This is a genomic window from Shewanella sp. 10N.286.51.B7, from assembly GCF_002873615.1.
Taxonomy (GTDB): Bacteria; Pseudomonadota; Gammaproteobacteria; order Enterobacterales; family Shewanellaceae; genus Shewanella; species Shewanella electrodiphila.
Window position 1 is genome coordinate 47,294 of record NZ_MCUF01000029.1, and the last position, 50,568, is coordinate 97,861.

42 protein-coding genes and 1 other RNA gene are annotated in these 50,568 nt (G+C 40.5%); 18 read left to right on the forward strand and 25 right to left on the reverse strand.

Annotation, left to right across the window (positions count from 1 at the left end):
- The first annotated feature begins 302 nt into the window (after window positions 1–302).
- Complete coding sequence (locus BCU84_RS08575; RefSeq protein ID WP_241906392.1) at window positions 303–2,573, forward strand: OmcA/MtrC family decaheme c-type cytochrome; 2,271 nt, start codon at window positions 303–305, stop codon at window positions 2,571–2,573.
- 141 nt (window positions 2,574–2,714) lie between these two features.
- Window positions 2,715–3,893, forward strand: coding sequence for a winged helix-turn-helix domain-containing protein (locus BCU84_RS08580; protein ID WP_102527677.1), 1,179 nt, complete (start codon window positions 2,715–2,717; stop codon window positions 3,891–3,893).
- A gap of 274 nt (window positions 3,894–4,167) precedes the next feature.
- Here BCU84_RS08580 and BCU84_RS08585 read toward each other — a convergent pair whose 3' ends face one another.
- Together BCU84_RS08585 and BCU84_RS08590 are read right to left on the reverse strand one after the other, a co-directional pair.
- Window positions 4,168–4,467 carry a DUF3144 domain-containing protein gene (locus BCU84_RS08585; RefSeq protein WP_102527678.1) on the reverse strand — a complete coding sequence of 100 codons (300 nt, stop codon included), beginning with the start codon at window positions 4,465–4,467 and terminating at the stop codon, window positions 4,168–4,170.
- Window positions 4,468–4,645: 178 nt separating this feature from the next.
- The gene (locus BCU84_RS08590; protein ID WP_102527679.1) at window positions 4,646–7,129 is read right to left on the reverse strand and encodes a patatin-like phospholipase family protein; all 2,484 of its coding nucleotides are present in this window, start codon (window positions 7,127–7,129) and stop codon (window positions 4,646–4,648) included.
- A gap of 576 nt (window positions 7,130–7,705) precedes the next feature.
- Here BCU84_RS08590 and BCU84_RS08595 point away from each other — a divergent pair.
- The 3 genes from BCU84_RS08595 to BCU84_RS08605 all read left to right on the forward strand — a co-directional run bounded on the left by BCU84_RS08595 (window position 7,706) and on the right by BCU84_RS08605 (window position 10,134).
- Window positions 7,706–8,038: an NINE protein gene (locus tag BCU84_RS08595; protein WP_102527680.1), complete on the forward strand. Its 333-nt coding sequence runs from the start codon at window positions 7,706–7,708 to the stop codon at window positions 8,036–8,038.
- 235 nt (window positions 8,039–8,273) lie between these two features.
- Entirely contained in the window at window positions 8,274–8,531 is a 258-nt protein-coding gene (locus BCU84_RS08600) for a YdcH family protein (protein WP_102527681.1), read from the forward strand.
- Window positions 8,532–8,847: 316 nt separating this feature from the next.
- The gene (locus tag BCU84_RS08605) at window positions 8,848–10,134 is read left to right on the forward strand and encodes a carbohydrate porin (RefSeq protein WP_102527682.1); all 1,287 of its coding nucleotides are present in this window, start codon (window positions 8,848–8,850) and stop codon (window positions 10,132–10,134) included.
- 495 nt (window positions 10,135–10,629) lie between these two features.
- On the opposite strand, the gene BCU84_RS08610 is transcribed toward BCU84_RS08605, so the two are convergent.
- Window positions 10,630–11,907: a hypothetical protein gene (locus tag BCU84_RS08610; protein WP_102527683.1), complete on the reverse strand. Its 1,278-nt coding sequence runs from the start codon at window positions 11,905–11,907 to the stop codon at window positions 10,630–10,632.
- A 1,374-nt stretch (window positions 11,908–13,281) separates the two neighbouring features.
- On the opposite strand from BCU84_RS08610, the gene BCU84_RS08615 reads away from it, so the two are divergent.
- On the forward strand, window positions 13,282–14,199 hold the full coding sequence (locus BCU84_RS08615; RefSeq protein WP_133146628.1) for a hypothetical protein: 918 nt from the start codon (window positions 13,282–13,284) through the stop codon (window positions 14,197–14,199).
- A gap of 66 nt (window positions 14,200–14,265) precedes the next feature.
- On the opposite strand, the gene rnpB is transcribed toward BCU84_RS08615, so the two are convergent.
- Together rnpB and rsmI are read right to left on the reverse strand one after the other, a co-directional pair.
- An RNA gene (rnpB, locus tag BCU84_RS08620) (RNase P RNA component class A) lies at window positions 14,266–14,609 on the reverse strand.
- 74 nt (window positions 14,610–14,683) lie between these two features.
- Complete coding sequence (rsmI, locus tag BCU84_RS08625; RefSeq protein ID WP_102527685.1) at window positions 14,684–15,526, reverse strand: 16S rRNA (cytidine(1402)-2'-O)-methyltransferase; 843 nt, start codon at window positions 15,524–15,526, stop codon at window positions 14,684–14,686.
- 89 nt (window positions 15,527–15,615) lie between these two features.
- On the opposite strand from rsmI, the gene BCU84_RS08630 reads away from it, so the two are divergent.
- The 4 genes from BCU84_RS08630 (at window position 15,616) to BCU84_RS08645 (ending at window position 19,055) form a co-directional block, all read left to right on the forward strand.
- Window positions 15,616–17,439 (forward strand): penicillin-binding protein activator, encoded by a 1,824-nt coding sequence (locus BCU84_RS08630; protein ID WP_102527686.1) that lies wholly within the window; start codon window positions 15,616–15,618, stop codon window positions 17,437–17,439.
- Between the two features lie 38 nt (window positions 17,440–17,477).
- On the forward strand, window positions 17,478–17,813 hold the full coding sequence (locus tag BCU84_RS08635) for a YraN family protein (RefSeq protein WP_102527687.1): 336 nt from the start codon (window positions 17,478–17,480) through the stop codon (window positions 17,811–17,813).
- 79 nt (window positions 17,814–17,892) lie between these two features.
- Window positions 17,893–18,486: a phosphoheptose isomerase gene (locus BCU84_RS08640; RefSeq protein ID WP_102527688.1), complete on the forward strand. Its 594-nt coding sequence runs from the start codon at window positions 17,893–17,895 to the stop codon at window positions 18,484–18,486.
- Entirely contained in the window at window positions 18,483–19,055 is a 573-nt protein-coding gene (locus BCU84_RS08645; RefSeq protein WP_102527689.1) for a BON domain-containing protein, read from the forward strand. Before BCU84_RS08640 ends, BCU84_RS08645 begins: the two co-directional genes overlap by 4 nt.
- 283 nt (window positions 19,056–19,338) lie before the next feature.
- On the opposite strand, the gene trpS is transcribed toward BCU84_RS08645, so the two are convergent.
- From trpS to rpe, 3 genes are read right to left on the reverse strand one after another with little or no spacing between them, the layout of a single operon-like run.
- A complete protein-coding gene (trpS, locus tag BCU84_RS08650) occupies window positions 19,339–20,340 on the reverse strand; it encodes a tryptophan--tRNA ligase (RefSeq protein ID WP_102527690.1) in 1,002 nt (333 codons plus the stop codon).
- Window positions 20,341–20,374: 34 nt separating this feature from the next.
- The gene (locus BCU84_RS08655; RefSeq protein WP_102527691.1) at window positions 20,375–21,103 is read right to left on the reverse strand and encodes a phosphoglycolate phosphatase; all 729 of its coding nucleotides are present in this window, start codon (window positions 21,101–21,103) and stop codon (window positions 20,375–20,377) included.
- Between the two features lie 2 nt (window positions 21,104–21,105).
- Window positions 21,106–21,780 (reverse strand): ribulose-phosphate 3-epimerase, encoded by a 675-nt coding sequence (rpe, locus tag BCU84_RS08660; RefSeq protein WP_102527692.1) that lies wholly within the window; start codon window positions 21,778–21,780, stop codon window positions 21,106–21,108.
- Between the two features lie 308 nt (window positions 21,781–22,088).
- Between rpe and BCU84_RS08665 the strand changes: the two genes are divergently transcribed.
- Window positions 22,089–22,457 carry a hypothetical protein gene (locus tag BCU84_RS08665; RefSeq protein ID WP_102527693.1) on the forward strand — a complete coding sequence of 123 codons (369 nt, stop codon included), beginning with the start codon at window positions 22,089–22,091 and terminating at the stop codon, window positions 22,455–22,457.
- Window positions 22,457–22,639 carry a DUF2970 domain-containing protein gene (locus tag BCU84_RS08670; RefSeq protein ID WP_102527694.1) on the forward strand — a complete coding sequence of 61 codons (183 nt, stop codon included), beginning with the start codon at window positions 22,457–22,459 and terminating at the stop codon, window positions 22,637–22,639. The genes BCU84_RS08665 and BCU84_RS08670 overlap by 1 nt, the downstream gene beginning before the upstream one ends.
- Window positions 22,640–22,703: 64 nt before the next feature.
- Here the strand turns inward: BCU84_RS08670 and BCU84_RS08675 are convergent, their stop codons facing one another.
- The 9 genes from BCU84_RS08675 to BCU84_RS08715 form a co-directional block, all read right to left on the reverse strand.
- On the reverse strand, window positions 22,704–23,543 hold the full coding sequence (locus tag BCU84_RS08675) for a Dam family site-specific DNA-(adenine-N6)-methyltransferase (protein ID WP_102527695.1): 840 nt from the start codon (window positions 23,541–23,543) through the stop codon (window positions 22,704–22,706).
- Between the two features lie 98 nt (window positions 23,544–23,641).
- On the reverse strand, window positions 23,642–25,114 hold the full coding sequence (locus BCU84_RS08680; protein ID WP_102527696.1) for an AAA family ATPase: 1,473 nt from the start codon (window positions 25,112–25,114) through the stop codon (window positions 23,642–23,644).
- A 45-nt stretch (window positions 25,115–25,159) separates the two neighbouring features.
- Window positions 25,160–26,236 (reverse strand): 3-dehydroquinate synthase, encoded by a 1,077-nt coding sequence (gene aroB, locus BCU84_RS08685; protein WP_102527697.1) that lies wholly within the window; start codon window positions 26,234–26,236, stop codon window positions 25,160–25,162.
- Between the two features lie 8 nt (window positions 26,237–26,244).
- A complete protein-coding gene (gene aroK / locus BCU84_RS08690) occupies window positions 26,245–26,760 on the reverse strand; it encodes a shikimate kinase AroK (RefSeq protein WP_102527698.1) in 516 nt (171 codons plus the stop codon).
- 298 nt (window positions 26,761–27,058) lie between these two features.
- Entirely contained in the window at window positions 27,059–29,107 is a 2,049-nt protein-coding gene (locus tag BCU84_RS08695; RefSeq protein ID WP_102527699.1) for a type IV pilus secretin PilQ family protein, read from the reverse strand.
- Window positions 29,108–29,128: 21 nt separating this feature from the next.
- Complete coding sequence (locus BCU84_RS08700; protein WP_102527700.1) at window positions 29,129–29,644, reverse strand: pilus assembly protein PilP; 516 nt, start codon at window positions 29,642–29,644, stop codon at window positions 29,129–29,131.
- Window positions 29,644–30,261 carry a type 4a pilus biogenesis protein PilO gene (locus tag BCU84_RS08705; protein ID WP_102527701.1) on the reverse strand — a complete coding sequence of 206 codons (618 nt, stop codon included), beginning with the start codon at window positions 30,259–30,261 and terminating at the stop codon, window positions 29,644–29,646. The genes BCU84_RS08700 and BCU84_RS08705 overlap by 1 nt, the downstream gene beginning before the upstream one ends.
- Entirely contained in the window at window positions 30,258–30,836 is a 579-nt protein-coding gene (locus BCU84_RS08710; RefSeq protein ID WP_102527702.1) for a PilN domain-containing protein, read from the reverse strand. The genes BCU84_RS08705 and BCU84_RS08710 overlap by 4 nt, the downstream gene beginning before the upstream one ends.
- Window positions 30,824–31,903 carry a pilus assembly protein PilM gene (locus BCU84_RS08715; RefSeq protein ID WP_102527703.1) on the reverse strand — a complete coding sequence of 360 codons (1,080 nt, stop codon included), beginning with the start codon at window positions 31,901–31,903 and terminating at the stop codon, window positions 30,824–30,826. Before BCU84_RS08715 ends, BCU84_RS08710 begins: the two co-directional genes overlap by 13 nt.
- Before the next feature lie 188 nt (window positions 31,904–32,091).
- Between BCU84_RS08715 and BCU84_RS08720 the strand changes: the two genes are divergently transcribed.
- On the forward strand, window positions 32,092–34,683 hold the full coding sequence (locus BCU84_RS08720; RefSeq protein ID WP_102527704.1) for a PBP1A family penicillin-binding protein: 2,592 nt from the start codon (window positions 32,092–32,094) through the stop codon (window positions 34,681–34,683).
- A 114-nt stretch (window positions 34,684–34,797) separates the two neighbouring features.
- Here the strand turns inward: BCU84_RS08720 and argH are convergent, their stop codons facing one another.
- The 5 genes from argH to argC all read right to left on the reverse strand — a co-directional run bounded on the left by argH (window position 34,798) and on the right by argC (window position 40,245).
- Entirely contained in the window at window positions 34,798–36,165 is a 1,368-nt protein-coding gene (gene argH, locus BCU84_RS08725) for an argininosuccinate lyase (protein ID WP_102527705.1), read from the reverse strand.
- A gap of 95 nt (window positions 36,166–36,260) precedes the next feature.
- Window positions 36,261–37,481, reverse strand: a complete 1,221-nt coding sequence (locus BCU84_RS08730; RefSeq protein WP_102527706.1) for an argininosuccinate synthase — start codon at window positions 37,479–37,481, stop codon at window positions 36,261–36,263.
- Between the two features lie 67 nt (window positions 37,482–37,548).
- Window positions 37,549–38,454, reverse strand: coding sequence for an ornithine carbamoyltransferase (locus BCU84_RS08735; protein WP_102527707.1), 906 nt, complete (start codon window positions 38,452–38,454; stop codon window positions 37,549–37,551).
- 13 nt (window positions 38,455–38,467) lie between these two features.
- Complete coding sequence (gene argB, locus BCU84_RS08740; protein WP_102527708.1) at window positions 38,468–39,250, reverse strand: acetylglutamate kinase; 783 nt, start codon at window positions 39,248–39,250, stop codon at window positions 38,468–38,470.
- Window positions 39,251–39,264: 14 nt separating this feature from the next.
- The gene (argC, locus tag BCU84_RS08745) at window positions 39,265–40,245 is read right to left on the reverse strand and encodes an N-acetyl-gamma-glutamyl-phosphate reductase (RefSeq protein WP_102527709.1); all 981 of its coding nucleotides are present in this window, start codon (window positions 40,243–40,245) and stop codon (window positions 39,265–39,267) included.
- Window positions 40,246–40,506: 261 nt separating this feature from the next.
- Between argC and argE the strand changes: the two genes are divergently transcribed.
- From argE to BCU84_RS08760, 3 genes are all read left to right on the forward strand, one after another.
- On the forward strand, window positions 40,507–41,658 hold the full coding sequence (gene argE, locus BCU84_RS08750) for an acetylornithine deacetylase (RefSeq protein WP_102527710.1): 1,152 nt from the start codon (window positions 40,507–40,509) through the stop codon (window positions 41,656–41,658).
- Window positions 41,659–41,797: 139 nt separating this feature from the next.
- Entirely contained in the window at window positions 41,798–44,446 is a 2,649-nt protein-coding gene (ppc, locus tag BCU84_RS08755) for a phosphoenolpyruvate carboxylase (protein ID WP_102527711.1), read from the forward strand.
- The gene (locus tag BCU84_RS08760) at window positions 44,446–44,982 is read left to right on the forward strand and encodes a DUF1439 domain-containing protein (protein ID WP_102527712.1); all 537 of its coding nucleotides are present in this window, start codon (window positions 44,446–44,448) and stop codon (window positions 44,980–44,982) included. Before ppc ends, BCU84_RS08760 begins: the two co-directional genes overlap by 1 nt.
- A gap of 235 nt (window positions 44,983–45,217) precedes the next feature.
- Here the strand turns inward: BCU84_RS08760 and BCU84_RS08765 are convergent, their stop codons facing one another.
- The gene (locus BCU84_RS08765; protein WP_102527713.1) at window positions 45,218–45,673 is read right to left on the reverse strand and encodes an LPP20 family lipoprotein; all 456 of its coding nucleotides are present in this window, start codon (window positions 45,671–45,673) and stop codon (window positions 45,218–45,220) included.
- Window positions 45,674–45,774: 101 nt separating this feature from the next.
- Window positions 45,775–46,503, reverse strand: coding sequence for a hypothetical protein (locus BCU84_RS08770; protein ID WP_102527714.1), 729 nt, complete (start codon window positions 46,501–46,503; stop codon window positions 45,775–45,777).
- A gap of 383 nt (window positions 46,504–46,886) precedes the next feature.
- Here BCU84_RS08770 and BCU84_RS08775 point away from each other — a divergent pair, with 383 nt between their 5' ends.
- Together BCU84_RS08775 and BCU84_RS08780 are read left to right on the forward strand one after the other, a co-directional pair.
- Window positions 46,887–47,615: a flagellar basal body L-ring protein FlgH gene (locus tag BCU84_RS08775; RefSeq protein WP_102527715.1), complete on the forward strand. Its 729-nt coding sequence runs from the start codon at window positions 46,887–46,889 to the stop codon at window positions 47,613–47,615.
- Window positions 47,616–47,618: 3 nt separating this feature from the next.
- Window positions 47,619–48,800: a flagellar assembly protein T N-terminal domain-containing protein gene (locus BCU84_RS08780; RefSeq protein ID WP_102527716.1), complete on the forward strand. Its 1,182-nt coding sequence runs from the start codon at window positions 47,619–47,621 to the stop codon at window positions 48,798–48,800.
- A 54-nt stretch (window positions 48,801–48,854) separates the two neighbouring features.
- Here the strand turns inward: BCU84_RS08780 and BCU84_RS08785 are convergent, their stop codons facing one another.
- Complete coding sequence (locus BCU84_RS08785; protein WP_102527717.1) at window positions 48,855–50,129, reverse strand: CinA family nicotinamide mononucleotide deamidase-related protein; 1,275 nt, start codon at window positions 50,127–50,129, stop codon at window positions 48,855–48,857.
- Window positions 50,130–50,568: the final 439 nt, after the last annotated feature.

A 50,568-nucleotide genomic window follows, 5' to 3' on the forward strand; every position in this document is an offset into this window, starting at 1 on the left:
AGTGGTTAGTGGTTAGTGGTGATGAGTCATCAAACTAAATCAAAAAACTGAATCAAAAAACGGAATCAAAAAAATCCACTGTCGATTATCTTAGCGATACTCTGATAGTGGATTTTTATTAGAGAGCCCTATTTCAAAGCCAAACCATCAACAGCTTCAGTTAAAAAAGCTAAAAATATCTAAAATCAGGCCAAACCCTCTAAAAAACTCTATTTTTAAAACAGTTCACTCATCAAATCTGCCCATCTTTAGCTAATGTCCTCGGCGGAAGCAATACTAATAATCCTAAAATTAAGATGATAATGATGAACAATAAAAAGCACATATTGGCATATAGCATGTCACTGGCCGCTCTTGTTATGGCAGGGTGTGGTAACGATAGCCGTGATGGTGAAGACGGTATTTCACCACCACCTAGCAGCCCTTCAGCAAAGGTTTTATCCCTAGATATTGAAGATGTTTCTGTCTCTGAGGGTAATATTACGCTTAAATTCTCTGCTGAAAATGAACAAGGTACGCCAGTCACAAAAATTAACAGCATTAGAGTGGAAGCCGCTCAGTTACTCGCACCAAGTAATGGTGATAGCTCTGCTTGGCAATATCTGCTCAACGAAACCTGCAATGAAGAGTGCCCTGGAGAGTTAACCGACTTTGCTAACGGCCAATACCAATACACCATGGGTACCAACCTAGCCGATAGCAGTTACTTTCCAAATGGCTATGATGCAAGTTTACCCCAACGCGTTATCCTCCGCGTAAATGGCACTGAGTTAGTGCCGACCACATATCAAAACACTGATTACATGGTCGATGGTTCTGAGCTATCGTTCACCCGTAATATTGTCGATAGTCAAACATGTTTAAGCTGTCATGAAGACATTGCCAGCATTAAACATGGCGGTGATAGCCTAGAAAACTGTGCCACTTGCCACTCAGCAGGCAGAGTCGATGATGATAAAACATGGCCTATCATTGCTCATCAAGCTCATATTGGTGTTAGCTCTGAGACCGTTGGTAACTGTTTAGCTTGTCACAACAATGAAGAAACAACCGAACACACTGAAGCGCTAAACTGGCAAACAATGCCAACTCGTGAAAATTGCTCTAGTTGTCATAACTTAGAAGAAGCCAACATAGATCATAGCGGTATGAGTGATAACAGCCAGTGCTCAAGCTGCCATAGTGCCGAGCATGTCTATGATAAACACCGAGGCAAAGCCGATGCCGGTATCGCTGGCCGCAGCCTAATGAATGTCAACATTAGCGATGCGAAGATTGTTGATGTTGAAGGTGAATCATTTGCAGAAATCGTGGTTGGACTTGAAGATCAACAAGGCCAACCGCTGCCTTTTACTAGCACAGAAGCGAAAGATTGGGATTATTTAACCGGGCTTGAGTTGTACGTAAACTGGGGCATTGATGTTAATTTCACCCAAGGGCAACAAGACGGTATAGGGCTTGCTGGTCACATGGGACAAGGCCGAGGCTATACCGTTTACGGTAAAACCACCAAACGAATGACGTCAGAGCAAAGCGGGTTACGTCCTTTAACGCCTGTGCATGCATTAGTTGATGGCAACCTTGTTTACCGGGTCGGGCCAATTGAGATGAATGATACCTTTGCTGGTGATACCTCAGACAATTATGGCTTTATCTCGAATCGAGTCTTTTTCTGCACGGATGATTTAGGTCAAGCTGCGACCTGTGGTACCGAAGGCGTTAAGAGCAATGCTACTTATAACAAACGTTGGTTCTTTGATGCCAATGGCCTGCGTGATGAAATTAAACGTCGCCCAATTGTGTCAAACAAAAATTGCGGTTCTTGTCATGGTTACAATGAAGAAACGGATACTACCGAGCTAAATTGCCGCAGTTGTCACTCTCGCAATACTGAGTCAAACCTCGAGCTGGCGAATACGACCTGTTTCTCCGGTAATGACGGTGAAGAAGCTATTGCATTTAAGCCTATGATGCCTCGCGGTAAAGGCTACGGCACCTCAACTGCTGATATCGTTGATGCATGTGTCGCATGTCATAATCCCAATACTCCGCCGACCCAAGCCATTCGCGAACGTCATACTGTGCAAGGTGACAAAGACTTTGTTGAGCAACTCGTTGTGAGTCACCCAGATCATAAAATCTGGATGCATTCATTACATAACAACCAGCGGGCAACTCAGAAACAACCGGATTGGATCCGCTCAGTCAATTACCCCGCTAACCAAGCCAACTGTTACCGTTGTCATGAAGGTGACACTTTTGGTGCAGAGCGTTTAACTGAAGAAGGCAAACCCTTGGCATTGGATCTGACTTATGATCCTGATAGCAGAGCATATCCGGCCACTGATGTTAACGTCGATGCTTATGTGAGCCCAGTGTCGGCAACTTGTTATTCGTGCCATGCCAAGCGGTATGACGAAGACAGCAATACCATGGTAATTAAGCCCCATGTACGTGCGCATATGGAGCAAAATGGCGGTCGTTTTGGTGTCCCTAAGGATGAACTGGAAACAGAATCCTGTGTGACTTGCCATAAATTAGACAAACTCAAACAACAGCATAAATTGAATTAATCCCCAAATTCATCATCACTCCACCAAAGGGGCATTTATGCCCCTTTTATTTGAGGAAGGTCATTTTTTTTGACCACTTTCACATCAATATCAACCACATTTCGCTATATTATATCTCTTCTAACGCACTCAGGAATTTTCATGTTGTTGCTGGCCAACTTGCTATTCGATTCTGACAAACAAACCCTGACGGATGCTAGAACAGGTGAGCAGCACTCATTATCGTTTTCAGAAAATGCAGTATTAAAACATCTAATACTGGCTGAAGGTGTCGCCACTAAAACCGATTTACAATCAGCTGGTTGGCCTAACCGCAATGCGACTGATGCATCTCTCAATCAATGCATCAGTACCTTAAGACGAAAGCTTGCTAGCGATGAGTCAATAGAGCTTAAAACCATTCCGCGTCATGGTTACGCATTAAACGCGCCACAGGCAACAAAGCAAAACAAAAATCCCCGTGCAACCCTAACCATGAAGGCTATGGTTATATTGATATTTTTGAGTATCATTATCGCCGTTATAGGGTATAGATTATGGCAACCGTCCTCAGTAAACCTGCCTTTTACGTTATGCCAACAACATCCATTAACAGCAGTAATTGAGGCGACCTCAGAAGATCACTGTGATTCATTGCCGCTGCCCATAATTAATCCATCCCAGCCCCAATGGCTAGGACAACACAATCATTACTACAGTTTAGCAATGTGCCCAGAAGGTGATTGCGCTCAAACGGGCTTGCTCAATACCGTTAGCCATAACGCCTTAATATCTTCAGTACAATTACAGCAGCTGACGCAAAAGATACAGCTCACCACCACGCCGTCCAGAAATCAATTAACCTTACCCAAAGCGGCTGTACAAACAACTGAATTAACCGAGCAACATTATAATAATTATATTTATTATCCGACTGCATCTGGTGGCATCGTAAGAGTCGATTTTAGGATGGCCTTGCTCTACAACGAAGACAAAGCAGGCATTATGACGGTTGATGCCTGTATTAGCCTGTTAAATTGCGATGGGGCATCGATACAGTTTCAAGCTCGTTATCAATTTAATGAGCAACAAATAGAGCAAGAAGGTCACAACATAAGTGTATTTTTCATGACCGTTGACCATCAACACCTCACTCCAGATCAACATTTAGGAAAACAAGGCGAACTGTTCACTTTTTACAGCTCGTTGCGCCGCAGCCTATTGTTCGATAATGATATTCGCTACTACCGCCTACAAGATGATGAGCATTATGGTGTATGGCAGTTACCACTGTTAGGCAATCCGGTAGCATGGCTGCATCGACAACAATTAGCGCTATAGTACCTATTGATGAGCCCATTTCACATTCTTGATTGTTGAGTGTTGAGTGTTGAGTGTTGAGTGTTGATTGCAGGTGGCAGAGTACTCAGTAGGACTAAGCACAACGCGATATAGGGACTTGGTCATCTTGTCTTGCCCGTTTGTATTGGAAACAATACTGCGATGCCGTTGTTACCGGGGTAATTAACGATAAAAAAATCCACTGTCGATTATCTTAACGATACTCTGATAGTGGATTTTTTAAATCATAACCTAGCGCTGTGCAGCAACAGGCTTACTTTTGCGTTTTACGGTATTGATCGAAATTGGCGATATAGTCGTCCATGTTACCTTCAAGCATCTTGCGATACTCTTCGACGTAATACTCCATCATATCCGCTTTTTTCTGCTGCATTTGTTCTGCACTCTCAAAACCTGTAGAACCGAACCAAGCGTTATAGCGCGATAGTGAATACATAAAAGAAGCGCTAATTTCACCAGTTTTAATTTCTGGGTCTTGGTTGTGCTCATTAGCCACGTTAATAAACTGGTTTGCACGATCGTAAAATGCTTTATTTGGAACTGAATCTGACATGCTTAGGTCCTTAATAATGAGCCATTAGTGTGCCGACTTTGCGGCAAACCTTATCTATATTCAGATTAACGCGCTTTCACGCCTCTATACTGTAATGTTGTTCACACTCTACAATGGTGAGTTTTGATAACTGTGACCCGCATCATTTTGCAGGTAAGTAAAACCAACTTAAGCTGATTTAAAAGATCTTCCCTAGGGTCAAGTATACCGTTTTATGATGCAAGTCATTTATACCAACCCCCAAAACTGCAGGCCCGAACTCAGTTTCAGTACCGACAAAAATGCTCGACGCATAAATGAGGTCGCCTAAATCTCGTTCACTCTTATACTGCCAAACATTGCCCATCTCAGCTGAGACACCGAGATATATTGGAATGGCTTTACCTCCGAACCCATGCCAATCAATACGATATTGGTACACTAAAGACCCATAAGCTAACTGTGAGCCGACTAAGGCATCTTTATGTAAGCCGGATAAGTTGAGAAAACCACCCAATTTATGGGTATGAATTAAGCTTACTTGGTAGCTGTCAGTACCACTAAGATTAACTTTACTGATTAATGTATGTTGCCTGTAACTTTGAGCATGTTTGAAAACAAACTCATAATTAAACAGTTCAGTATCATCAAGCATCTCACCTAGAATAGGCACGACAACAGGTGCTAAGTTATCTTTGTTATAGGCGCCTCTAAGATAAAGCAAGGTGCCTTCACGGGGGAAACTATAACTGTCTAATGAGTCATAGCTTAGCAATGCAAAACTAGAATAAGTGTCATAATCAATATCTAAGTTAAACACTGAATCAGTTTCAGTATTGCCCTTTTCAGCCGAAAAACCTAACTCAAAAATCATGTCATTAATCAAATTAATGCCAATCGCTGTGCTGACATGGTGAGCACTATTATCTGTACTGAGACCACGTTCGTTATCCCAGTAATACAATTGCTCCTCTTGAGAGAATTGATATCGCGTTTTCCAGTAGTAAGTATCGAGTGCATCCAAAGGTAAGCGGTATTCAGCGGCCAGTAACTTTTCTCGCCCAGAGGTGAGTTCGAAACGCAATTGAGCACGAGTGCCGGCCACATTATTCATCGTATACATCAAATCAAGCTTCAAATCAGACACTTCACCAAAGTCTTCTTCCCATGAAAAGCCAATATCAAAAAAATTAGGCCCCCAACTTTTTTGCTGCGCGTTGAGTACCAGTTGTTTATTATTATCGTCGTCACGGACAGTTTCGACTTCAACTCGCTCAAATTCATTTAATGCGTACACTCTATCTATTGCTGCAACGATATCTTCAGCCTCAGGTCTATCACCCTCTTTGACTGCAAAAGCCGATTCAATCTGCTTGTTATCCACCATACTGTTATTGACCATTGTTATCTGGTGGATAGACTGCTGCTGGAAAGAAAGTAATGACTGCTTATAAGCTAGGCGTTGAGATTGATATTGCTGATAGTATTCCGGCGTTGCTTGCAGTGATAATAATTGTTGTTGATGCTCAATCGCCGCCTGCTCACCATTACTAAAACCCAGTGGCATACTGCTAAAGTCTGTCGTATCTAGCAGGCTGATGTCTGGTCGAATAAGAATATCTTGTGGTTGTAAATTTTCGATTTGCTGAACCGCATTCGCGCGAGTCATGATGGTAGAAAGCTGGCCTAATATGGAGAAGCTATCTTTTAGCTCAGTTTTAGGCGCTAGTTCTGCGCCAATATCAATCGCAATAACGACATCTGCGCCCATTTTTCTAACGGTATCCGCTGGCATGTTACTCACCATCCCACCATCAACTAAATACATCCCCGCTATTTCTACAGGTTGTAATATGCCAGGAACAGAAGCAGACGCCTGCAATGCCTTTAACAAGTTACCAGATTCAAGTACCACGGCATTACCGCTACTGATATCAGTGGCTATCGCTTTAAACGGAATTGCAAGGTTGTCAAACGAGTCTTGCTTAGGCACCAAGCCTGCTGAGCGAATATATAGATTACCCATTGTCTGGCCACGAAGTACGCCCTGAGGCATAAGAATCTCACCATCAAGCGAGCCAAATTCAAAAGGAAGATTAAACCGATCAAAATCTTGTTTATCATGATAATTTAATGCCTTACGCGGCACGGCATCATCAAAACCACTGGTCCAATCTAGGTTTAGCATGATTTCTTCAATATCATCAGCACTATAGCCCAACGCATAAAGCCCACCAACATAAGCACCAATACTGGTGCCAGCAATATAATCTACCGCAATCTGATTTTCTTCAAGATAGCGCAACACCCCAACATGGGCTGCACCTTTAGCTCCGCCGCCGCTCAGCGCTAACCCAACTTTTAAACGTGGTGATTTATCGACTTCAATATGACTGCTATCAACGTCTTTTTGAGGTATAGCCGTTTCTAATAATGGCGCTTCGACCCATTGAGGAGCGACATTTGTTAACTCGCTCTTTGAGGCGAGTACATCGCTTTGTGCGTAAACTAGGGTGGGGGAAAAACCACACAGCGTGATTAAACATATTGTAAACCGCACCATTAACTGTTGCGCCTTAGCTTTTTGCTTCCAAACTTTTTGCGGCCAGATCTGTAGCAACCAAGTCTGTAGCAACCAAGTCTGTAGCAAACAAGTCTGTAGCAACCAAATGTTATATTTCACCTGAATAAGCCCCTTAAAAAATAGGGCGCTATCTTACGAGAGAACAAGGTAAGAAAATAAGGGGCATTCGTGAGTTTAATTGTCTCAAATAGCAGTACAATAAGGTCATTTCAATACTGAATAGATCCATGATTGATTCACTCTATCAGCAAAAATGACTTAATGATTTTCCGTCGTTCACTCAAATTACGCTAATTGACTAATTGTTTACAAAACCACCGCAACAACATACACAACCGCCCCCAACAAAATTAACAAGTGTATTTTTTTACATAAAAAAGTGAAAGCGACATCGGCATGAACGAATTAACATAAGCTAATAAATCATCAAAATGTTCGTAGCCTAACCCTGATGTCAAAATAAAATCAAACCATTAAATTACAATGACTTAAAATGATAAAACACATTAACCTAAGCTAATTAAATTAAACCCAAGTTAGCCACCAGCACCATAAGCTCCCTTTTATATTGTTAGCTCAATTTTTTATTTTAATAGTGAGATCTAGAACACTAGAACTGAGCGCACACTTGTACTCATAATGCCTCATTAGCAATATTGACCATTGGAGTTTGTAATGCCTCAAATAACCTGCACACAATGCAGCCAGACAATCGACGCGAACTTAATCAGCTGCCCTCAATGTCAGGCAACTCAAGGATTAGACGCACTTGCTGGGATCGATCCGAATATCCGTATTAAAAATCAGAAATGGGCAATATGGTTTGGGTTCTTATTTGGCGGCTTAGGGCTACATAAATTCTATTTAGGTCAATACCTAAAAGGCAGTCTTTACTTAGTATTCAGCTGGACTTTGGTGCCGTTTGTTGTTGGCTGGATTGACTCTATCCGCACCATGAAAATGAGTTCATTTAATTTCGAGCAGCAATACAGTAAACGTGCGATTTAGCACGAAAATGCCGATTATATAATGTGTTATTTGCTGTATTCCACGCCTTATTAAGCATTTAATAAGGCGTTTTACATTCTTCCACTGACGACTCTTCCTTGCATATTCATGGCTATTATTTTTGCTAGCCAGATCGCTAAACCGTTCAAACTTCTCCCTTTCCTAAACCTCATAGTGCTATAGTAAATTCAGTTTCAAAATAAAGAATTTCAATTCACCATTTCAAGGGTTGCCTATGTTAAATGAGAATCATGCACTTATTTTCGACTTTCCTGAGTTTAAGAAAGACATTGTTTATTTGAATCACAAAGACGAAGCGTTCGAAACCTTATCCAAGCAATATCACTTATTAGATTACGAGATACGCGAGTTAGAAGTTGAAGGAAGCCCAACTGATGATGAGCATATGCATCAGTTAAAAGTACAGCGTGCTAATTTAAAAGATGTATTGTTCCAAAAATTAAAGCAACATCACGACCAAGACGCGTCCTAACTCCTCAAGTTTGAATAAAAGGGGATACATTGAATCCCCTTTGCAGCATTAATAAGCTCTCTTTCCCAAACGACACCTTTGCCCTAACAATGTATCTGGCTCTGAACCATGAGTCGTCATTTATCTAATCCTATTAATGCCATCATAATTAGAATACAGCCCCTCGTCTAAACACGGTTTTATGCCATAAGTGTGACCTACATCAACCATCGCACTCAATAACAGACAACAGCATCAAGCAAACATCCTATTAGCAAAACCCCACCTCTGCTAACATACATTACACATTCCTTAACTTCCCCCCAAAGGAAAAATGATGACTCGTTATACCCTTGCCGCGACTTGTATCGCTTTAGCATTATCAACTAGTGCCAATGCAACCACTGTTGAAGAAGAACTGAAAGCATTAAAAGAGCGCATTGAGCAATTAGAAGCTCAACAGAAAAAAGCAGCCGAACAACCACAGGTTATTGAAGAAGTGGAAGTTGCAGTTGTTAACGAAGTCGTCGAAGAAGTTGAGGTCAGCAAAACAACAGAGGCCAAAGTTAATTTTGGCGGCGCTGTCCGTGTTAATTATTCCTATGAAGATTTTAATGATGCCAACGCCGATCGCGGTGGCGATTTTGACTTTGACCTATTCCGTATCGATGTTTCCGGCAGTTACGGTGACTTAATTTATTCAGCTCAGTACCGCTGGTTTGAGTACATGAATGTAGTGCAACACGCTTGGATTGGTTATAACTTTGATGAACACCAACAAGGTAAAATCGGTGTCACCCAAGTGCCATTCGGCATGCTAACTTACGCATCAAACAACTACTTTTTCAGCTCTAACTTTTATCTTGGCCTTGAAGATGACCACGATATGGGTTTGAACTACACCTATAAAAGCGACGCTAACCGTTTTGACATTGCCTTTTACAAAAACGATGAACAAGGTGGTATAGACGGATATGTGTCAGATCGTACAGACCGTTACGCCTACGATGTTGTGGGTATTCGTCTAGACGGTGAAGATGCTTACGATGCACCAACGGCAGGTTATGAAGCAGGTGAGGTGAATACCTTTAACCTGCGTTATGCGCACAACTTCACCTTCGATAAACTGGGTGTTGAACTCGGTGGTTCTGTACAAGCAGGCCAACTAGAAATAGCCAACGGCACCGATGGTGACAACTTTGCAGCAGCTATTCACGGTATTCTCGATTACGATCGCTGGAACGTGAAATTACAAGTAACAGATTACGAATACGATGTTGATGGCATGGATGTCGACCGTATTGTGGTTGCCGCTTACCACTTCTATGACTCAATCCCAGCAGAAGCGACCACTTACATCGCTAATGTGGCTTACAGCTTACCAGTCGATTTTGGCCCAGTATCTAACCTCACCTTCTACAATGATTATTCTTTAGTGACGGGTAAGTCTGCCTCACTTGAAGACACCTTTATGAATGTCACCGGTATGGCGGTTTCTGCCGGCGGTTTATACACCTACTTCGATTATGTAGTAGCTGAGAACCAACCATTCATCGGCGGCACCATGGTCGGTGATGGTGACACCAATAAACGATTCAATATTAACTTTGGTTACTATTTTTAGGCCTTGTTAATCCTTGTTTATAGTTACAAATAGTTGCTAATGCCCTAGTTTAGATAATGATTTAGACATCAAAAAGCCCGCTATCGAAAGATAAGCGGGCTTTTTATTGAATGCGACGACTGGCTGAAAAGCGATTTTTCAGTTCTGGCCTTCATTAACCTCAGTATTTTAATCACTGAATATTAAGTCACAAATATTCAGCAGCAACGAAAGTGAGTAGGGAGTTTGATATATAGCAATTAATCATGGGTGGCTATGTTGCTTTACAATCCATAGCCGACACCTTTATAAACTTCTTTTATCCTATGGTAACGAGACTGCCTACTGTCATTTATGTGTAAAGATCATTAATTATGGGGGTCCATACTATTGCTCACACTATTGATTTTAATAATTTCACCCTAAAAATTCGAAAAATAAGCGGTTGCTATTTTAAATAACAATCGCTTTATTGAAATAAGTTTAGCTTAACATTGCCGTTACGTCTGAGCTAAGTTAATTGAGTGATACCGGATCCCCCCAGCCTATTACTTTTACACTTTCTGTCCTGCTTATCACTTCGATGATTAGATCCATTTCGTATTCTTCATCTCGATCTGACGTTCTAGTTCTAATAGTGCGAAGTATCCTCGCTCTCCAGGGTGTATTTAGCATTTCTATTTCAAGGTCTGCATTCATTTTTTTACTATGTCTCGGTGGAATAGTTGTTCCAGGGATAGGTATTTGAGTTTCGCTTGTCGTCGAATCTGAGGTGCTCCTAGATTCGCCTCCGCTCGCCGTAACCGACATATTGACACTACCTATTCCGTAGCTAATACCTGTTTCGATCGTCATACCCACTTCCCAATGATACTCGTGGCTCGTTGTATTCTGTGGAATAAACTTTGCCACAACAGCTTGAACCTGAAGAAGGCTTTCACTTGCAGGGTTTTCTGCTAAATACTTTGCACCTTTTAATCGTCCAGAACCAAGTTTCTTAGAAGAATAGACCACTTCAGGCTCTCCAGTCCGTTTAGGTTTTCCCTGAAGTGTGTCTGTAACTGCTAAGGAAACGATGTCAAAGAAAAAATCATAGCGGCGCGAGCCTGTGTTTGCGGGAGCTCGATTAGAACTACCTCCCGAATTAGCAGCTGCTGAGGTATAGCCAAGACTGCGAACGCCACTAGCATCTCTATCGGAGTGCAAGTAGTATTTTTTACGAAACCTGCCATCCTCATCACCTTGAAGAAAGGAAATGCGGAAGCGATTGCCGTCAGGCTCGAATTTTTCCAATTTCATTTCGTAGGCACGATCTAATTTCCCAGCCTTTCTGTTCATTGGACTGTTTTCAGGTGCAATATCGTCACTAAGAACATTTGACTCGCTCTCCGAGGGCGGAGCCCACTTCAAGAACCTATTTTCATTACCTATCTTTGTGGTAATTAACCGTATAACAAGATCGTTTGTGGTGCTGTGGTCACCAAGAACCTCCACCATATACTCCCCCTCTCTACCATTCTGACTGGTCGGCCCATAAAGATTTGAACCATCTGACAAGATCCCCACAGGAGCAATATTAATACCTCCCCAAGCATCATAGAAATACACTATTTTTCCTGATGTGAGCGCATGAGCATGATGGACAGGCTCAGGTTGATTTGGCTTCCATTTCTTTTTAGCTTCGTCAAGATAGCTCTGCTTATCTATTTGAAACCAGGTCCTAGCTTGGGCTGATTGAAATGGCAATATACAAATCACTATTACCATTATTACTACTGAAAGTTGTTTTTTCACCTTTTGCTCCTTAGTTAAACCGCTAGGTTCATTTTGAGTATGCTTTTTGAATCGGAGTGATGAGTGACCACAAGGGGCATCTCCGATTGGTGTAAAGGGCAGTGAAATCTCTCACTGGTATCCTTTGGTACAGCTACAGTTTGAGTAGATAGAGAAATGGATCACGCGATTTGCCTTTTTCGGGTTTCAAAATGCAATATAAATTCACTCGCGCCTAAATAGCCCATTGTTGCAATTTACAGCCCTTCTTTGTCCGCTTACCAAGACCTTATCATTGCGTGCATAAGCGCTAAAATATTCGTCATCATGTTTAATTAACACAAGGTTGCCATCACCTTTTGAATTCATTGCCCACATAAACGATCCTACCGCAACAAGGTTCAAGAATTGGTCAGCTTAATCTTGCTCTTATGCTTAAGCCCCTATTGCTGCCATCGGAGCCAGTCTAATGATTTTAGCTTTCCTACAGCTAACGATATCCACCCGTTTTATTGCGGTTTAATTGCAGATTTAATTGCAGATTTAATTGTATTTAGGGATATTAGGATTTGCTCTTCAATGTATTACATTGATTTTTACCATACTCATGTGGGCTTGAAGGGTCAATTGACAGAATGGTTGATTTTTAAACAGGCTTTACTTTGTCACTTTTTCCACTCGAAACACCTTTGTAGATACATGCAAAAGTGGCCTAGAAAGGTTAAGTCATAACTATTGGATCATAGTAAACTAAAAAACTTGACTCCACCGACTCCCAGAAGGAGTCGTTACACTATGATTTAACAACCTTAATTCATATTAAGATTCGATAGCCTTTTATAATGTACTGATATTTTTCACTAGAGAATAACAGCCTATTTAGAATAGTAATTTGCGGAATAAAAGTGGGATTTTACTTTTTGAATCTGTAAACCTATATTACAGATAGCAAATTATCATGACACCCACTTTTAAAATACAATCCAACAACTCTCTTCGTTAATAACAATTACTGCTCAAAAATTCGAAATATCGAAAGTTATTATGTTAATTTTACTCATTTTATCTTGGATGTCATCGGTATGACGCTTATGCTGCCGCTGAAACCAACCTTTCATTAACCATTTATCATGGTGGTCATGTCATTTATTACTCGTAACTTTGAATAGACTACATAAAAGCAAACAATAATCACGCTTACCTTCTGGTAAAGCATGAATGAAAATACAAGTAACTTGATGACTTATTGCTTCTTTTATAATTGATAAATAAAATGAATGTCTATGTATTTAGATATTTTCATAGTAATGAAAATACGTTTAAGATTGTCAGCCGTGACAATAGTAGCTTTGCGGTAGTTCAAGGATGAAAATGATGAATGGATATGGAGGCAACTTGAACAGTTCAAGTGATGCTATTATTAATGAAATTAAGGATGTTGTACTTGCTCTTGATTACGAGCGTTATGGCATTAAAAGAAATAGATTACCGCCTCTAGGCATTGATTATTTAGATATTCTCGATGACGTAACAAAGCTTGAACGACAAGAAATTGAAAACATTGCAAAAGAAGTTATTTCAAAGCATAAAAACCCTCAAACTCTGTCCATGTCTCCCCAGCAAAGCCGCCAAATAGAGCAACAAGAGATATGGCAACGTCAAGAACACCGCTCTTTCAGCTCCTTCATGAAAGATTTTTCGAAAGGTTTTTCAATTTATAAACTGCTTATAGCATCTAGCTTGCTTATAATTTTCGCAGTGTTAGTGCATATGATGACTAATGATTTACGTGTCAAACTGGTGAACCAAGAGTTAGTTAATGAAAACCAGCAAAAACAAGCAGTATTTGAACAGCAAAAAGCCGTCATGTTAGAAAATGTTCAAAAACAAATTGAAGAACATAATATTAACAGCCAAAACTTTTTTGAAGATAACAATAAAAAGTGGTTATTTCAAAGCTTAACTCGTGAATTATCAAGTGCTGGTAAATCTATCAACGATTTCTATCGACAACACCAGCGCCTCCCTAAAAGTAATAAAGAGGTAAGAAAAGTCATTGATAATTTAGAAGAGCAAATAGGTATTAAGGAAGCTTTTATTTCTAACAAACAAGGCATCGCAATTGTTTTAGACTTTGAGTTTGCCGCTGGCACCGTTGTTCACCTGACCCCAACAGAAAGTGGTTATGGAATTCATTGGCGATGTGAAACAAATGCAGATAAAGCTTTATTACAAAATCCTACTCAGCATATTTGTGCTCATAACTATAAAACTAAAAGGATGAGTTTGTTGCCTTCAATATGGGCTGATTAGAATTACACAGTATTTCAAACAATAAAAAGCCCGCTTATCTTTCGATAAACGGGCTTTTTAATTTATGAGGTGAGCTGGCCGATAAGCCGGGTCCTGTCTTGGACAGTTATTCATCTAGGCCTGCAATCGCTCACAGGCTCAAGCGACCTACCCGGTCCCAACGCGAGCAGCGCCATACGGGACCCTATTTGGTCTTGCTTCGGATAGAGTTTACCTTGCAACCAACTGTTACCAGTGGCCCGGTGCGCTCTTACCGCACCCTTTCACCCTTACCAACCGAAGTTGGCGGTCTCCTCTCTGCTGCACTTGTCGTCGGTTTACACCGCCCAGGCGTTACCTGGTATCCTGCTCTTTGAAGCCCGGACTTTCCTCCCCGTTCTTGCGAACGCAGCAACTGTCTGGCCAACTCGGCGCGGATTATAGCGTAAGCGACTGCAACACACCATCTAAAAAATAGCTTTGGGCTAAACCATTCGCATTTTAATTACAGTCCGATTTCTAAACCGTATTTATAAAGTGCATTCTTTTTAAGCCCGTATATTTCACCCGTTAACGCTGAAGCCTTTTTAAGCGGTAACTCTTGGCATAACAGCTTTAGAGTATTAATCACAACGGTTGGAATTTCTGATTCAGTGTCGATGCGATGACCATGGATCATGATGACGATTTCACCTTTTTGCTGGTTCGGGTCATCTTTTACTGTTTGTAATACCTCTGCCACTGAACCAGATAAAAAAGTTTCAAAGGTTTTAGTGACTTCACGAGCCATAACTATTTCACGATCGTCACCTAACGCTGTCACGATGGATTCAAGGCTATGGACAATACGATGCGGAGATTCGTAAAAAATCAACGTACGCGGATCTTCTTTTAACGCCGCAAGTTTATCTAACCGTCCTTTTTCTTTTGACGGTAAAAATCCTTCAAATGAAAAACGATCAGACGGCAAACCTGATGCGCTTAATGCGGTGATGGCAGCACAAGGGCCAGGCAATGGCACTACGTTGTACCCTGCCTCACGCACTTGTTTAACTAAGTGATATCCAGGATCTGAAATTAAAGGTGTGCCCGCATCTGAAATCAATGCAACCGCTTCACCGTTACTTAGTTTTTGAATAATCCACTGCGCTCTGTCACGTTCGTTATGATCATGCAGTGCTGTTTTACGGGTCTCTATACCAAAGTGGCTTAATAATTTTCCACTGTGACGTGTGTCTTCACAGGCAATGAGTTTAACGTTATTAAGTACCTCTATTGCACGGCTGCTGATATCCCCTAAGTTACCAATTGGGGTGGGAACGATATAAAGTGCGACCGATAGGTCCATAACTACCTCTGTATTGAGTATCATCAAGACTTTCGCCAAGTGAAAGAGCAGGTTAAACTAGAGACAGCATCTTACCAGAGTGAAGCCCTGTGTTAAAAAGACTGATTACAACAAAATTCGTTTTCGCAGCTATTTTATCGACAGTATTAGTGGGTTGTGCAACTCAAACTACTGAAAATAAACAGGCTATTGATAGTTCATTGGCATCCGTGACGCAATCGGCCAATATCTATTTATCTGCAGCCAGTAACGCTAAACAGCCACAAGAGCGTGACAAATACCTGTTATTAGCCGCGCATGCTTACATTAATGAAGCCAATGTGAGTGCTGCAGATAAGTTACTTGTCTCGATGAAGCCTCAATTACAGCCTGAGCCAACACTGCAAGCAGAATGGTTGTACCTTTCTGCACGCGTGGCTGAGCAAACTCGCTCTGACGCTGATGCCCTATCAATTCTCACTTATCCTAATACCTGGAAGCTGCCAGATTGGCAACGTGTGACTTATCATCAATATAAAGCACGTTTGTTTAATCAAACTAAGCAACCAATTGATGAATTAAGACAACTTAGTTCACTGAGCTTGTACTTACCAAAAGAGCAGTCGTTTGAAGTCAACGACACCATTTGGCGTACGTTACAGCCATTGCACGAAGAAACCATTAAAAGCTTTATGCGTGATAACAGTAACCCGACCTTTTCAGGTTGGTTGCAGTTAGCTTACATAGCCAAACACTATGCAGTAGACCCATCACAATTAGTGCGATATTTAGGTGAATGGCAACAAGCCAATCCTAATCACCCTGGTGCGATGAAATTACCGTCTGATTTAGAAAAAGCCTTAAATGCTAAACCGTATAAGCCGCAAAATATTGCTGTGCTTTTGCCATTAACAGGTAGACGAGCTGCTGTGGCAGAGCCAATTAGGCAAGGCATTTTAGCCAGCTATATGGCTGCATTTGATGATCAAATTGAACTTAACTTTTTTGATACTAACCTTGGCGTTGAAACCGCTTATCAAGATGCTTTAGCCGCTGGCGCTGAATTTGTCATTGGCCCACTTTTACCTAATGCCGTTGAAGAAATGCAAGCACTAAACGAGCAAGAGCTTATGACGGTTCCGCAACTTTATTTGAATCAAACTGAAAATTTCACTCCTAATAGTGATCAGTTTTATTTCGCTCTATCACCAGCTCAAGAAGCCAGTGATGCTGCGCAAAAGCTGTATAACGATGGCATTAGTTTGCCACTGCTATTAGTCAGTAATGACTCAACCGGTAAACGCATGGCTGAAAGCTTTAACAGTAAATGGCTTGAGTTAACCGAAGAAAATGCTGAAATCCATTATTACGATGGCGGCGATCAAATGAAGTTAACCGTGCAAGAAGCCCTAGGCGTTAAAGACAGCCAAGCGCGCATTGCACGAATGAAAGAATTGATAGGGAATAATATCGAAGCAGATTTTCGTTCACGTCGCGATATCGATGCCATTTATATGATTTCTGCCGCAAAAGACCTGGTGCTGCTTAAGCCTTTCTTAGATGTTAATTTTAGCGTTTTTGCTGTTCCTGTTGCACTTTATACCACCAGCCGCAGTCGACTCAGTGGTAACTCAACGCAATCGGCACAAGAACTCAATAACCTGATGATCAGTGATATCCCTTGGTTAATGGGCGCCAACACCGAAACCACCATGGTGAATCAACTATGGAGCAATTGGAATAATGGTCAAAAGCGTTTGTATATCATGGGCTATGATTCACTAGATTTGGTAAGTCGTTTAGCACAAATGCGCGCATTCCCAGGTTATCAATTTAATGGCCGCAGTGGCGCGCTTTCTGTTGATCAAAATGGTGTTATTGAGCGAACACTGAGCTGGGGTAAATACCAACGTGGACAACTTCGTCCGCTATAACAAGCAACTGAATTTAGATGGATATCCGTTAAATACAAATGAGCCAAACTAACGCTGGGCAACAAGCTGAATCATTAGCTCGAACTTACCTTGAACAACAAGGTCTACAGTTTGTGACTCAGAACCAGCGTTATCGTTTTGGTGAAATAGATTTAATCATGCGAGATAAGCAATATTGGGTTTTTATTGAAGTTAAATTTCGCTCTTCAACTCAATTTGGTGGTGCGTTAAATGCATTATCGGCAGGCCAAATATCTCGTATTAGAAAAGCTGCTGAGCAATATTTACAAACTCACAAAATCAATGCCCCATGCCGCTTTGATGTCATTGCCATTAATGGCCAAGACATACAATGGTTACAAGGGTGTTTTTAAATAGACAATTTTAGCTATAATGCTGCCTAGATAGTGATTTAAGCATGATAGCAACACTTTACCGAGTAAGGATTTAACCATGTTAGAACGTATTAAAGACAGCTTCACAGAGTCAATTCAAACTAAAATTGATGCTGCTGAAGCATTACCAGAGTCGATTGAAAAAGCGGCTGAAATGATGGTTCAATGCCTGTTAAGCGGTAACAAGATTCTTGCATGTGGTAATGGCGGTAGCGCTGGCGATGCACAGCATTTCTCAGCAGAATTACTTAACCGCTACGAAATTGAACGCCCACCGTTACCAGCCATTGCTTTAAGCTGTGACACTTCAACGATTACTGCTATCGCCAACGACTATAGCTACGATGAGATTTACTCTAAGCAAATCATGGCACTAGGACAACCTGGTGATATTTTATTGGCGATTTCAACCAGTGGTAACTCTGGTAACGTAATTAAAGCGATGGAAGCAGCTTTAGGTCGCGATATGACTATTGTTGCGTTAACCGGTAAAGATGGCGGCGCAATGGCAGGATTTATGAGTGAAGGCGATGTTGAAGTTCGCGTACCTTCTAACGTGACTGCACGTATTCAGGAAGTTCACTTATTAGTCATTCACTGTTTATGTGACAATATTGACCGCACTCTGTTCCCTCAGGACGAGCAAGCATGATAAAAGCAGTTCTTGCCATTGCAATACTGTTCCTGCTTCAAGGCTGTGCAGGTGTTGTAATGGTTGGTGCTGTTGGCGGTGCAAAAATGGCCAATGATGAGCGTAGTATGTCTACGCAAATCAGTGATACTAATGCCGACTTTAATATCACCAGTGCACTATCAAAACATCAAGATATTAATAGCCAGACCAACATTACTGGTGTGGTGTTAAACAGTAATGTGTTGATGATTGGCCAGTCCCCTAATTCTATGCTCCGCGACAAAGCCGTAAGAGTAGTACAAGAGTTAGAAATTGGCGGTAAGCTGCATAACCAAATTCGTATTGGTAACCCCACTTCATTTACTACACGCAGTAACGATACGTGGATCACCACTAAAGTTAAAACTCGCATGTTGAATGAAACAGAGTTAGATGTCACTCGGGTGAAAGTGGTCACCGAAAATGGTGAAGTGTTTCTGCTTGGCATAATTGCTCGCGATCAAGCAGATCTTGCAGTTGAGGTGACTCGTAACACCTCTGGTGTGAGAAAAGTGATTAAAGTATTTGAATATATAGACGCTGATTAAACGCTGTTAATCAAGATATAGCACTCGCTTATGACTTTATGGTTAAACATGATATTGAGTCAGGCCGATTAGCCGCACTTAATTTCCCTGAGATTTTAATCGGGTTTAACTTTAGTTGTCAGCAACATCGCTAAAATGAACTTGCAATAGCGTGCTTTATTAACGGCTTAAAATGCAATCTCAAAAAGTCTCAAGGCTTGATAAAGTCGCAGCAAAAAATCAGAGACAAAAAAGCCAGCATTTATGCTGGCTTGTTTTTACAATTAAAATACTTAGCTAATCGTTAGACGATCATACCGATTTTTTCGTACACTTTTTTAATCGTTTCTTCTGCACGAGCTTGCGCTTTTTCAGCACCAGCTTTAAATACCGCATCAAGGTACTCTTCATCTGCTCTAAACTGACGGAAACGCTCCTGCAGTGGTTCAAGCATTTCAACAACCGCTTCACCCGTTGCCACTTTTAAATGGCCATACATTTTGCCTTCAAAGTCTTTCTCAATAGACTCAATTGACTGACCGTTACAACCTGACATTAGGCTCAATAAGTTTGATACACCCGGTTTTTCGTCAACATCGAAACGAACAACAGGTGGCTCTTCGCTGTCTGTCATCGCTTTTTTAACTTTCTTCATAATCGCTTTAGGATCATCAAGTAAACCAATAACGTTATTACGGTTATCATCTGACTTAGACATTTTTTTGGTTGGCTCTTGCAGTGACATCACCTTAGCGCCCGTTTCTGGAATAAATGGCTCAGGTACTGCAAACGTATCACCATAAGCATTATTAAAACGTGTCGCGATATCACGAGTCAGTTCTAAATGCTGTTTCTGATCTTGACCTACAGGCACTTCATTTGCTTGATAAAGCAAAATATCAGCTGCCATCAATACTGGGTAATCAAATAAACCCACATTGATGTTATTGGCATGTTTTTGCGACTTGTCTTTAAACTGCGTCATGCGGTTCAGTTCACCCATTTGGGTGTAACAATTTAACGCCCAGCTTAATTGCGTGTGCTGCGGCACTTGAGACTGTAGGAACACAGTACTTTTGTCAGGGTCGATACCACAAGCAAGATAAACTGCTAACGTGTCATAACAAGCTGCACGCAGTTTTTCAGGATCTTGTCGTACAGTAATTGCATGTAAATCAACTACACAATAAATACAATCGTGGCTATCTTGCATGTTAACCCACTGACGAAGCGCGCCCATGTAGTTTCCGATACTTAGCTCACCTGATGGTTGAGCACCACTAAACACGATAGGTTTTGCAGTCATTTGTTTTATTGCTCCATTGATCTAGCAGTTTGTTTTAGCCGTTAGTGTTAACTGAAGGTAATAAGGCTAAAATCTGATTAAATTGTTCGCATACCGCAGTTGGGCCGCTCAGCCCAATATCTTCACCGTAGTTGTACCCATAGGTCAAGCCTATTGAGCTTACTCCAGCTGCTTTTGCCGCAAATATGTCATTTTTTGAATCCCCAACCATTAATAGTTGTTCGGGTTCAAGTTGCCATTCATTTAAAATATGCGTTAATGGCAGAGGGTCTGGTTTCATTTTATCCAGCGAATCCCCTCCCAACACCAAACTAAATAATTTATCTATTTCAAACGCCGTTAATAGCGGAACGGTAAATCGATAAGGCTTATTGGTCACGATTGCTAGTGGGTAACCTGAGACTTTAAGGGTGTTTAATGTCTCTAATACCCCCACATAAAGCTGACTATGCTTTTGCAAGTGCAGCTGGTAATGCTTCATAAAAACAGGCATTGCAGCATCAAGCGCGTCTTCAGAAACTGATGTAGACTCTGCAACAGAAGGCGATAGTATCTCACCTGCAGTATAAGCATGATGTAATGCACGCAGCATTAATACCCGAGCACCATTGCCAACCCAGTTTCTAACTTGTTGTTCAGTACAATTGGAAAGGTTGAGCTCGGCCAATGTGGCCTGCGTTGCCGCAGCCAAATCTGGCACGCTATCGATAAGCGTGCCGTCTAAATCAAAAGCGATGGCTTTAATTTTAGCGAAGTCAGCCATAATTACGCGTCAACTTTAGCCAGTTCACTGCGCATTTCATCAACCACAGTTTTATAATCTGGTTGATTGAAAATAGCCGAACCTGCTACAAACATATCTGCACCTGCAGCTGCGATTTCTGCAATATTATCAACTTTAACACCGCCATCAACTTCAAGACGAATATCAAAACCACTCGCATCGATTTTGGCGCGAACTTGTTTGAGCTTATCTAGCGTTGATGGAATAAATGATTGTCCGCCAAAACCTGGATTAACTGACATCAATAGGATGACATCTAGTTTGTCCATGACATGGTCAAGATAATGCAGTGGTGTACCTGGGTTAAATACTAAACCAGCTTTACAACCTGATTCTTTAATAAGTTGTAGACTGCGGTCTACATGCTCTGATGCTTCAGGATGGAAAGTGATGATAGAAGCGCCGGCTTTGGCAAAATCAGGAATAATACGATCAACTGGCTTCACCATTAAATGCACATCAATATCAGCAGTTATGCCGAAATCACGTAGCGCCTGACAAACCATAGGACCAATCGTTAAGTTAGGCACATAATGGTTATCCATAACATCAAAGTGAACAACGTCAGCCCCTGCATCTAATACGGCTTGAACATCATCACCTAAACGGGCGAAATCGGCTGATAAAATAGATGGGGCAATAAGAAATGGACGCATAGTCTTCTCGAAGCGATTAAAAGTGGCATTATTTTACCCTCTGCAGAGAAAACGCTCTAGTCACAAACAGTAATAAAACTTTGCTAAGTCCAATAAATGTAAATATTAATAATCTGTAAGTATTAAATTGATCTAGATCACACTCAATGGATGTTCATTAACTAGACAAATTTGCTATAATGCAACTTACGTCACTGTGTCTTTTATGAATATATAGCTTCTGATCTCTACATCTTGTTGGATCGTATACCGTTATTCGAGACATGTTTATTTATTGATTCTGAAAGTATGAGACAAGGATAGCCCTTATGATGTGCAGTCAGCGAAAAATGAACACCCACCAAACAGGTAAGGTGACGTTAAAGCCTGTGTTAAGTATTTTTTCTGCTAGTGCATTAATGTTCGTTGCATACTTTGCAGCATCAGATAGTCGCGACCAACTGCTAACTGAAAACTGCGCATGTTCAGACACTGCAACCTACAACTCAAGTCTACCGAGCAGCCACCCTAACAACCGTTGTGCAACTCAATCTGATAATGTCAGCTGGGGAAGCTGGGTGACAGGTAATAGCCGCTCAAGTCAATTCCATTTCTTAGACTTGCTCGAACTCCTACATGGTAGCGAAAAAAGCAAACCTATCAGTGATATACCTGCAAATAATCCAAACACCATTTAATGTCTATTTGGCGAGTATTTACCAGCACTGTAGCCGCATTTTTTGGGGTGCAAACTGAAGATAATCGCCAGCGTGATTTTCAGAAAAATAATTCGCCACTGCCTTTTATCTTTATGGGAATAGCTTTAGCCGCACTAATGATCTTGTCGTTAATCTTTATCGTCAATCAAGTATTAAGCTAAAGACCATAAGCCAAAGAAAGTAAGCCAAAGTTGACCATTCATTATTCTCAAAGCTTGAACGAGATTAATCTATCACTTCTTGATAGTGATGATCATATAGCGCCATGATTTCATCGACTTTCTTACGCGAACTGCCTTTTTGACTGATATTACGCTGCACTGCAACCGAGGCTAACTTTGCGCCGCGATAAAGCTCGCGAGTAAGCGGAATGTCATGATTACTGATCAACACAGGAATATCACGTTCAAGAGCTGTATGACGAGATTGTCTCGCTAAAAGCGCTTGGTCATCAAGACTAAAGCCTGGCCCTACGTATGTTGTAAAGCTAGCAGTTGTTGATAAAGGCGCATATGGCGGGTCGCAATAAATCACATCACCTGTTGTAGACATCTCAAATGCTTGTTCATAACTCACACAGTGAAATGTTGCCTTTTGCGCTTTAATGGAAAAGTAGCGAAGTTCATCTTCTGGGAAATACGGTTTTTTATAAGAACCAAAAGGAACATTAAAACCGCCTTTTCTGTTATAGCGGCATAAGCCATTAAAACCATGTCGGTTCATATAAAGAAAATAAACTGAACGCTTAAAGGGATCTTTGGTTTGATTAAACTCAGTTCGAATGCGGTAATATTGTTCTTTGTCATTCATTTCAGGTACAAACATCTCTTTCGCAGCTACAATGTAGGTTTCCGGTTCATTTTTGACAATATTATAAAGATTAATCAGGTCATGATTAATATCGCACAGCAGATACTCTTCATATTCCGTATTTAAAAATACAGATCCTGCACCAACAAAGGGCTCTATTAACCTCTTACCTTGCGGCAAGTGTTTTGCTAGCTCGTCAACGAGTTTAAATTTTCCACCCGCCCACTTAAGAAAGGCTCTATGCTTTTTAGTCATGAATACCAGTTACTAGCAAAATTAAAGCTGATGATTGTACTCTTTTTAATAAGAATAATCATTGTTTGAATCATAGAAACGAATGGCTTTTTAAGCGATTAATTCGATTTGATTTCATATCCCTTAAGATCGCTCCACTTCCTTATCCATGGTGCACTCAAACCCAGATCCTGTTGTAAATTGTCAGATTGTTTTTGAGCCTCTATAACACTATCAAATTGACCAAACAGGACAATATGGCGCTGCTTGAAGTTTGCTTGTACTAATTGCAGTTCGTTTTGCTGTATCTGACTTAGTTTTGACACGATAGCTTCTAACGATTTTTCATCACGCACACTGGCAATTTGTAAGGTATATCCTGCTCTGCCAGTTAATAAAGCTGAATCTTGTTGTACTGCCACATCAATGCTACTGACTTCAAGCTTATCTCGTTCAACAATAGTGATATCTTCATCAACATCAGCAACTTGAACATCATGATTTACGTTACTGTCCACGTCAGCATCACTCATTGAGAGATGTATATTATTGCTCGCGCTATCCTCTTGTGAAGATAAACCCATTTTGTCAACTGGCTCACTCCCCTCATCATCCAGCGAGGGATTAATAGGAAGCATTGATTCAATAACTTTATCACCCACTAAATTAGAGCCTTGCTTGGATGGTATTTCTTCAGGCTGGATCTTAATAGCAGCAGATATTAATGACAGGCCATAATGATGTATGAACCATTGAGCGCGGCTCGTTGGTAGCTGATACTCTGCAAATACGATTTTTGGCTCATTTTCAGCTTGTTGATCGTTTTGAGTTAAATAGATGGCAATACCTATCCCTGCCATTGCCATAAATACAAATAGTGAGACTAACCAATGCAAGTATTTGGGCCATGACTTTATTTCTTCGGGCTTATCTTCCAAAGCTTTTTTAAGTAAATCGAGAACTTCTGCAGGTGTGCCATGTTGCTTTTCAATTTGTGCTTGTATTATTTCACGAGGAATAAAGGGGGTTTTATGACTTCTAATTAATAATGTCCGATAAAGCCCTTCACGTTCTGCAAGCGATAATGGTTCCACTTCTACATTCAATAGCAATGATTGCATCGAATCTGTGAGCTCAAGATTGAGTTCAGTTAAGGAGTCTGGCTCAATCGTAAAAGTAATTGAAATAGGTTTACCCGCACATTTCAATTGCGTTAGCACTAAACATTCTGCCCATAACTCTCGCGGCATATATTGCGCATCGTCAATAATAATGTGTAACGGCTTAGTTAAACTCGACTGGATCCTCAGCAAAGTGTCTGCCAAGGGTAATGCGTCATCGAAAATGGGCGATGAGATCAATTGAATGAGGATTTTTCGACGAATTTCAGCACTTTCAGCATGCATAGGACAGATAACTAACGCTGAATTATAGTTATCAAGCTCACTTGCGAGGGCTGTCACTAAGGTTGTTTTACCTGAACCTCTTACCCCTGAAACAAGCACAAGTTGCTCGCTATAACTCGCGATATGCTCTAGTCGCTGAACTAACGATTCTTGCGAAGGTAACAAAAGCGTTTGTTGGATATCCACAAGCCCACCATTAGACTTACACTAACATTTAAACTGCGCGACAACTTAAACTTGACTGATGACTTCTGCGAGCAATGACTCTTTTACATCAGAAAATACTTCAGCAGTGCCTATTGAAGTCGGTAACACCAAACGAATTTGGCCCGCTAACACTTTTTTATCTCGTCGCATGTGTTTGATATAGCTATCAAACGTCATGTTTTCAGGCGAAGTTATTGGTAAGTCAAACGCTTGCATTATGCGAGTGACTCTATCAAAGTCGGTTTGCTGAATTAAGCCTAACTTTAATGATGTTAAAGCGGCCATAATCGTGCCAGTTGCTACAGCTTCACCATGCAACCATACGCCATAGCCCATTTCAGCTTCAATCGCATGACCAAATGTATGCCCGAGGTTCAATAACGCTCTAACACCACGTTCAGTTTCATCTTCAGCAACGACATCCGCTTTAATTTGACAACATCTAGCAATGGCATAGGTTAACGCATCTTTATCAAGCGTCTTAAGCGGCTCAACATTTTGCTCTAGCCAGCTAAAAAAGTCAGCATCCCAAATGATACCGTACTTAATGACTTCAGCCATTCCCGCAGCAAACTCTTTTGCAGGTAAAGTTGATAAACAATTGGTGTCAATTAGTACTGATTGAGGTTGATAAAATGCCCCAATCATATTTTTTCCCAAAGGATGATTCACAGCGGTTTTACCACCAACAGAAGAGTCAACCTGGGACAGCAGTGTTGTGGGAAGCTGTATAAACTCCACACCTCGCTGATAGCAAGATGCAGCAAAGCCAGCCATGTCACCAACGACACCGCCACCTAATGCAACTATCACACAATCACGTGCAAAATTATTTTCTAGTAACGCAGAAAATATTAAATCCAAATGTGTGAGATCTTTATATTTCTCACCATCAGGAAGCACAACAACACCCAGTTCACCACAACTGACCATAGCTTGTTGGACTTGTTCTAAGTACAACGGAGCTATAGTGTCATTGGTGACTATGAGTGCTTTTTTACCAGAAAGGTAATCGGAGAGATAAGTATTTTGCTGCAATAAATTCTGGCCAATAAAAATGGGATAACTTCTTATACCTAATTCAACCTGAACTTGTTGCATAAACCTACCTAAAAACCGAGTTGCTCAATGATTTGATTTGCGACTATTTTCGCACTTTGCTCATCTGTCTTAACGATAACGTCTGCAATCTCTTCATATAAAGGATTACGAACATCAGCAAGATTTTCAAGCACTTCGCGTGGATCATCAACCTGTAGTAACGGTCGACGTTTATCACGTTGAGTACGAGCCACTTGCTTATCGATTGTAGTCTCTAGGTATACAACAATACCTCGAGCCGACAAATGATTACGAATGTCTTTACTTTGTACAGATCCGCCGCCAGTAGCTAGGACAATGCCCTGCTTTTCCGACAGGTCGGCGATGACTTGAGCTTCACGTACACGAAAGCCTTCTTCGCCTTCTACGTCAAACACCCAGGCAATATCTGCACCTGTGCGTTGCTCAATCTCGTGATCTGAATCGTGGAAATCTAAATGCAGCATTTGGGCCAAATGGCGACCAATTGTGCTTTTGCCTGCGCCCATTGGGCCTACCAGAAAAATATTGCGTTTTTCAGCCATTATATATACGTCTGAATCTTATATGAAATGTATGCCTTATCGACTTAAACTCAAGCCGACCTATAATTTAACCTTGCTCTAATGAGACTTGACGACGGATTATCTCAGTTATAGGGCTATTGTTGCAAGTCATGTTGATGAATTAAACACAGATTCTTCAAAATAAATCCATCATGCAAGTTAAAACCCTCAACAGCACAGAATGAGAAGATTAAGCTTTTACTAATAAAATTAATCAGCTACCTAAATTTCAGACAAAAAAATACCAGCAAAAGCTGGTATTTTTATCAAACTAATTTTAAAGTTTTTCAGTTACAATTTTTGGTGTTACAAAAATAAGTAGTTCTTGACGCTCATTACTATCAGACGTATTTCTGAATAAGAAACCCACTAGAGGAATATCGCCTAAAACTGGGACTTTACTGACTCGGCTAATCAAACTTTGCTGATAAATACCACCAAGCACAATCGTTTCCCCATTATCAACTAATACCTGGGTTCCGATACGTTGTGTATCAATCGATACAGCTTCACCTGTACCTGTCTGAACGGTTTCACCTCGAGTATCTTGAGTAATTTCTAAATCAAGAATGACTCGGTCATCTGGGGTAATTTGTGGTGTAACTTTTAGGGATAATACCGCTTTCTTAAAGGTTACCGTTGTTGCGCCACTTGATGCTGACTCAACATATGGGATCTCAACACCTTGTTCAATATAGGCTGACTTTTGATTTGACGTTGTAATACGCGGGCTAGCAATAATCTCGCCTTTGTTTTCCTGTTCTAATGCACTTAACTCTAAATCAAGTACCGTACCATCTGCCATTTTCGCAACACTAAATGCAATACTTGCCGCATTAGTCGCTGAAGAAGGTAAATTCACATTTAAGCGATCGCTCAATGCAGGAATAACACCTGTTACAATATCATTTGCACCTTCCAGTGAGCCTGAAGTGCCTTTATCACCTTGCTGATCTGTGATGCCCCAACGTATTCCTAAATCTTCTGAAACGTTATCCTTAACAGTCACCATACGGGCTTCAATCAACACCTGCTTAATCGGTATATCAAGGACTTCAACTAGACGATGAATTGTCTCTAAAGACTCGGCAGTATCTTTAACTAACAAAGTGTTGGTTCGCTCATCAACAGCAACGCTGCCCCGATTCGATAGCAAGCTTGAATCTGCACTCTTCATCAATTCAGCAATATCAACTGCTTTTGCATAGTTTACTTGAATGTATTCAGAATAAAGCGGAGCTAACTCTTTAACTTCTTGTTGATTTGCTAAATCTTGTCTTTCTCGTATTGCCAACTCTTCACTTGGCGCAACCATCAAGATATTACCTTCAATACGCTTATCAAGACCTTTTGTTTGTAAAATTAAGTCTAGCGCCTGATCCCAAGGTACATCATCTAAACGAAGGGTAATGTTGCCCTCAACTGTGTCACTTGTAACTAAGTTAAAATCATTATAATCAGCAATAATCTGTAAAACAGTTCTCACTGAAATATTTTGAAAGTTCAGCGATAATGAGCGGCCATTATATTTCTTATCTTCTTTAGCTACTGCAGCGCGCTCAATTTTATTAATACTTACTTTAAAAACATTGCCTTCTTGTTTGTAGTTGTAATCGTAGTTGCCATCGACATCAACCATAATACGAGAAGTTAAATCATCTTTAAAAGTTTCAAAACTGGTCACTGGAGTATTAAAGTCTTGTACATCCATGACATACAGATGCTCGTTTTTAATATCTGTATTATAAAGCTTCACTTCTAACTTCGAACCCACTTGGGCAACATTGGCTGCAACTGAGCGATTATTCAAATGTATCAGTAAGTCTCCACCACCCGCTTTGTTACGGCGAAAATCAATAGTATCAATGCCATTAACAAAAGGGTTATCAGCATTATCAGGGCCTGAAGCCGTATCATTGACAGTTAAACGGTAGGTATTGCCAACCACTTTTCCTTGATACGGTTTCACTTCAGTTAAATCGACAACAACATTTAAAGACCCATCGACTTGAGTTGTTTTTAATCCTTCAACACCGACTCTATCAATAGTGATGTCATCTTTTTCAAGGTTTGAAATGCTGTCTTCAAAACTTAAAATGATTTGCGCTGGTGATCCTGATAAATCAACTTCAGGTTTATCAAGCGCGGACTCGAATACAAGTTCTAATTCTAATTGGTGATCGACAACAGAATGGTATTTTACATCCATTAACTTATTGGCGGCTATTGCACTTGGAAGTGCGCCCATCATTAAAACAACACTTAATACTGCTTTAAATAGTGAGACTTTTTTTGTCGATGTTTGCATCGCGGCAGAAGATTTCATTATTCCCTCATCCTTCGCACATTATTTGCCTGTTAATTCTAAGTTACTTGCTCTTTCAGCCCAGCAACCAGAACCATCAGGAATTAATTCTATAATTTCAATATATTGCGGTGTCACTTTATCGATTTTCCCATGATAAAGTCCAAGATACTCACCGACCCCTAAGCGATATACGTTTGCATCAGATGACTCTACTAAAGCCCAAGTCGTGCCATCTTCACTTAACGTACCGCGCATTCTTAAATTGTCTATCGCATATGTTTCTAAGCGCCCCTTACGGCGTTTCAAATCAGGTTGTAGACAATTTCTACTGGTATCCACCACTTCTTCGGTAAGCTCTCGTGAAGGTGGTACAAAAGGACTGCGCATTAACTCTGCTTGATAGGCAAAGTGTTCAAACTTAGGTGTTTCTTTTAACGGAGGAATACGAGCAATATGCTGCGCTTTAGTTGTTGTCACAAACAACTCTAAATCACTGCGATCACCAATACAGCCAGTTAACATCAATACCACCAACATCAAAGGCAAGAATTTCATTATTTCTTCCCCTTATTTTGATCTGCTGGTAATTGTGCACCTTCTTTAAATCGATAGGTTTTCGCGAGAATATCCATCGATAAACTTCCACTTTCATCACGCTTGATAACAAAGTCATGCAAGCTAACGATACGAGGTAATTTTGCTACACCGCTGACCATATTACCTAGTTGGTGATAATCACCGACTACGGCCAGCTTAATTGGGAACTCCAAATAGAAGTCGCGTTCGATTTCAGTATCCCAATCCAGACTGTTAATACGTAAACCTGCATCGGTCGCAACAAAGGTGGTGTCATCCAATAGGCCTGGCATTTCATTTTCAGAAGGTAGCATTTTTAGCAATTCTGCAAATTGCGCTTCCATTACCACTAACTGCTCACGATATAATTTCAAATTTGCAGCTAGACGATATTTACTTTGAAAGTCTTCCCTTAAGGTAATTTCTTTTCTTTCTTCTGTATCGAGTACATCTAATGCATCAGATACGAACAAGTAATAACTCGCTCCCATCACTGTCAATGAAAGAAAAACGGCAAAAACAACTTTGACTAAAGTAGGCCAACCACCAATGTTTTCAAAATCAATATCATTAAACTGCTCTAAGTCGAGATTCATTTTCGACCTCCTTCAGTTGAATCCATTGGTAGAGTGTCATCAAAAATGGTCACTCTTAATCTGAACTTCTGTAATTGTCTTAAATTTTCGTTTTGGCTAATGATCGACTGCATGCTTGGATCATTTAAATATTGCGATGTTTTGACTTTTCTCATCATATTCGCAACGTTGTTATTTGATTCACTGCGACCTTCAATCCAAAGTAAGCTACCTTTCTTTTCAATACTTGAAAGATATATTCCTGGTGGAACGATACGCACGAGTTCATCTAAAACATGTGTCGGCAAATTACGAGATTGCTGTAGGTTTAATATAATCTTAGTACGTCTTTCAATATCTTTCTTGCGTGCAGTAATTTTTCTTATTTCTGCGATTTGGCTATCAAGAAAAGATATTTCAGTCTGAAGATATGCATTTCGTTGACGTTGATCATCAGTCACAACCTCAATAAAGCTTAATGCTAAAAATACAATTAAACACGTCACTAAGAAAACTAACGCTAATATACCTATATAATCTCGTTTTTGTTTTTCTCTGGCCTCTTCACGCCATGGAAGTAAGTTTATGTTCGCCATTGAGCGTAACTCCTAAGCGCTAAACCACAGGCAACCATATATTTACTAATACTAGGCTCTAGCTGGTTTTTAATATCAACATCAGCATGTAAACAACCTTGGAATGGGTCTGCAACAATTGAATGCACCCCTAATTCATTAGTTAATAATGCTGTCATGCCTTCAAGTTTTGCCGTTCCGCCACTTAAGACAATATAATCAACTTTATCTTTACCACTGGCTGTACAATAAATTTGAAGCGTTCGTTTAATTTGCTGCAATAACTGTGTTTGGAAAGGTGATAACACCTCAAACATATAATTGCGTGGTAACTCACCGGTTATTTTGGCATTTTCAGCTTCATCATAAGACATGCCGTAAAACGATAGAATTGATTGGGTAAATAGTTCACCACCAAATGCTTGCTCGCGAATAAAAGTTGTTTCGCCATGCTCAACCACTGCAAAGGTAGTCATATTGGCACCGATATCCACCAAAACCACTGATTTTTCGTTAGCACCTTCAGGTAGCTGAGCAAGAATCAACTCAGATGACCGACCTAAAGCATAAGCTTCAACATCGACAACCTTAGTATCAAGTTCAATTGCATCCAAAGAATCCATTCTGGAATCAATATTATCGGTACGACAAGCACTTAATAGCACATCAACTTTCGTCGGGTCAGTTGTGTTGGCATTGAGTGTTTCAAAATCGATACTCACTTCATCGAGTGAATAAGGGATAAGGTTATCTGCTTCAATTTCAATCTGTGCTTCCATTTCTTCTTCATTTAATGAAGCGTCCATGTAAATCACTTTTGTCATTACAGCAGAGCCAGAGACCGCAACAGCAGCAGACTTAATTCCTTTTGGCAGTCCACGCCTTATATGCCTTAATGATTCAATTACCGCTTCAGCATCACGGATCTCATGATCGACAACTGCACCTTTTCTCAAAGGAGCAGATATATAGTTTAGAATTTTATATCCATCAGCGGTCTTGCTAAGCAAAATGGCTTTTACTTCATGAGAACCAATATCGATTCCAACCATTTGCGGAGCCTGACGCTTCCAAAATTTAGAAAGCATATTCCGTCATCGCATTTATTTTTTTATATTTTAAAATAGATTAGCACAAAATCAACTCGTTATAAGTATTTGTATTAAATGTTTCTAAATTTTACAACTTGTTTTTTTTTGTTTTCATGTTTTTACTTCACCAAAAACCCTCCCGCTTATATACTAGCGAGCATATTTATGATTTTTGGAATATTTCGGTGAAGTGGTTAAAACGAATACTTATTGCTATATTTAGCTTAACTTTATTAGGCGTCGGCACTATTGTCGCAGCTTATTATTATCTTTTGCCTGAATTACCGGATGTAAATACACTCAAAACGGTAAAATTACAGACACCATTAAGAATATACAGCAGTGACGGGCTACTTATTTCTCAGTTTGGTGAAAAAAGAAGAATCCCAATTGAATATCAGGATGTGCCTGAGCAATTAATAAATGCTGTTTTGGATACCGAAGATGCTCGCTTTTTTGAACATAAAGGCATCGATCCTATCGGTATTGTTCGTGCTGCGGTCATTTTAATTACCACGGGTAAAAAAAGCCAAGGTGCGAGTACGATTACTCAACAGGTAGCCCGAGGGTTCTTTTTATCACGCGAAAAAACCTATATTCGAAAAACCAAAGAAATTTTCTTAGCATTAAAAATTGAAAAAGCACTTACTAAAGAAGAAATCTTAACACTCTATTTGAATCGTTCATTCTTAGGTAACCGCGCATATGGTGTCGGTGCTGCTGCTCAAGTTTATTACGGTAAAGATTTAACTCAACTGACATTACCTGAAATGGCAATGATTGCAGGCTTACCCCAAGCGCCTTCTGCAGCCAATCCAATACGTAACCCAGAGCGTGCTAAAACACGTCGTAATTGGGTACTCAGTAGAATGCTTGAAAAACGCAATATCACTGAGTCGCAATATCAAGAAGCCATTAATTCACCGATCACAGCAAAATATCACGGTGCTGAAATTGATTTATATGCACCCTATATTTCTGAAATGGCTCGTGAGTATATGGTAAGTCAATACGGTGAAGAAGAAGCCTATACCAATGGCTATAACGTCTACACCACCATATCTTCTGACTTACAATTAAAAGCCCAAAGTGCATTACGAGATAATGTATTTGCTTACGATCAGCGTCACGGTTACCGAGGGCCTATCGCCGAATTATGGTCTTCAGAACCTACAGTTGAAAGTATGGCCACCAGCGATATTATCGCTAATTTGAAAAAAACGCGCCCTATGCAAGGCATTATGCCGGCTGCTGTTATTGCGATAAATGAGCAGCAAGCAACGGTATTGAATGCCGCTGGCGAAGAAATTCTGTTGGAATGGAGTGGCTTAAAGTGGGCTCGTAAATTTATATCTGATAGACGCCAAGGAAAACCACCAAAGAAAGCGGAAGATATTTTAGCTGTTGGTCAAAAAGTGTGGATTAGAAATAATGGCGAATATTGGCAACTCTCTCAAATTCCTCAAGTCTCTAGTGCCACAGTTTCACTTGAACCTAGTGATGGTGCAATTAAAACTCTTGTAGGCGGTTTTAGCTTTACTCAAAGTCAGTATAACCGTGTCACTCAAGCCAAACGTCAGTTAGGTTCTAATATTAAACCTTTCATATACTCTGCTGCACTTGAAGACGACTATACTTTGGCAACATTAATTAATAATGCACCAATCAATAAACCAGATACTCGACAAGGTACAGCTTGGCGTCCTAAAAACTCGCCGGATATTTATGGCGGTCCAACTCGTTTACGTGTAGGTCTGGCCCAGTCAGTTAATGTCATGTCTGTACGTACAATGAGACATATTGGTTTAGATAACACCATAGCCAAGTTAGTTGAGTTTGGTTTTGATCCTGACGACTTACCTCGTAATGAATCTGTCGCGCTAGGTTCACCTTCGGTTACACCTTTGCAAGTGGTTACTGCATTTAATGTATTTACTAATGGCGGCTACTTAGTTGAGCCATATTTCATTACACAAGTAACCGATTCATTTGATAATGTCATCGAAAAAGCCAATCCACTATTAGCTTGCACGCCTGCTGTCCTTGATGAAATGGCTGAAGTAGCAAGTGATGAGAATGACCCTTTTGCAGCTATGGCGGCTGAATTTGCACGCTCTCAAGGCGCTGAACTTGAGGAGAGCATTGAGACTGAAACTAGCAACAACGCATTACCACTGTGTGGTGATGAAAATAGCCGCTTTGCCCCAAGAATTATTACTGAGCAAACTGCGTTCTTGGTGACTGAAGCTCTTAAAAGTGTAATTTGGGGTGGTGGCGACTGGAGTAAAGGCACTGGTTGGAATGGTACCGCATGGCGTGCATCACGCTTGATAAAGCGCCGTGATATTGCGGGTAAAACTGGCACAACCAATGAATCTCGTGACACTTGGTTTAGTGGATTTAATCCAACATTAACCTCTACGTTCTGGGTTGGATTTGATGATCATAGCCGCAGACTCGGTCGCACAAGTTGGGTAGCTGATGGGCCAGAAAACCAAATATCAGGTGCTGAAGCGGGTGCGAAAACCGCAGGACCGGGTTGGAATGACTTTATGAATCAGGCGCTCAAAGGCACTGAGGAAAAGACAACGATTCCGCCTAAAGGCATTATCTCCGCACGTATCGATTTGGCAACGGGTCTACTGACCCGTAAGACGGATCATACCACCTCTTTTGAGTATTTTGTTGAGGGCACTGAGCCAAAAGAATACGCAAAAGAAGAGATAACAGATGAAAATATTTTCATCGAAAACCCAACAGATGATTTATTTCAGTAATCGCTTTATTCTAAAAGTTAATCTGACATAACAAAAAGCCCTGAGTTAATGATTAACTCAGGGCTTTTATAATGTTTATAATGTTAAGCGTTACCATTCAGCTAACGCTGGTGATTACTGACCTTGTTTAACTGCCAATGCTTGTTTCACTTGAAGAATAGATGTACCACCTAATGCTTCACGTTTTTCCAAACAAGATTCAATAGTTAAACAGGCATATACATCATCTTCAATGACGTCGCTAAATTGCTTTAATTCAGCAAGTGGTAATTCTTCTAACGGTGTTTGCTTACCAATAGCAACCACTACCACCTCGCCCACTACATGATGCGCTTCTCTGAATGGCATTCCTTTAGCAACAAGATAATCAGCTAATTCTGTAGAGTTAGCGTAACCCTGTTGCGCTGCAGCTAAGGTTCTTTCACGATTAACTTGTAGGCCGCTTAACACAAGTGCAGCCATCTCAAGACAGATAGACCAGCTATCCATCACATCGAATAAGCCTTCTTTATCTTCCTGCATGTCTTTGTTATAAGCCAAAGGTAATGCTTTCATGGTGGTTAAAATGCCCATTAAGCTGCCATAAACACGGCCAGTTTTACCTCTAATAAGCTCAAGTGCATCAGGGTTTTTCTTTTGTGGCATTAATGATGAACCAGATGTCACTTCATCATCTAAATCAATGAAGCCCGCTTCACCGCTGTTAAAGAAAATTAAATCTTCAGCCATACGGCTTAAGTGCATCATGCTGATAGATGCATCACTGCATAACTCAATCACATGGTCGCGGTCTGATACGGTATCAAGGCTATTTAATGTTGGCGCCGCAAACCCGAGAGATTCAGCAATGGCATGTCTATCCATTGGATAAGCTGTACCAGCTAATGCGCCTGAACCTAAAGGACACGTGTCAGCACGCTTTAATGCATCTTCTAAACGACTAATATCACGTTCAAACATTTCTACATAAGCTAAACACCAGTGACCAAATAATACTGGCTGAGCTCTTTGTAAATGGGTGTAACCTGGCATAACAGCATCTATTTCACGTGCAGCAAGGTCAATTAATGCACCTCTAAGCTTTTGCAGCAGCGCAAGTGATTGCTCACCCTCTTTTCTACACCATAGCTTTAAATCTGTCGCCACTTGGTCATTACGAGAGCGTCCTGTGTGCAGTTTTTTACCTAAATCGCCCACTTTAGCAATCAAAGATTGTTCCACAAAACTATGAATATCTTCAGCACCTGAAGCAATAATGGCTTCTGGCTTATCAGCAACTTCAGCAAGTAGCTCGTTTAATGCTGCATGTAATTGCTCACATTCTTGTTGGGTTAAAATACCCACTGAAGTAATCGCCGTAGCCCAAGCAATCGAGCCGACAATATCTTCTTCAATTAAACGATAATCTACTGGCAGTGAGTCATTAAATAACTTAAATAATGCGCTGCTTTCTTGACTGAATCTTCCGCCCCATAACGCCATGTCGATACCCTCTTTAAATTCTTTAATTCAATTACATTAATCTGACAAAAACGGGGCTTATATCAGCCCCGTTTGTTTACTCTTAACAGCTGAGCTTATTTGCTGTTAAGTGCTCTGATACGGCTTGATAAAGAATAAAGGCGAATAAAGCCTTCTGCATCTTTTTGGTCGTAAACATTATCGTCACCAAACGTCGCAAACTCTTCTGAATATAAGCTATTTGGAGAACGCTTTTTAACAACACTTGCTTGACCTTTGTAAAGCTTAATCACAACTTCACCGTTAACCAGCCCAGCTAATGCTTCTGACGCAGCAATCAATGAATTACACAGCGGTGTAAACCAACGACCGTCATAGACCAAATGAGCCATTTGGGCACCAACCTGTTCACGCCACTCACGACTTGTTTTATCAAGTACTAACTCTTCAATGGCACGAAGACCAGCAAACATCACAGTGCCGCCTGGTGTTTCATAACAACCACGAGACTTCATGCCAACCAAACGGTTCTCAGTAATGTCGATACGGCCAACACCATGCGCGGCAGCAAGTTCGTTTAACTGCATTAATGCTGCGTATGGAGATAAAGCCACACCGTCAACATGAGTCACACGGCCATTTTCAATATTTAACGCAACATACTCTGGCGTATTCGGCGCATCTTCTGGTGCAACCGTCATGGTCCACACTTCTTTGCTTGGCTCGTTCCATGGGTCCTCTAGCTCGCCACCTTCATGCGAGATATGCCAAGCATTAGCATCACGACTATAGATTTTGGTCGCCGAAGCTGTGGTTTCAATGTTTCTTTCAGCTAAGTAATCTAATAAATCTTCACGGCTCACCATTGACCACTCACGCCAAGGTGCAATGACTTTTAAATCTGGAGCAAGCGCAGCAAAACAACCTTCAAAACGAACTTGGTCATTACCTTTACCAGTACAACCATGACAAACTGCATCAGCACCCACTTTACGAGCCACTTCGACTTGTGCTTTAGCAATAATAGGACGCGCCATTGACGTTCCTAGTAAATAAGTCCCTTCGTAAATTGCGCCCGTTGCAATCGTTGGGTAGATGTAATCAGCCACCAGCTCTTCTTTTAAGTCGACGATATAACATTCAGAAGCACCAGACTCGATAGCTTTTTCATGCAAACCTTCAAGCTCTTCTGCCCCCTGACCGACATCAGCACAAAATGCGATAATTTCGCAGTTATCGTAGGTCTCCTTCAACCATGGGATAATCGCTGAGGTATCTAAACCACCTGAATACGCTAATACAACTTTCTTAATACTGGTTTGTGTTTCAATAGACATCTTTAATTTTTCCTAACATAAACTGTGTAAAGTAGGTTCGCTTTTAGCCAACCAACGAAATTTTCAATTAACCCAACAAGGTCACTAGCACTGCATTTTGCGCATGCATTCTATTTTCAGCTTGTTGCAGAATGAGTGAGCCTTCACCATCAACCACTTCCGCAGTTGCTTCTACTTCTCTGTATGCTGGTAAACAATGCATAAAGAAGTTAGCGCCCACTTTTGTCATCAGCTCAATGTTTACTTGGTATGGTTTAAATTTAGCTTCAATTTCTGCCATCGAAGTGTCATCACCCATAGAGATCCAAGTATCAGTATAAATCGCATCTTGCGGCCCCATTTCATTAACGTCTGAGGTCAAAATAAGCTGACCGCCATGTTTAGCCGCTAATGCTTGAACTTCACAAACTACTTGGCCATCAGGGAAATGCCCCGGAGGACACACGACTGTCATCGTCGCGCCTAGAATCGCTGCGCCATACATCAAAGAGTGAGTGACATTATTACCATCACCTAAGTAAGCTAATTTCACTTTACTGACATCATCAAATTTTTCAGACAATGTTAGGAAGTCAGCTAAACCTTGGCACGGGTGGTATAAGTTACATAAGGCATTAATAACAGGGACAGAAGCATGTTCGGCTAAGCCCGCAATGGTAGTATGCGAAAAGGTTCTCGCGACTATCGCGTCTGCCCAACAAGAAATATTAGTCGCAAAATCTGAAACAGGCTCACGTTTACCTAATGCGCCATTTTGCTGATCAAGATAAACAGCATGGCCACCGAGTTTATTAATACCAATGTCAAAGCTAACGCGGGTTCGCAGCGAAGGTTTTTCAAACAGCATTACGACACTTTTGCCTGCTAATGCTTGGTTGTAATCTGCTGGATTAGCTTTGATTTTTTTCGCTAACGCTAATAAATCGAGCAGTTCAGTTTGCGATAAATTTTTAATTGATAATAAATGTTCCATTAGTATTTAACTCCTATGGCTGAATTTGAGTGCCAACGGATTGTCCGTTCGTTAAGGCAATTAATTGTTGAGGTTGTTTCCAAGATGCAACTTGCACTGGTTTCCCCATCCACTGAGCAACTTCTAATGCCGCTTCTACTTTGACCTTCATTCCTTTTTCTATCACGCCTTGCTGAACTAAATCTGAAATCTGTTGTTGATTTAGCTCAGTAATTAACTCTTTATTGCCATCTAATACACCTGGTACATCAGATAACAGCACTAATTGACCTTCAACTAATTTGGCAAGTGCTGTCGCAGCTTGATCTGCATTGACATTGAGCATTTCACCTTGCGAAGAGACAGCAATCGAGCTACAAATCGGCAACCAGCCCTGTGATAGTAAATAATTTAAATAACTAGGGTCGTTCGGGGAGACTTCACCTACTAAGCCTAGGTTTTCATTTTTTATTGATGCATGAACAGTATTACCGTCCGCTAAACTCATACCCACTGAAACAATGCCAGCCTCAATGGCTGCAGCTTGTAATAACTTGTTAGCTGTTCCAGCTAGTGCACCAACAACAATTGGGATTTGATCGGCAGGTGTTACCCGTAAGCCATCAAGCTTAATCGTTTCTTTTCCGTTTGCAGTTAATTGCTCATCCACCAAGCAACCACCACCATGAACAAAAATAACCTTTTGCTTCTGTGACATCATTTCTGCGACAACAGACATTAACTCTGCCATGCCTGAAGCTGATTGTAATAATGCGCCGCCCACTTTAAGCACAATAACAGGCTTGTTATTTGACATATTGTTACTTCCTGTTAAAGACCAAAGTGAATTTTAATGCACTGTAAGCCTTGGCTAGCAGCACCTTTCATTAAGTTATCGATTGCACTGGCAACCACAAGGTAATTGCTTTGCGGATCATATTTCCAACCGACGATACAATTGGGTGTGTTAACGACATCATCAACTTTAGGAAATTGATTATGCTTCACACTGACTAACGGGCAATCGTCATAGATTTGATATGCTGCAGCAATATCAGCTTCGGTTGTCCCTTTGGCTAATTGCACAGTAATCGTAGCTAAAATCCCACGTTTAAAATTACCTAAATGCGGCGTAAAAATAACTTCTTGCCCTAATTGCGTGGCAATTTCAGGTTGATGCCTATGACCTAAAACGCCATATGGCGTTAAGCTCACCTCACAAAAACTGGTATGCAACTGTGCTTTTCTGCCCGCGCCAGTCACACCACTGACGGCATTAATCACTGGATATGCGTCAGTTAACATTGGTTTTAAAGGTTTAAGCGCCGTTAATGATGCTGTTGGATAACAACCAGGAACCGCAATCATTTTACTTTGTGCAATTTGCTCATGATTCCATTCAGCTAAACCGTAAACCGCATCAGCGAGTACAGCAGCTTGTGTGTGCTCAAAGCCATACCATTTAGGGTACTGCTCAACATCAGCAAAACGATACGCACCACTTAAATCAAATACCGCTAAGCCCTGTTGATAAAAGAAAGCAGCAAGTTCTAAGCTAACAGAATGTTCAGTGGCAAGTACCACAGCATCAGCTTGCTCGACAATGGTCTGTTTTTCAGCAGCAGATAATGGAGACAAAGGAATTTGAATATGTTGATAAGTTGGATACAAGTCCGCAAGTAAACGACCTTTATCAAGACTGTTCTCTGACACGTACAAGCCTTGAATTGATAATGACGCGTCAGCATCAATAAGAGCGGTGATTTGTGCGCCGGTATAACCACTTGCACCAATAATTGCGATATTTTTCATTATTTTGTCGTCTTTAAGTAAGTAAAATGTTGAAGATGAATCAATACGTGAGCAGGGCGCTCGAGAATAAAACTATCGTCGAAGATAGTTTACCTTGGGATCTGTTACAGTGAGTTGAATCGCAATTAAATACATATCTATAATTCTTAAATCGTTATCAAGTTATGGTGAATACCTTAGCTGTTTGCTAGACTAACACAAATTATTACTTATGCAATAATAATGAATACATATTTTATTGCGATAGCTAAAAAGGTTCCTATGAATTCATTGCCAGAACTAAAAGATGCTTTTAAACAGCTGATTGCACTACCATCTATTAGTGCATTAGAAGCAGAACAGGATATGAGTAACCATGCAGTTATTGAACTTCTGCAATCTTGGTTTTCAGAGATGGGTTTTGACTGCACGGTACATACTGTTGCTGACAGTCGTGGTAAGCAAAATTTGGTCGCGACCATTGGTTCAGGTAAAGGTGGGTTATTGCTGGCTGGACACACTGATACAGTACCTTTCGATGAAGGCCGATGGAGTCAAAGCCCATTTGAGCTAACCGAAAAAGATAATCGCTGGTATGGATTAGGTACCTGCGATATGAAAGGTTTTTTTGCACTCATTATGGAAGCACTCAAAAGCATACCTTTGCATGAGTTAAAACGTCCGCTACATATTTTTGCAAGCGCCGATGAAGAAACAACGATGAATGGTGCTAAAGCATTTGCGGATGCTAAAAGTATTGCGCCTGACTACGCCATCATTGGAGAGCCCACCAGTTTAAAACCGGTATATATGCATAAAGGGCATTTAGCTCAGGGGATCCGAGTGATTGGCCGCAGCGGCCATTCTTCTGATCCAGCTCGTGGTTTGAACGCCATCGAAATCATGCACCAAGTGGTTGGCCAACTAATGAAGCTTAAACAGCATTTAAGTGAAAATTATCGCGAAGATGCTTTTAGTGTGCCTTATCCAACCATGAATTTTGGTCATATACATGGTGGTGATGCCGCCAACCGTATATGTGGTTGCTGCGATTTACACTTAGATATTCGCCCTCTTCCTGGGATGGAATTAGCCGATTTAGAATTAATGGTGATTAACTATTTATCTGAAATTAATAAGCAGTATCCAGGCAGTATCGAAATATCGACTTTATATCCTGGTTCTGAGTCATTCGCTGGCAAAGTTGATAGCTACTGGACAGAGTTAGTCGCTGAAATATCTAACACTCAAGCTGAAGTCGTCAATTATGCCACCGAAGCACCCTATATTAAACAGCTTGGCTGTCAAACTTTGGTGATGGGACCAGGCAGTATTAATCAAGCCCACCAGCCAGATGAATACATTGGCTTAGAGTATTTAACGCCAACTGTTGAGTTAATGAAAAAGCTTATTTATCAGGCTTGTATTAAATAGTTGTGATGAACATCAGCGTTAATCGATTATGTATTTTAATTAATAGAAGAAGCCATTGACCGATACCCTCGCACCTCGCTATTGTGCTAGCTAAAGTCTGATATTGTAACGGCTAATTAAGTTAACTTATGGAGTAATTATGGCAGAGCAAACCGCCGACATGTACGCTTCTTTGCGTTCGAATGTGAGTAGCTTAGGGCAGATTCTGGGTGACACGATGCGTGATCACCTTGGCGAAGCATTTCTCGAAAAAGTAGAGCAAATCCGTATTCTTGCAAAAGAGTCTCGCCAAGGCGACGCTGACTCAAGACAGCAAATGCTCACTTTATTGAATTCCTTACCAGACGAAGAACTGGTTCCTTTTGCGAAAGCCTTTAACCAATTCTTAAATCTAGCCAATATTGCAGAACAATTTCACACCATAAGCCGTAACTGTGATGAGCTAGTTTGTGTGCCCGACCCAGTAGAGCAGTTACTAGGAAGAATGCTTAATAGTAATGCCAATGAACAAGATGTTATCAATTGCTTAAAGACACTTGATATTGATTTGGTGTTAACCGCGCATCCAACAGAAATCTCCCGCCGAACATTAATTCAAAAGTATTCGGCCGTTGTCGATTGCCTCACTGAGCAAGAAAATAAGCAATTAACAGAGCGAGAAAGAAATCAATCTCATTTAAGATTACGTCAATTGATAGCCCAAATTTGGCATACCAATGAAATTCGTAATGAGCGACCAACACCTGTCGATGAAGCTCGCTGGGGGTTAAGCACTATTGAAGCTTCTCTATGGCAGGCAGTACCTGACTTTTTACGCCAATTAAATGATCACGTAGAAGCTAAAACAGGTCAACAAATTCCAGCAGATATTTGCCCTGTTAGATTCTCAAGTTGGATGGGTGGCGATAGAGATGGTAACCCATTTGTCACCTCAGTCGTGACTGAGGAAGTCCTCTTACGCAACCGCCATGCAGCGGCAAGATTATATTTAAAGGATGTAGTTTCATTGGTTAATGAACTCTCCATGGAAGATGCCAACGCAGAGTTAATGGCACTCGTTCCAAACAGTAAAGAGCCATACCGCGATGTGTTAAGGCACCTACGTCATAAACTCCGTAACACGATTGACTACCTAAATGCGCGCCTTGAAGGCCATCAAGTCGACGTAAACTATAATGACTTGGTATGGGAACTAGATGATTTAAAACAGCCACTTGAATTGCTATATCGCAGTTTGTCAGAGTCAGGCATGCGTTTAATAGCCAATGGTTTATTACTAGATATGTTGCGCCGTTTAGCCTGTTTTGGCATTCATATGCTGCGACTAGATATTCGCCAAGATGCCGAGCGTCATAGCGATGTCATCGCTGAGCTGACTCGCTACTTAGGCATGGGTGATTACGATCATTGGGACGAAAATGAAAAACAAGCCTTCTTGCTCAGAGAGCTCACCAGTCGTCGCCCATTGATCCCTTCTGCTTGGCAGCCTTCTGCTGACGTTCAAGAAGTCATTAAAACATGTCAGCTAGTCGCAACTCAACCAGCTACGGCACTGGGCTCGTACGTTATCTCAATGGCGAGTAAACCTTCTGACGTGCTAGCTGTATTATTGCTATTAAAAGAAACGGGCTGCCAGCATCCAATGCGTGTGGTGCCATTGTTTGAAACATTAAGCGATTTAAACACTGCCGCTGACTGTATGACACAATTACTCGATATTGATTGGTACCGTGGTTACACCAAAGGTATGCAAGAAGTAATGATTGGTTATTCAGACTCTGCGAAAGATGCTGGAGTCATGGCAGCAGCTTGGGCACAATACCATGCTCAGGAACAACTCGTCGCTGTGTGTAAAAAAGCTGACGTTAAACTAATGCTGTTCCATGGTCGCGGTGGTTCTATTGGACGTGGTGGCGGGCCAGCTCACAAAGCAATTTTGTCTCAACCTCCAGGCTCGGTTGACGGCCGTATCCGAGTTACTGAACAGGGTGAGATGATCCGCTTTAAATTCGGCTTACCCAAAGTTGCCGTACAAAGTTTAGCGCTTTACACATCAGCTGTAATGGAGGCGACTTTATTACCTCCTCCAGAGCCAAAACAAGAATGGCGTGATTGCATGCAGCGTATTGCCGATGACTCAGTTAAAGCTTATCGCGGAATCGTTCGTGAGGAGCCTGATTTTGTGGCTTATTTCAGAGCTGCAACCCCAGAAGTGGAGCTAGGTAAACTGCCTCTTGGTAGCCGACCAGCTAAAAGAAGAGTTGATGGCGGGATTGAAAGCCTTCGCGCTATTCCTTGGATATTCGCATGGTCACAGAACCGATTGATGTTACCTGCTTGGCTTGGCTCGGGCGAGGCATTAACTGCGGCAAATGAGCGTGGTGAAACTGAGCTTTTAAAAGAAATGGAACAGCAATGGCCATTCTTTGAAACCCGCATATCAATGCTAGAAATGGTTTATATGAAAGCAGAGCCTAACCTAGCGCGATACTATGAAAGTACACTGGTCCCAGAAGATTTACATCATTTAGGTAAAAAACTCCGTACGAGTCTACAATTAGGTACTGAAGCAGTATTATCGTTAACGGAATCAGAAGAGTTAATGTCGCATACTCCGTGGAATAGAGAGTCAGTTAAGCTTCGTAACCCTTACATTGACCCGCTAAACTTTTTACAAGCAGAACTGCTAAGCCGTACTCGTAATGAAGAACAAGCTTCAAAGCAAGTGGAGTTAGCATTAATGCTCACCATTGCTGGTGTAGCAGCAGGAATGAGAAACACAGGATAATGACATTGTTCAAAACAATACTAATCTGTTGCATGTTGTTACTGACTGGCTGTGCTAGTCAGTACAGTATCACTGAGTCGGAAGTAGAAGATTATCTTAATAATGAAATGCATTATGAGGTCTCTCAAGGTAATCAAATCTTCGGATTACAACTTAAACTCAATGATATGGAAGTAGAGTTAGGTCATAAACCAAATACTATTTCTGTTACTGCATTAACTGAGATGGGGGTAAAAAATCCCTTTAAGTCAATCTCAGCAGATATGGAAATCACTTTTGAAGCAGAGCCATGGTATGACGTAGAAAGTAAAAGCATCTTTCTAAAGAAGCTCGACTTGGTTAGCGTTAAATCTGAGCCTGCAGATATTGAACAGATGCTTAAACCGATTACGCCACAATTAATGATATTTTTGCGAACGTTTTTGGAATCACAACCCGTCTATGTGCTCGACACCAATGACTCCAATCAAGCACTAATGGCTTCGATGACTAAAGCCATTGAAGTACAAAAAGGTAAAATAGTGATTAAGTTCTAACATTTTAATTTGAACTAACCTACGTTAATTTAAAAGCGCCGACTGGCGCTTTTTTATGTCAGTAATCCCATAAAGGAAGAGAAAACCATGTTAGAAATGAGCAACTAAGTTACAAAGTACACCTGCAACTAAAACGCCGGTAACGTGAAAATCTCAAAGTAAGCAGACAAGTTCTATTAACAAAACATTGTCTACTTTTAATAAAACTAGCCATATTCATCAAAGATCGAATGGATTAAAAGTTTTTTACTGGCTCAACCACCAAGGTGCTAGAGTGCACTGGGTTTTCTGACTGCATATACAAATCTCGCACCAGCTTAAAATCTAGCTCCAATTCGGTGACATAAAAGCCGTCTATTGGATAAGCCTTAACAACTTTGGCTCCCTTTATCACACCAGAAACTTTAATCTTGGTGGCGATATTATTCAGCGAGTGACCTTGTATTGCTGTTTGCGAGTTTAGCTGTAATCCGTAGACTTGTTCGGCTAATTCTCTATACGCCAAGATTTTTGACGCTTCCATAGCCATTAAAATCTGCTCTGAACGCATTTCTGCAGGTTGCTTCTCAATAGGTGCATAACCTACAGCATTTAAAACAGGAAAATCAGTTGGATGATATTGCGCTGGTTGACTATTTAAAGCTTCACAACCACTTAATATAAACCAAGTCATAAGAAGTATTATTTTCATATTAATTACCAATAAAATATTTCAAAAATAAATCAAAAATAATAAATAGCATATACTTAACCCGCGAATTAAACGTTGCACGATTCTACGCAATAAAGATATTAAGTACCTTTATCATTATCATCTGAAAGAAAAGAACTAACTCCTGCTGCAATACCTCCAGCATTAGTTTCTGCAAAATAATCCATAATTAATTTAATCGCTGTAGAACCCGCACCAACATAATCAGAATAAATTAAACTACCTGCTAATGTCGAAGCTGGGCTTATTTCAGTATCGGTGGTTTCTTGGTAAATATAAGATAATATTGGGGTATGATTTAAGATATTTACTGAATCGATAACATCTTTTTGATCAAAACCGTCTTCACCAAAAGAGAATTTATAAATATCTTCACCAATATTAGATTCTTCTGGTGTCGCATTACTTATTAACGAGCTTACTTCTTCGGAACTGACCTTAGCTGAAACGGATGTATTTTCGCCTACTGCATTGGTGACAGCAGTTTTGAGCATACTGGTTTGTAATGATGATAATAAGCCTTGTTGTAACTCCATAATCATACTGCTATTCATATTTAGCGATAAGATACTTGAATTACCTAGCCCAGTCTCAGCCAGTATTTGTTGCTGCAAAGAGTCTACCGAAAAAGTTTCAGAGGTTGAACTAGATTCAAGCACAGCACTGCCGACACTCTTAACTTTAGAGACACTTGTCAGAATATCAGCAAATGTATCGGAGTCACCACTCGATTGGGATTGAATTATTTTATCAGATTTGATTAATTCAGTTGAGCTAGATAGTGCAGACAAAGATTCTTGCTGAGTCATAATAGTATTTAACCAAGTAAAGTTAGAATAGACTTTTAAAATATTTCATTCACCAAAAACATGTGTAAATATAAATACACCTGCAAATTTATAGTATACAATTAATAATACAAAGCCAATACAAATGACACAGTTAATAGCAAGCAAGTATAAATCCCACCAAATAATATATATCCACAACAAGTCCATATATTACGTTTCAAATATAAAAACTTTAAAACAGATGCAACACCTCACACAAACAATATATATCAATAGTTAGTAACAAATAACATTAATATTAGTAAATAAGCGTAAAGATAATGAAGTTACTGTGTAGAAGATAGATATCATAGTTCAATTGACGTTAAAATTTATAAAACCCTCAACACAGTTGTTCAGAAATGAAATTAACAATCACGTTTGCAGCATTCATTCTATTAAGTATGTCAGCTTGTACAACGACTGAAGTCGCTGAAATAAAAGTACCGACTAAAGAAAACACCACAGTTAATGTTATTGAAACGGATGACGAAGTGATGAAAGGGGATCCTCAATATCGCCCTGTCAGAAATAATAATATTCAACAGGCGCAGCAAATTACTGGCTCAATATTTAACCCTGACAGCGTATATGATATTTATCAAAACAATAATCGTTATGATATTGGTGATATGATCTTAATCAGATTAAATGAAGAGATGACGTCGAAAAAATCAGTTAGCTATACCAGAGATAGCTCAAATGATTTCGAGTTATCCCCCAATATAACCGCTGGTAATATCAACATCGATGAGAACAATCTCAGCGCCGATTACTCTCAAGATAAAAGCTTTGATAGCTCCTCTGCAAGTAATCACAATAACTCTCTCTCTGGTACCATTACTGTTGCAGTAAGAGAAAAACTCCCTAACGGTAACTTAGTCGTTGCTGGGGAAAAGTGGCTAAAACTGAATAAAGGCGACGAATATGTGCGCTTTTCAGGTGAAATTAGAGTGACAGATATTGGCTCGGATCATTCAATTGATTCAAGCATGGTCGGAAATACAGTGATTGAAGTCAGTGGCAAGGGAGAGCAACAAGACAATCAAGATCCATCGCTAATTTCTAAACTGCTTAATGTGTTTGGCTAATCAATGAAGCAAATACTATGTGCAATATTAATGCTCTGCTTACCATCAATGTCCTATGCACAGTGGTATTTAGGCCAAGCATCAATTCCCTATGACGGTGATGATTATAATGACGTGCGTAAATTAGCTATTGAACAAGCAATTGAAAACGCCTCACTTCAAGCAAGTAGTTACATTAGTATCGAAAATACGGTAAGAGATGGCATTCTTACGAGTAGTAAAAGCAATATTGTATCGAAACAGCAAATCAGTGAGATTGTCATTCTTAATGAAACGATAACCGCAGGTAAGTTAACCGTTAATCTCAAGGTGAATCTTCATTCTAAATCGAATTGCATTAAAGATGCTTATTCCAAACAGCTAATCATTGCCCAGTTTCCTTTGATGACCCCTGAACAGGCTGCGCCTGGTGATATATACACTTTGCCATTTCATGTAGCCTCTAGATTCAAAAACGAACTCAGCAACCAACCAAGCGTCTTTGTTGAAGAACTGATACCTCAGATGGTGTTTAAGCCTGTGACCAGCTTTGACAGCATAAATCTAAAGACCATTCAAAGTATCTCACATAGGTTGAATAGCCAATTTCAAAGCCAATATTTAGTCTTTGGTTATATACGCGATATAGGTTTATATAATGAAATAAAGTCAGCTTTATTAACCAATACGATTTATCCAAAGCGTAACTTCACTATTAAAGTGTTTATGTACGATAGAATTAGCGACAGCATACTTCTAGAAGATGAATACCATGGTGAGGGAGGTTGGAGCTTCGACTCTTACTCTAAAGTTGATTTATCAAATAGTTTATTTTGGCGAAGTGAATACGGTAAAGCCATCGTTGATACTCTGTTTAAAGTCTCGCAAGACATTAACCAAACATTGAGTTGTGAGGCAACTAAAGCAACGGTAATAAATCGAGATGATGAGTTTATCACTATAAATATCGGCACTATGCATGGCGTTAAAAAAGGCGATATCTTTCAACATATCAAGCTTAAAAATATACCGTTAAGAAATACCGTGATGTCCACTCTAATGCCACCAGATGAACCAACGTTATTGGAAGTGATTCAAGTGAGCAATAAAATTAGCTTGCTCAAAGCACCAGAAAATGAAGACGTTAATGGCATAAATCAACACCAAGTAGATTTATACGATGTCGTCACAACAACCAGTTTTTAACTATTAGATAAACGATCTAGCGAACTAGCGAACTAGATCATTTATCGGTGTAATTTACTTTGCAAATCGAGATATTGATGGGTAATCAACAATGACAGCTTCACCAAGCAAAGCACGACGTAACATATCATAGGCAATTGCGGCACTGATACTTCGCACCAGTTGCCTAGATCGGCTCGGTAACTTAATCATCTGACTATATACTGCGTGCTTAGTGGCTAAAGCTATTGCAACAGTGCCAACAGGCTTATCATCAGAACCGCCATCTGGACCTGCTATTCCGCTGGTAGATAATGCAAAATCACTGTCTAGAATATCTCTTGCTCCTCTCGCCATCGCTTCCACAGTGGCAATAGAAACAGCCCCATAATCATCAAGTATTTGCGGATTTACGCCCAATATTTTTACCTTAGATTCATTACTGTAGGTCACCAATCCATGATGAAGATAAGAAGAGCTGCCTGCAAAATCAATTAATTGACTGGTGATCAACCCTCCAGTACAAGATTCAGCAATGCTTAAGCTGAAACCAGACTGATATAATCTATTATGGATCTCAGCGGCTAAAGTAGGCCTGTCTTCTGCTACAACCGCGATTCCAAGAATTGATTTAACTTTTTTAGTCACACTAGGGAGTTTGCTTATTGCTTTGTCCCCACGTGCAAAAATCTTGATTTCAATGTGCGGCATTGAAGAGCGATAACCTAACGTAATCCCATCTGGAAGATTTAATGGTGACAAACTATCCTCTAGTGAGGATTCTCCATGACCAATTGTGAGTAATTTTTTAAGCGACGTATTCTCGCTGATGCCATACTCTTCTTTGATAAAAGGGATGAATTGCTCTTTAATCATGTGCTTTAATTCGAAAGGCACGCCTGGAGTAAAGAACAACCAGGCCTTATTGAGCTTAACTCTGAAGCCACAGGCCGTTCCCACGGGGTTATCTACCATCACAGCCGACTCAGGCAACCAAGCTTGTTTTAAATTGCTCTTAGCCATTGTTCTATTATTACGAGCAAACCAGTTAACGAGCGTCTCACGCCACTCGATATTTTCAACTAATTCTTCACTCTTAGCCAAAGCCATAGCTTCTGCAGACATGTCGTCACTAGTAGGTCCTAAGCCACCATTAACAATGATTACGTCCGCATGATGGCTTCGTTCAATAAAGGCGTTCTTAAGATCTTCAAGTCGATCACCCACCGTGATTCTATGTTGAGTCTCAATTCCCAACTCCATCATGGTGTTTGCAACCCACGCAGCATTGGTATCAATAATCTGGCCAGATAAAACTTCTTCACCAGTACAAATCATTTCTAATTTCATTTTTTTCCCTAAAATGCTGACTTGAAAACTAAGCCAAATATATAAAACCTGTTGAATTGCCTATCAAGATAGCTGACCTATATTAAACATCAACGATTAATAGGGAATAATTCATAATAGTAAGGTTTTAAATAATAATTACTATCTTCGAACTTCAAATTACAGTGACAAATACACCTAAAAAATCAATAACTAAGCCATTTACTCTTTAAAAGATTGGGCGCATGTCGATGACCTACATTTCCTTGTAAGAGCTCATGGGCATTCTAGCCATATTGTTTATTAGCTTTAGCCGTTAACGAACTCACTCAAATTCCAGACACAAAAAAGCCCGCTACGTAAGTAACGGGCTATCTGCTCTCATTTAAGAGAAATTAGGCGCTTAGCAATGACCTATTTTTTACTATCCTTGTAAGGGTACATGGGCATATCGTCCACA

What these genes read in the sequence shown, in the direction of transcription:
- BCU84_RS08575 (WP_241906392.1), top strand. Translation starts at nt 303, where the DNA reads ATGATGAACAATAAAAAGCACATATTGGCATATAGCATGTCACTGGCC.
- BCU84_RS08580 (WP_102527677.1), top strand. Translation starts at nt 2,715, where the DNA reads ATGTTGTTGCTGGCCAACTTGCTATTCGATTCTGACAAACAAACCCTG.
- BCU84_RS08585 (WP_102527678.1), bottom strand. Translation starts at nt 4,467, where the DNA reads ATGTCAGATTCAGTTCCAAATAAAGCATTTTACGATCGTGCAAACCAG.
- BCU84_RS08595 (WP_102527680.1), top strand. Translation starts at nt 7,706, where the DNA reads ATGCCTCAAATAACCTGCACACAATGCAGCCAGACAATCGACGCGAAC.
- BCU84_RS08600 (WP_102527681.1), top strand. Translation starts at nt 8,274, where the DNA reads ATGTTAAATGAGAATCATGCACTTATTTTCGACTTTCCTGAGTTTAAG.
- BCU84_RS08605 (WP_102527682.1), top strand. Translation starts at nt 8,848, where the DNA reads ATGACTCGTTATACCCTTGCCGCGACTTGTATCGCTTTAGCATTATCA.
- rsmI (WP_102527685.1), bottom strand. Translation starts at nt 15,526, where the DNA reads ATGGACCTATCGGTCGCACTTTATATCGTTCCCACCCCAATTGGTAAC.
- BCU84_RS08635 (WP_102527687.1), top strand. Translation starts at nt 17,478, where the DNA reads ATGAGCCAAACTAACGCTGGGCAACAAGCTGAATCATTAGCTCGAACT.
- BCU84_RS08640 (WP_102527688.1), top strand. Translation starts at nt 17,893, where the DNA reads ATGTTAGAACGTATTAAAGACAGCTTCACAGAGTCAATTCAAACTAAA.
- BCU84_RS08645 (WP_102527689.1), top strand. Translation starts at nt 18,483, where the DNA reads ATGATAAAAGCAGTTCTTGCCATTGCAATACTGTTCCTGCTTCAAGGC.
- trpS (WP_102527690.1), bottom strand. Translation starts at nt 20,340, where the DNA reads ATGACTGCAAAACCTATCGTGTTTAGTGGTGCTCAACCATCAGGTGAG.
- BCU84_RS08655 (WP_102527691.1), bottom strand. Translation starts at nt 21,103, where the DNA reads ATGGCTGACTTCGCTAAAATTAAAGCCATCGCTTTTGATTTAGACGGC.
- rpe (WP_102527692.1), bottom strand. Translation starts at nt 21,780, where the DNA reads ATGCGTCCATTTCTTATTGCCCCATCTATTTTATCAGCCGATTTCGCC.
- BCU84_RS08665 (WP_102527693.1), top strand. Translation starts at nt 22,089, where the DNA reads ATGATGTGCAGTCAGCGAAAAATGAACACCCACCAAACAGGTAAGGTG.
- BCU84_RS08670 (WP_102527694.1), top strand. Translation starts at nt 22,457, where the DNA reads ATGTCTATTTGGCGAGTATTTACCAGCACTGTAGCCGCATTTTTTGGG.
- BCU84_RS08675 (WP_102527695.1), bottom strand. Translation starts at nt 23,543, where the DNA reads ATGACTAAAAAGCATAGAGCCTTTCTTAAGTGGGCGGGTGGAAAATTT.
- aroB (WP_102527697.1), bottom strand. Translation starts at nt 26,236, where the DNA reads ATGCAACAAGTTCAGGTTGAATTAGGTATAAGAAGTTATCCCATTTTT.
- aroK (WP_102527698.1), bottom strand. Translation starts at nt 26,760, where the DNA reads ATGGCTGAAAAACGCAATATTTTTCTGGTAGGCCCAATGGGCGCAGGC.
- BCU84_RS08695 (WP_102527699.1), bottom strand. Translation starts at nt 29,107, where the DNA reads ATGAAATCTTCTGCCGCGATGCAAACATCGACAAAAAAAGTCTCACTA.
- BCU84_RS08700 (WP_102527700.1), bottom strand. Translation starts at nt 29,644, where the DNA reads ATGAAATTCTTGCCTTTGATGTTGGTGGTATTGATGTTAACTGGCTGT.
- BCU84_RS08705 (WP_102527701.1), bottom strand. Translation starts at nt 30,261, where the DNA reads ATGAATCTCGACTTAGAGCAGTTTAATGATATTGATTTTGAAAACATT.
- BCU84_RS08710 (WP_102527702.1), bottom strand. Translation starts at nt 30,836, where the DNA reads ATGGCGAACATAAACTTACTTCCATGGCGTGAAGAGGCCAGAGAAAAA.
- BCU84_RS08715 (WP_102527703.1), bottom strand. Translation starts at nt 31,903, where the DNA reads ATGCTTTCTAAATTTTGGAAGCGTCAGGCTCCGCAAATGGTTGGAATC.
- argH (WP_102527705.1), bottom strand. Translation starts at nt 36,165, where the DNA reads ATGGCGTTATGGGGCGGAAGATTCAGTCAAGAAAGCAGCGCATTATTT.
- BCU84_RS08730 (WP_102527706.1), bottom strand. Translation starts at nt 37,481, where the DNA reads ATGTCTATTGAAACACAAACCAGTATTAAGAAAGTTGTATTAGCGTAT.
- BCU84_RS08735 (WP_102527707.1), bottom strand. Translation starts at nt 38,454, where the DNA reads ATGGAACATTTATTATCAATTAAAAATTTATCGCAAACTGAACTGCTC.
- argB (WP_102527708.1), bottom strand. Translation starts at nt 39,250, where the DNA reads ATGTCAAATAACAAGCCTGTTATTGTGCTTAAAGTGGGCGGCGCATTA.
- argC (WP_102527709.1), bottom strand. Translation starts at nt 40,245, where the DNA reads ATGAAAAATATCGCAATTATTGGTGCAAGTGGTTATACCGGCGCACAA.
- argE (WP_102527710.1), top strand. Translation starts at nt 40,507, where the DNA reads ATGAATTCATTGCCAGAACTAAAAGATGCTTTTAAACAGCTGATTGCA.
- ppc (WP_102527711.1), top strand. Translation starts at nt 41,798, where the DNA reads ATGGCAGAGCAAACCGCCGACATGTACGCTTCTTTGCGTTCGAATGTG.
- BCU84_RS08760 (WP_102527712.1), top strand. Translation starts at nt 44,446, where the DNA reads ATGACATTGTTCAAAACAATACTAATCTGTTGCATGTTGTTACTGACT.
- BCU84_RS08765 (WP_102527713.1), bottom strand. Translation starts at nt 45,673, where the DNA reads ATGAAAATAATACTTCTTATGACTTGGTTTATATTAAGTGGTTGTGAA.
- BCU84_RS08770 (WP_102527714.1), bottom strand. Translation starts at nt 46,503, where the DNA reads ATGACTCAGCAAGAATCTTTGTCTGCACTATCTAGCTCAACTGAATTA.
- BCU84_RS08775 (WP_102527715.1), top strand. Translation starts at nt 46,887, where the DNA reads ATGAAATTAACAATCACGTTTGCAGCATTCATTCTATTAAGTATGTCA.
- BCU84_RS08780 (WP_102527716.1), top strand. Translation starts at nt 47,619, where the DNA reads ATGAAGCAAATACTATGTGCAATATTAATGCTCTGCTTACCATCAATG.
- BCU84_RS08785 (WP_102527717.1), bottom strand. Translation starts at nt 50,129, where the DNA reads ATGAAATTAGAAATGATTTGTACTGGTGAAGAAGTTTTATCTGGCCAG.